Origin of the sequence: Gemmatimonas sp. UBA7669, assembly GCF_002483225.1 — a bacterium.
Taxonomy (GTDB): domain Bacteria; phylum Gemmatimonadota; class Gemmatimonadetes; order Gemmatimonadales; family Gemmatimonadaceae; genus Gemmatimonas.
Map to the genome: position 1 here is coordinate 1 of NZ_DLHL01000003.1, position 57,671 is coordinate 57,671.

General features: G+C 65.8%; 45 protein-coding genes (1 of these 45 running past the window's edge). 23 read left to right on the plus strand and 22 right to left on the minus strand.

From position 1 onward, the window contains the following. Nucleotides 1–127: 127 nt before the first annotated feature. The 7 genes from B2747_RS00760 to B2747_RS00790 all read right to left on the minus strand — a co-directional run bounded on the left by B2747_RS00760 (nucleotide 128) and on the right by B2747_RS00790 (nucleotide 12,804). Nucleotides 128–2,281 (minus strand): hypothetical protein, encoded by a 2,154-nt coding sequence (locus B2747_RS00760; protein WP_291155514.1) that lies wholly within the window; start codon nucleotides 2,279–2,281, stop codon nucleotides 128–130. 187 nt (nucleotides 2,282–2,468) lie between these two features. Beyond that, entirely contained in the window at nucleotides 2,469–4,448 is a 1,980-nt protein-coding gene (locus B2747_RS00765) for an ABC-F family ATP-binding cassette domain-containing protein (protein ID WP_291155517.1), read from the minus strand. 18 nt (nucleotides 4,449–4,466) lie between these two features. Further along, the gene (locus tag B2747_RS00770; protein ID WP_291155520.1) at nucleotides 4,467–5,558 is read right to left on the minus strand and encodes a 1-acyl-sn-glycerol-3-phosphate acyltransferase; all 1,092 of its coding nucleotides are present in this window, start codon (nucleotides 5,556–5,558) and stop codon (nucleotides 4,467–4,469) included. A 50-nt stretch (nucleotides 5,559–5,608) separates the two neighbouring features. Continuing rightward, the gene (locus B2747_RS00775; RefSeq protein WP_291155523.1) at nucleotides 5,609–7,264 is read right to left on the minus strand and encodes a sensor histidine kinase; all 1,656 of its coding nucleotides are present in this window, start codon (nucleotides 7,262–7,264) and stop codon (nucleotides 5,609–5,611) included. 2 nt (nucleotides 7,265–7,266) lie between these two features. Continuing rightward, nucleotides 7,267–8,598, minus strand: a complete 1,332-nt coding sequence (locus B2747_RS00780) for a sigma-54-dependent transcriptional regulator (protein ID WP_291155525.1) — start codon at nucleotides 8,596–8,598, stop codon at nucleotides 7,267–7,269. Between the two features lie 2,197 nt (nucleotides 8,599–10,795). Then, on the minus strand, nucleotides 10,796–11,776 hold the full coding sequence (locus B2747_RS00785) for an NAD(P)H-binding protein (RefSeq protein ID WP_291155528.1): 981 nt from the start codon (nucleotides 11,774–11,776) through the stop codon (nucleotides 10,796–10,798). Next, nucleotides 11,776–12,804, minus strand: coding sequence for an MBL fold metallo-hydrolase (locus B2747_RS00790; RefSeq protein ID WP_291155531.1), 1,029 nt, complete (start codon nucleotides 12,802–12,804; stop codon nucleotides 11,776–11,778). Before B2747_RS00790 ends, B2747_RS00785 begins: the two co-directional genes overlap by 1 nt. Before the next feature lie 141 nt (nucleotides 12,805–12,945). Between B2747_RS00790 and B2747_RS00795 the strand changes: the two genes are divergently transcribed. Beyond that, nucleotides 12,946–13,674 (plus strand): SGNH/GDSL hydrolase family protein, encoded by a 729-nt coding sequence (locus B2747_RS00795; protein WP_291155533.1) that lies wholly within the window; start codon nucleotides 12,946–12,948, stop codon nucleotides 13,672–13,674. A gap of 15 nt (nucleotides 13,675–13,689) precedes the next feature. On the opposite strand, the gene B2747_RS00800 is transcribed toward B2747_RS00795, so the two are convergent. Further along, nucleotides 13,690–15,132: a M28 family peptidase gene (locus tag B2747_RS00800; protein ID WP_291155536.1), complete on the minus strand. Its 1,443-nt coding sequence runs from the start codon at nucleotides 15,130–15,132 to the stop codon at nucleotides 13,690–13,692. A gap of 164 nt (nucleotides 15,133–15,296) precedes the next feature. Between B2747_RS00800 and B2747_RS00805 the strand changes: the two genes are divergently transcribed. From B2747_RS00805 to B2747_RS00820, 4 genes are read left to right on the plus strand one after another with little or no spacing between them, the layout of a single operon-like run. Further along, a complete protein-coding gene (locus B2747_RS00805; RefSeq protein ID WP_291155539.1) occupies nucleotides 15,297–15,854 on the plus strand; it encodes an RNA polymerase sigma factor in 558 nt (185 codons plus the stop codon). Beyond that, nucleotides 15,851–16,456: a hypothetical protein gene (locus B2747_RS00810; RefSeq protein ID WP_291155542.1), complete on the plus strand. Its 606-nt coding sequence runs from the start codon at nucleotides 15,851–15,853 to the stop codon at nucleotides 16,454–16,456. The genes B2747_RS00805 and B2747_RS00810 overlap by 4 nt, the downstream gene beginning before the upstream one ends. Nucleotides 16,457–16,510: 54 nt before the next feature. Further along, a complete protein-coding gene (locus B2747_RS00815) occupies nucleotides 16,511–18,718 on the plus strand; it encodes a DUF2723 domain-containing protein (RefSeq protein WP_291155545.1) in 2,208 nt (735 codons plus the stop codon). Nucleotides 18,719–18,726: 8 nt separating this feature from the next. After that, nucleotides 18,727–19,221: a DinB family protein gene (locus B2747_RS00820; protein ID WP_291155548.1), complete on the plus strand. Its 495-nt coding sequence runs from the start codon at nucleotides 18,727–18,729 to the stop codon at nucleotides 19,219–19,221. Between the two features lie 202 nt (nucleotides 19,222–19,423). On the opposite strand, the gene B2747_RS00825 is transcribed toward B2747_RS00820, so the two are convergent. The 3 genes from B2747_RS00825 to B2747_RS00835 all read right to left on the minus strand — a co-directional run bounded on the left by B2747_RS00825 (nucleotide 19,424) and on the right by B2747_RS00835 (nucleotide 21,606). Beyond that, nucleotides 19,424–20,260, minus strand: a complete 837-nt coding sequence (locus B2747_RS00825) for a 3-keto-disaccharide hydrolase (protein WP_291155551.1) — start codon at nucleotides 20,258–20,260, stop codon at nucleotides 19,424–19,426. Between the two features lie 55 nt (nucleotides 20,261–20,315). Then, the gene (locus B2747_RS00830) at nucleotides 20,316–21,179 is read right to left on the minus strand and encodes an aldo/keto reductase (protein WP_291155553.1); all 864 of its coding nucleotides are present in this window, start codon (nucleotides 21,177–21,179) and stop codon (nucleotides 20,316–20,318) included. Between the two features lie 61 nt (nucleotides 21,180–21,240). Further along, nucleotides 21,241–21,606 carry a DUF1905 domain-containing protein gene (locus tag B2747_RS00835; RefSeq protein ID WP_291155556.1) on the minus strand — a complete coding sequence of 122 codons (366 nt, stop codon included), beginning with the start codon at nucleotides 21,604–21,606 and terminating at the stop codon, nucleotides 21,241–21,243. Between the two features lie 100 nt (nucleotides 21,607–21,706). Here B2747_RS00835 and B2747_RS00840 point away from each other — a divergent pair, with 100 nt between their 5' ends. Further along, complete coding sequence (locus B2747_RS00840) at nucleotides 21,707–22,768, plus strand: YncE family protein (RefSeq protein WP_291155559.1); 1,062 nt, start codon at nucleotides 21,707–21,709, stop codon at nucleotides 22,766–22,768. Here B2747_RS00840 and B2747_RS00845 read toward each other — a convergent pair. Next, the gene (locus B2747_RS00845) at nucleotides 22,749–23,162 is read right to left on the minus strand and encodes an arsenate reductase family protein (protein WP_291155562.1); all 414 of its coding nucleotides are present in this window, start codon (nucleotides 23,160–23,162) and stop codon (nucleotides 22,749–22,751) included. The two genes, B2747_RS00840 and B2747_RS00845, sit on opposite strands and share 20 nt — an antisense overlap. 119 nt (nucleotides 23,163–23,281) lie before the next feature. Here B2747_RS00845 and B2747_RS00850 point away from each other — a divergent pair, with 119 nt between their 5' ends. Beyond that, the gene (locus B2747_RS00850; RefSeq protein WP_291155565.1) at nucleotides 23,282–24,007 is read left to right on the plus strand and encodes a hypothetical protein; all 726 of its coding nucleotides are present in this window, start codon (nucleotides 23,282–23,284) and stop codon (nucleotides 24,005–24,007) included. An 83-nt stretch (nucleotides 24,008–24,090) separates the two neighbouring features. Here the strand turns inward: B2747_RS00850 and B2747_RS00855 are convergent, their stop codons facing one another. Continuing rightward, nucleotides 24,091–25,350, minus strand: a complete 1,260-nt coding sequence (locus B2747_RS00855; RefSeq protein WP_291155568.1) for a dicarboxylate/amino acid:cation symporter — start codon at nucleotides 25,348–25,350, stop codon at nucleotides 24,091–24,093. Nucleotides 25,351–25,447: 97 nt separating this feature from the next. Between B2747_RS00855 and B2747_RS00860 the strand changes: the two genes are divergently transcribed. Genes B2747_RS00860 through B2747_RS00870 form a run of 3 tightly spaced genes read left to right on the plus strand, consistent with a single transcriptional unit; the run spans nucleotide 25,448 to nucleotide 27,475 of the window. Further along, on the plus strand, nucleotides 25,448–26,503 hold the full coding sequence (locus B2747_RS00860; protein ID WP_291155571.1) for a YheT family hydrolase: 1,056 nt from the start codon (nucleotides 25,448–25,450) through the stop codon (nucleotides 26,501–26,503). A gap of 40 nt (nucleotides 26,504–26,543) precedes the next feature. After that, nucleotides 26,544–27,107 carry a hypothetical protein gene (locus B2747_RS00865; RefSeq protein WP_291155574.1) on the plus strand — a complete coding sequence of 188 codons (564 nt, stop codon included), beginning with the start codon at nucleotides 26,544–26,546 and terminating at the stop codon, nucleotides 27,105–27,107. Beyond that, on the plus strand, nucleotides 27,107–27,475 hold the full coding sequence (locus B2747_RS00870) for a hypothetical protein (protein WP_291155576.1): 369 nt from the start codon (nucleotides 27,107–27,109) through the stop codon (nucleotides 27,473–27,475). The genes B2747_RS00865 and B2747_RS00870 overlap by 1 nt, the downstream gene beginning before the upstream one ends. Here B2747_RS00870 and B2747_RS00875 read toward each other — a convergent pair. Continuing rightward, nucleotides 27,400–27,681 (minus strand): hypothetical protein, encoded by a 282-nt coding sequence (locus tag B2747_RS00875; RefSeq protein WP_291155579.1) that lies wholly within the window; start codon nucleotides 27,679–27,681, stop codon nucleotides 27,400–27,402. The genes B2747_RS00870 and B2747_RS00875 overlap by 76 nt on opposite strands. A gap of 117 nt (nucleotides 27,682–27,798) precedes the next feature. Between B2747_RS00875 and mnmG the strand changes: the two genes are divergently transcribed. From mnmG to B2747_RS00920, 9 genes are all read left to right on the plus strand, one after another. Continuing rightward, a complete protein-coding gene (mnmG, locus tag B2747_RS00880) occupies nucleotides 27,799–29,751 on the plus strand; it encodes a tRNA uridine-5-carboxymethylaminomethyl(34) synthesis enzyme MnmG (protein WP_291155582.1) in 1,953 nt (650 codons plus the stop codon). Between the two features lie 308 nt (nucleotides 29,752–30,059). Further along, nucleotides 30,060–30,713 carry an SIMPL domain-containing protein gene (locus B2747_RS00885; protein WP_291155585.1) on the plus strand — a complete coding sequence of 218 codons (654 nt, stop codon included), beginning with the start codon at nucleotides 30,060–30,062 and terminating at the stop codon, nucleotides 30,711–30,713. 672 nt (nucleotides 30,714–31,385) lie between these two features. Then, complete coding sequence (locus tag B2747_RS00890; RefSeq protein WP_343125841.1) at nucleotides 31,386–32,267, plus strand: AAA family ATPase; 882 nt, start codon at nucleotides 31,386–31,388, stop codon at nucleotides 32,265–32,267. Beyond that, the gene (locus B2747_RS00895) at nucleotides 32,257–33,273 is read left to right on the plus strand and encodes a ParB/RepB/Spo0J family partition protein (protein ID WP_291155588.1); all 1,017 of its coding nucleotides are present in this window, start codon (nucleotides 32,257–32,259) and stop codon (nucleotides 33,271–33,273) included. The genes B2747_RS00890 and B2747_RS00895 overlap by 11 nt, the downstream gene beginning before the upstream one ends. 48 nt (nucleotides 33,274–33,321) lie before the next feature. Then, nucleotides 33,322–34,368 (plus strand): BMP family protein, encoded by a 1,047-nt coding sequence (locus B2747_RS00900; protein ID WP_291155591.1) that lies wholly within the window; start codon nucleotides 33,322–33,324, stop codon nucleotides 34,366–34,368. A 20-nt stretch (nucleotides 34,369–34,388) separates the two neighbouring features. Beyond that, the gene (locus tag B2747_RS00905) at nucleotides 34,389–35,174 is read left to right on the plus strand and encodes a Nif3-like dinuclear metal center hexameric protein (protein WP_291155594.1); all 786 of its coding nucleotides are present in this window, start codon (nucleotides 34,389–34,391) and stop codon (nucleotides 35,172–35,174) included. Next, a complete protein-coding gene (locus tag B2747_RS00910; RefSeq protein ID WP_291155597.1) occupies nucleotides 35,171–36,691 on the plus strand; it encodes an ABC transporter ATP-binding protein in 1,521 nt (506 codons plus the stop codon). The genes B2747_RS00905 and B2747_RS00910 overlap by 4 nt, the downstream gene beginning before the upstream one ends. Next, nucleotides 36,688–37,788 carry an ABC transporter permease gene (locus B2747_RS00915; RefSeq protein ID WP_291155600.1) on the plus strand — a complete coding sequence of 367 codons (1,101 nt, stop codon included), beginning with the start codon at nucleotides 36,688–36,690 and terminating at the stop codon, nucleotides 37,786–37,788. The genes B2747_RS00910 and B2747_RS00915 overlap by 4 nt, the downstream gene beginning before the upstream one ends. After that, entirely contained in the window at nucleotides 37,788–38,720 is a 933-nt protein-coding gene (locus tag B2747_RS00920) for an ABC transporter permease (protein ID WP_291155603.1), read from the plus strand. Before B2747_RS00915 ends, B2747_RS00920 begins: the two co-directional genes overlap by 1 nt. Nucleotides 38,721–38,813: 93 nt before the next feature. On the opposite strand, the gene B2747_RS00925 is transcribed toward B2747_RS00920, so the two are convergent. Beyond that, nucleotides 38,814–39,161 (minus strand): HPF/RaiA family ribosome-associated protein, encoded by a 348-nt coding sequence (locus tag B2747_RS00925; protein WP_291155606.1) that lies wholly within the window; start codon nucleotides 39,159–39,161, stop codon nucleotides 38,814–38,816. Nucleotides 39,162–39,432: 271 nt separating this feature from the next. Here B2747_RS00925 and B2747_RS00930 point away from each other — a divergent pair, with 271 nt between their 5' ends. Further along, nucleotides 39,433–40,623 (plus strand): dipeptidase, encoded by a 1,191-nt coding sequence (locus B2747_RS00930; protein WP_291155609.1) that lies wholly within the window; start codon nucleotides 39,433–39,435, stop codon nucleotides 40,621–40,623. A gap of 117 nt (nucleotides 40,624–40,740) precedes the next feature. Here B2747_RS00930 and B2747_RS00935 read toward each other — a convergent pair whose 3' ends face one another. The 5 genes from B2747_RS00935 to B2747_RS00955 form a co-directional block, all read right to left on the minus strand. Then, entirely contained in the window at nucleotides 40,741–43,437 is a 2,697-nt protein-coding gene (locus B2747_RS00935; RefSeq protein ID WP_291155612.1) for a glycoside hydrolase family 9 protein, read from the minus strand. 34 nt (nucleotides 43,438–43,471) lie between these two features. Beyond that, nucleotides 43,472–46,378 (minus strand): DEAD/DEAH box helicase, encoded by a 2,907-nt coding sequence (locus B2747_RS00940; protein ID WP_291155614.1) that lies wholly within the window; start codon nucleotides 46,376–46,378, stop codon nucleotides 43,472–43,474. Between the two features lie 63 nt (nucleotides 46,379–46,441). Continuing rightward, a complete protein-coding gene (locus tag B2747_RS00945; RefSeq protein WP_291155617.1) occupies nucleotides 46,442–48,778 on the minus strand; it encodes a Tex family protein in 2,337 nt (778 codons plus the stop codon). 91 nt (nucleotides 48,779–48,869) lie between these two features. Further along, the gene (locus tag B2747_RS00950; RefSeq protein WP_291155619.1) at nucleotides 48,870–49,478 is read right to left on the minus strand and encodes an NADPH-dependent F420 reductase; all 609 of its coding nucleotides are present in this window, start codon (nucleotides 49,476–49,478) and stop codon (nucleotides 48,870–48,872) included. Then, nucleotides 49,479–50,225 carry a type 1 glutamine amidotransferase domain-containing protein gene (locus B2747_RS00955; protein WP_291155622.1) on the minus strand — a complete coding sequence of 249 codons (747 nt, stop codon included), beginning with the start codon at nucleotides 50,223–50,225 and terminating at the stop codon, nucleotides 49,479–49,481. A gap of 103 nt (nucleotides 50,226–50,328) precedes the next feature. Here B2747_RS00955 and B2747_RS00960 point away from each other — a divergent pair, with 103 nt between their 5' ends. Continuing rightward, complete coding sequence (locus tag B2747_RS00960) at nucleotides 50,329–50,697, plus strand: winged helix-turn-helix transcriptional regulator (RefSeq protein WP_291155624.1); 369 nt, start codon at nucleotides 50,329–50,331, stop codon at nucleotides 50,695–50,697. Here B2747_RS00960 and B2747_RS00965 read toward each other — a convergent pair. Further along, on the minus strand, nucleotides 50,686–54,066 hold the full coding sequence (locus B2747_RS00965) for a S41 family peptidase (RefSeq protein WP_291155626.1): 3,381 nt from the start codon (nucleotides 54,064–54,066) through the stop codon (nucleotides 50,686–50,688). The genes B2747_RS00960 and B2747_RS00965 overlap by 12 nt on opposite strands. A 79-nt stretch (nucleotides 54,067–54,145) precedes the next feature. Beyond that, nucleotides 54,146–55,132: a hypothetical protein gene (locus tag B2747_RS00970; protein ID WP_291155629.1), complete on the minus strand. Its 987-nt coding sequence runs from the start codon at nucleotides 55,130–55,132 to the stop codon at nucleotides 54,146–54,148. 73 nt (nucleotides 55,133–55,205) lie between these two features. Here B2747_RS00970 and B2747_RS00975 point away from each other — a divergent pair, with 73 nt between their 5' ends. Further along, nucleotides 55,206–56,609, plus strand: a complete 1,404-nt coding sequence (locus B2747_RS00975) for an MFS transporter (RefSeq protein WP_291155631.1) — start codon at nucleotides 55,206–55,208, stop codon at nucleotides 56,607–56,609. A gap of 15 nt (nucleotides 56,610–56,624) precedes the next feature. After that, on the plus strand, nucleotides 56,625–57,671 hold the 5' portion of the coding sequence (locus tag B2747_RS00980; RefSeq protein ID WP_291155633.1) for a lysophospholipid acyltransferase family protein. Its footprint extends 348 nt past the window's final position; 1,047 of the gene's 1,395 nt are visible here — the first part of the coding sequence; it begins with the start codon at nucleotides 56,625–56,627; its stop codon lies beyond the right edge, outside the window.

The window sequence follows — 57,671 nt, forward strand, 5'->3', positions numbered from 1 at the left end:
GATACAAGGATTGGAGAGGCGGGCGTCGGGGGCTCAGCTTGAGGACGAGCCCCCGACGCCCGCCTCTCTGATCCCCAGATCCTCCCATCCTCACACCTTCTGTTGATCCAACCCCCAATCCTCTCGCCTACCAGACCTGCCCCACCCCCAACAAGAACTTCCACGGCGCCGCCTGATCCACCGGCCGCGTCCCACCCACAAACAGCGCGTTGCCGAAGAACCGCAGCCCCGCCGTCACACTGGCGCGCACGCCATCGGTGGGCCGCGAGACCGGCGCCCAGGACACCAGCGCATTCGGGTCCACCACGGCCAGGCGGTCGATCGACGATCGTGCCGCGGCCGTTGGCGCATCGGCCCAGCCACTCTGCACACCCACACTCAGGCCCGGTGCCACTGCCGGCAGCCAGAGATTGCGCCCCACACGAATGGGCTGACGCAGGAAGGGCGTGATGTACTGCACCGACGCACGCACAGCCGCCGCGCGAGAACCGGCAAACTCCTTGTCCTCGTACGCCGGGAGATTCTGATACTTGCCGAGCTCGAAGAGCTGCTGCGACGGAATGCGCGATCCCGTGACAATGCCCACATCGCCACGCGCCAGGAACACGAACGGTCCGGCAGTGCGGCGTCCCGTGAGACGCGCTTCCGCGCGCTGCCAGGCCAGGGTCCCGTCACCGCGTTCATACGACAGCCGACCACTCAGACCCGGCCGAATGAACTCGGCGCTATTGTCGGGTCGCCACTCCAGCAATGCCGCCGAACGCAGGTAGCCACCTTCGTCCACCCCGCGATTGGGGCGGAACGCTTCGCCACCAAAGGGGCTTCGTGTTTCGCGCGCGGCACTGTAGCGATCGTCACCGACGCCCACCTCTGTGCGAAGCAGGAAGCGGCGGTTGCCGATGCGTCGCACCGCCGCCACCGTGGCGCTGCTGCGCGATACGTAGTCGTAGGGGTCGAGTGACGCAAACAAGGCACCAATCGAGTTGCCGGAGTCGAGCGGCACACGAAAGTCGTTCGTGATGTCCAGACTGCGTCCACCGCGCAGCTCGAGTGTCCACGGTCCACGGGTGCGTTCCACACTCGCGCGGCCACGCACCGTCTGCTCCGACCACGCATATCCGGCGTTCGCACGCAGCACCACACCCGGCGCCGCATCACGCAATGCGACACGGCCGCCGAGACCGGTGTAGAAGCCCTCGACGCGATTGTAGTGAATCACGTCGGCCGGCCGCGTGGCCGCCATGTCGAAGCGTGGCGGACCGGTTGGACGCCAGCGATCCGGACCGATGTCATTGAAATCATCGGCATGCATGTCCTGCGTGATGGACCCGAGACCGAAGGTCCACTGCGAGAAACGCGAGAGCGAATCGGAGGGCGCGTAAACCAGACGACGACGCGCCACAGCGCGCAGCGAGTCGGCCTTGGCCAGCGTGACCGCGTCCAGCACCGTGTCATTCACCTGCATGTCGTAGAATCGCGAGGCAATGCGAACGACGGCCTTGCCATCGCCGAGCACGGGGAGCATGGCCTGCAGTTCGATGCGCTGTCGGGCAGGCAGCCAGTAGGCGCCCTGCCGCTCGCCGTTCTCGTACTCCACGAACGCGATGGCATCGGCCAGGTTGCGCGACAGCAGTCCGCGCCGCGCGCCCGCCTGCACGAAGTGCCCGCGCAGTCGCACCAGTGTGCCACGCGTCGCATCCAGATCCATCTCACCGTCAAACAGCACGACCTTGTTGGGCACGTCAGGCCGCGGCTGCACGCGCACATGCACAATGGGAATGCTGCGGTCGCCGGCGCGCATGGTCACAATGGTGTCGCCACCAGTGTACGTGTAGTAGCGCTCGCGGTCCGTGGCCAACGGATGCACGGCCGGCAGCGTGTCGGCCGCGTTGTTGCGCCGAGGGTTGCCCGCCTCGGCGCTGCCGACGGTTGAGGGCCCGCGACCATTCCGTCCACCGGTATTGCTGCGAATGCGCAGCCGATTGCCGTAGAGCACCGGGTTCAGCCACCCCGTCTGAAACAGGGTCAGCATGGACACGTTGGCGCCAACCTGCTGAGCCCGGTACCCGCCGACACGCTGCTCGTAGTGGCCGGCGCGATTCCAGGACAGGTCACTGGCCACCTGCTCGATGGCGGCCACCACCTCCGTACCCTCTTCGCGCTTGAGCAGGATGGCGATTTCCGTCTCCACCTTGCTGCGGTAGGAAATCAGCGAGTCCGGCAAACGGTTGCGCTCACTGGCCTCGGCCAGGAACCGCAGCAACGGGGTACGCGTGGGCACGGTATCCGCGCCTTGTGCAACCACACGACTGGAGCTGATGCACAGCGCCGCGACCATCAGCGCCGCGGCAGACACTCGGGGGGCAAGAGCGATCGGCATATGCGGGCTAGTACGCTGGAGGCCGGACAGAAGTTGCATACGGTCCCTGTTACAAACCGCCAACGGCCACGCGTGCGTGGGGAGGCGGTCAGGCCTTCTTGAGCAGGGCCACGTACTCCTCCGCCGCTGTCCAGTCATGCATGGCCTGCTCCAGTTCATCGCGCGCACTGTCGAGCTGCTTCCCGAGGGCCGTGGCCTTCTGCACACCGGCGGGAGTGTCGTACAGCGACGGGTCGTCGAGCTGGCCTTCCAACTCGGTCACCCGCTGCTCGAGTGTGGTGACACGCAGCTCCGCATCGGCCAAGGTCTTCTCGGCGGCCCGCAGCAACTTTCTGGTATCGCCTGAGGTGGCCGCCTTGTGCGACTGTCGCTCACGTTCCTTCTCGCGTTCGCGCTGACGCGCGGCCAGCTCGGCGTCCTTCTGGGCCTCCGCGCGCGCCTGCTGTTCCTCGCGCTTCGCGCGCTCGGCACGCATCTCTTCCCACTCCACGAACGAGCCGTTGAACACCTGCAACTGCTGATCGCGCAGTTCCCACACCTGCGTCGCCAATCCGCGCAGCACGGCGCGGTCGTGACTCACGATCAGCACACTGCCGTCGAACTCGCTGACGGCGTCTTCGAGCACCTCAATGCTCTCGACATCGAGATGATTGGTGGGCTCGTCGAGAATGAGCAGATTGTTGGTGCTGAGTGTCAGCAGCGCCATGGCCACGCGCGCGCGTTCACCACCCGAGAGCGTGCCCACGGTGCGTTGCACCTCGTCGCCGCTGAAACCGAAGCGGCCCAGATGCCCCTGCACGAGACGACGTTCCCAGAGCGGACGCTGCGTGGCGATGGCCTCGTAGATGGTGCTGTCCAGCGGCAGATGCGCCAAGTCCTGACGGTAGTACGCCACCGAGGTGCTGGGGCCGATTTTCACGTCGCCCGAAAGCGGCGCGTGTTCACCCAGCAGCGTTTTGATCAGCGTACTCTTGCCTGCACCATTGGGACCCACCAGCGCAATCATCTCGCCGCGCTCAAGCACCACATTCACGTCGCGCACCAGGGTGCGCGGTCCTTCGGGTGTGGGCACGCCCACCGTCACGTGCCGTGCTTCCACCACGCGGTCGCCGCTGCGAGTGCCGGCGTTGAGACGCAGCGCCATCACGCCTTCCTCGCCAATGGGCGCTGAGAGGCGCGGCATGCGCTCGAGTCGCTTGCGCCGCCCCTTGGCCTGCGCCGTATTCTGGCCCGCAATGTTGCGCGCGATGTAGTCCGACTCGGCCGCGATGACCTTCTGCTGCTTCTCGAACTGGCGCTGCTGCGTCAGACGGCGCTCCTCGCGCTGCTGCACGAACGACGCATAGCCGCCCGTGTACGCAAAGGCCGTCCCGCCCTCGAAGTGCAGCACGTGATTGGCCATGGCGTTCAGAAACGCACGATCGTGACTGATGCACAGCACCGTGCGATCGGTGGTGGCGAGATACTGCTCCAGCCAGGCCGTCGTTTCGAGATCGAGATGGTTGGTGGGTTCGTCGAGGACCAGCAGCTCGGCCGGTGTGGCCAACTGACGCGCCAGCGCCACGCGTCCGCGCTCTCCACCGCTCAGCGTACCGATGCGCGTGACCTTGGCCATGGCCGGATCGAACCCCACCCCCATGAGCACACTGTCCACGCGTGACGCCATTTCGTAGCCACCGTCGCGTTCGAAGCGCTCGAGATCGCGGCCGTACTTCTCCATGGCCGCTTCGCTGTGATCGTGCTCGAGGCTCGCCGCCTGCTGCGCCAGTGACTGCTCGAGCTTGCGCAGCTCACCGAAGGCATCGGCCACGATGTCCCAGAGCGACTGATCGTCCGGGAAGCGGCGGTGCTGATCCATGAGCGCCACGCGCAGGCCGGGCATGCGCGCGACGGACCCCTTGGTGGGCTGCAGCTCGCCCGTGAGCAGACGCATGAGTGTGGTCTTGCCCGTGCCATTGCGCCCTACGATGGCCCAGCGATCGCCGGGGGCCACCGTGAAGGAGATGTCGCGGAAAATTTCCGTGGCGCCAAACTCCACGCCCACGTTGCCCATCGAAATCAGCGTCATGCGTACGTCATGCCTGCGTCACGAGTCTGCCGGAGGTGAACCCGGTAGTGTACTCGGCTCGGCCTCGCGGCGCAGGTCACGCGACGCGCGCAGGTCACGGTCCCCGCGTTCGTGACCCCAGCCGCGCAGCGCGCGCCACCAGGCGAGTGCTACGTCGCCCGTGCGCAAACCCCAGGTCAGCAACAGCGCCGCCGTGACGGCGCCGTGTGGCCAGGGCAGCGTGAACAACAGTGCGATGGTCAGCGCCGCGTACCATGCCGCCACCACAAAGAGCCCCGGCACCATGGCCCGGGCCGCACGCTCCGCCTGGTCGCGGCTGATGCGCCGGGCGAGCCCCAGCACCATGGCCCACACGGGCCCGTTGATGACCCAACCGACGACGGCGAACGGGGTTTGCAGCACCAGGCTCACCAGCGCGGGCCGAGGCCGGGGAAACTCGGCACTGCCCGCGCTGTCGGGCGCTACGGACAGCAGGGCCTCCCGCAGCCGGTCGGTGAGCCGACCCGGGCTGATCTCATCCGCGTGCTGTGCATCGAGCCACCTGCGCAGGGAGAATGGCGCCCCAATGCGCACCAGCAGGTCACTGCCCGGTGTGGCCGGGTCGCTGTAGTGCAGACCAAACGGCACAACACTCACGTCTCGTGTTGCGCCACCATCAGCATAGTCCAGCAGCATTTTTGCAACACCTGTACGCAAACGACCCAGCGCAGGGCCAGTGTGCACGCCGCCCTCGGGAAACGCCCCCACCACCTGCCCGGCGTCGAAGGCCCTGGCCACAGCCTGGGCAGCCGCCGCGTTGATCTGGGCCAGGTCCAGCCCCGAGTCCCGAAGCCGCCGCGCGTCCCGCACGCGCACCACGGGAATCACGTCCAGCGCCTCGTAGGTTTTGCGGGCCGTCCAGTCGCTCCACACCGACACCGTGGCCAGGTAGCGCACCGGTCGCGGCGTGGTGAAGTACCCCGCCAGCACGTCGGGCAGGTCGTTCGGGTGATTCCCGATCAGCAGCACCGGCCCGGTGGCCGGGATGCGCTCACGTCCTTCCCAGCGCACCTCCCGGTAGTACCAGCGCAGCGCGCGCCTGGCGACCCACAGCATGAACGGGCGGAACATCCCGTGAGCTTAGCCCAGGGGACGGGCTCCTGCCACGCACCACTCTGTAATCAGCGATTCAAAGGTAATCCCAGTCGAACGACGGTTCCGCCAGAAGCGCGAGGGTGGAGACTCAGCGTACCTCCGTGTGCTTCTGCAATACGGCGCGCGATGGAAAGCCCCAAGCCAGTTCCTCCGGATTTCGTGCTGACGCCCAGGCGAAACATCTGCGATGGATCAGGGATGCCTGCCCCGTGATCCGAGATTGATATGGAAAGGATGTTTTCCTTTGTCTCGGCATCCATGAGCACGGTGCCACCCGCCATTGAGGCTTCAGCCGCGTTGCGAAGCAGATTCACCAATAATTGCACGAGAGCGGCTCTATCCCCACGCAGGAGCACGTTAGTGGGGAACGGACGGACAATCAGGTGCATACCGAGCGTCTCAACGTACGGAACGATCGTGCTGTTGACGTCCTCCAGGACTTGCGCCAGCGAGAATTCCGCCTCTTCCGTCTTGCTTCCTCTGGCAAGTCGAAGCGCCGATGACACGGCCTCATCCAAGCGCCGGATGGAATCAGCGAGTCGCCCAACTGGCTGTCGTGCGCCGTGATCCTCGGGGAGCAAACGCGTCGCATGCTGGGCGTCGATCTTCAACGCAGTGAGATTGTTCCGTACCTCATGCGAGAGCGAAGCGGCGAATTCTCCAACAGCGGCAAGCGAGCGCTGGCGTGACAGCTCATCCAACGTCTGCCGGAGGCTGGAGGTCATGGTATTGAACGCTTTCGCCAAATCGCCAACTTCGTCGTTGGTGGACACATGCACTTCCCGATCCAGTTCACCACCGGCAACGGCGGCAGCAGCCTCAGCAAGACTTTCCAATGAAGAGGTGATTCTGCGCGCGGCAACCATCAGCACCCAGATGGTAACACCAGAAACGACGACCAGCAGCAGTATCCCAGTGGAAGCGGACCGCGCGAATGGTCTCGTGAAGGGGTCGATCGGCGCCCGCACTTCCAGGCGCAGCGGGAATCCCGGGATTTGGTGACGAATCACTTCAAGGCTCGCTGAAGCCGGCCAAGTGAATTCCGGATCGGCAACGGATCCCTCACGATCGCCGGGCATGGCACCCAAGTGTTGCTGCCATATTGAGGAGCCGCTTGAATCCTCCAGCGAAAGTGACGCGCCCGGAGGAAATGGCTTCGCCGCATCTATCGGAATGAGGCCGTGGAGCCTGACGCAAGCCTCCAACCATCCAATGCTCTCCCTCCGACTTGTGACATCAAATGCAGCGCACCAGCGCGGGATGCTCTCGGTGCTGCCTTGCGTGGTAGCGCTGCTCGGCCTGCGTGCAAGCTTTACGTCGCCACTTGCCGATCGAAGCACAACGGAGTCAATGGTGCCACTGAGCCGATCCAAGAGGTCTGACAGGTACCGTCGATCTTCTGCCTGGTCGTCCTCTGCCAGTATGCGCACTATCGCGTCGTTTGTGAGCAGCCAACCAAGCTCACCCTGCCTGTCATAGGCGAGCTGATCAACAAGTCGAGTCAGGTTGAGCGAACTCTCGACCAACTGGGTGCGAAGCAGTTCACGGCCCGCACGATGCGTGCTCCGCGTGAGCCACAGGCCAACCAAGACCAGCGGGAGCATGCTTCCGAAAACACCGGCCAGCACAAAGCGCGAGGCAAGCGGTCGACGGGCACCAACCGTTCCATTGGCTTTTGCCATGACTAGGTGTCCAGTCGAAACTTCTCGATGAGACGCGCAAGACGGGGTCTCGATACTCCGAGCATCGCGGCAGCGCGACCCTTGTGGCCGTCCACTATCTCCAGAACGCGTGTGACATGTTGGCGCTCCAGCTCCTCCAACGTCGGAATCCGAGCCGGGGTGGAAGAGGTACGAGTGCGAAGATCCAAGTGCGGCGCCCGAATGACGCCTCCTTGAGCGACCAGCAATGCACGCAACAGACAATGCTCGAGCTCACGCACATTTCCGGGCCAGGAATGTGTCTTCAGCATCCGCTCCGCGTCGGAAGACAGCTTGGCAACGGCAGTCCCGTTGGCGCTGGCAAAACGCTGCAGAATATGGGTTGCGAGCACCAGGATATCGCCTTGCCGTTCACGAAGTGGCGGCAGCAGTATTTCGACAACGCGCAGTCGGTAGTAGAGGTCCTCACGGAAAGTCCGATCGACGATCATTTCCTCGAGCGGCCGATGGGTAGCGGCGACCACGCGCGCATTGGTCCGCTCGGTGATATCCGAGCCAACTGCCTGAAATTCACGATCCTGAAGGACACGCAGCAGTTTGCTCTGGAAATCGACGTTTGTGTCCCCGATTTCGTCGAGGAAGATTGTGCCACCCTGAGCTTGTGCGAAGCGGCCTCGCCGATCTCGAACAGCGCCGGTGAATGCTCCACGAACATGGCCGAAGAGCTCTGATTCGAGCAGATTGGCAGGGAGGGCGGCACAGTTGACCGGAACGAAGGGCCCACCGGAGACGTGGGAATGCCCATGAATCGCCCGCGCGACAAGTTCTTTACCCGTCCCACTCTCACCACGGATCAGCACGGTGTCCTTGGAGCGCGCGGCTTGTCCAACCAGTTTGAAGATCGCAATCATTGATGGCGTCTTGCCGACAAGCTCACCCTCGGAAGCCAGTTTCGCTCCATACGATTCCGCGGTCTGCGCGTCGAGATCGGCGCACACTCTGTCGACAGTATCCTGAAGCTCGTCGAGATCCAGCGGTTTTACCAGAAACTCGGCAGCACCCAGTTTCATGGCTTCGACGACCGTTGGCATGTCATCGAATGCCGTCATCAGAATGACAGGAGTATGAGGAACTCGTTCGTTGAGCGCAGTCAGCAGCTCAAGACCGGAGATCTCTCCCATGCGAATGTCGCTCAACACAACTGAAGGCGCGAAGCGTGCCATCGCCCCCAGCGCTTCGGCGCCGGAGGCGACAGCCAGGACATCGTACGCCATGCCGCGAAGTGCCTCGCCGAGCGAGGCACGGATCGCTGCATCATCATCCACAAGCAGTATGCGGCGAACAGTATGGCTCATCGACGTGCTGGACTCGAGCGATCCATTCCTGACTGTGGGAGAGGTACCACGATGAACTTGCCGGATCGACCAATCGCCGTCGAGTACACGAGTTGACGGTCATCAGGGGAAAGAGAGAATGACCCCGAAGAACCGCCCAATGATGCCAACCTCCGTGAAGCGGACCCATCGAGAGGAACCTGATATAGATGGGCGCCGAGCGGATCCGCAAACTTCCGCCCTATTGTGTACACGTTCCGGCCGTCCTTCGAAAACGCCGGCAGGTTGGAGCCAAGGAGCCAGAATGGCAGCGAGATTTCTCTGGTGCTGCCACCAGTGCCGGAGGACACGTACAGTTTGCCATTCTGCGACTCGCCTCGCGCGGCCGTTGCCACCCGACTGCCATCGTGTGTCGTGGCCCACCCCCATACGGAGAAGGCAGAGTCGACCACATGCAAAACCTTTTGCGAGCCGCTGGCAGTGTTGAGGAGCGAGACCCGACCTTGTCCGTCGAGGAGAATTGATGTGTCTGATGCCCACTTCATCAGCTGAATTCCCTTGCCAGAGAACGAGGGAACAATCCCAGAAGCGTGACTCGCTCCGTTGAGCATGACTTTCCGAATACTACCAGGTTGATCCGGAGCTGCGCGCTCGACGAGAAGGATGGATTGTCCGTCGCTGGCCCACCTCCACATGCCAAAAGGACGTTCATGTCGAAAGACCTCGCGAGCGGTGCCGCTGGACACATCGACAAGGAAGAGAGAGCGACGATCCGCACTTCGTGCGACCAGCTGCTTTCCATTGGGGGACCACGCAATCGCGAGTAGGCTACCTTCGGCATCTACTTGCGTATACAGTCTGTACTGTGTGCCGTCGGTGCGTACGGTTCCCACCCGGATACTCGATCCATCGCGGGTCAGAAACGCAATGTGTCTTCCATCGGGAGACCACTGGGGCGCGAACACGTTGTCTCCCACTTCTCCGAGAGTGCGCGAAGAACCGTCAGCGAGAGTCAGCAGCCGCAACGCCGAGCGTTCGCTCCTGTCATACCAGACGATAGCTGAGTCGCCTAGGACGCCCTCATAGCGCATAGGCGAGCCCACCGGCAGGGGAAACGTGCCGATCTCGCGGCCAAGTGTGTCACACACAACACCAACGTCTCCCTCTCGCACGACACCACGCCGCGGAACCAGCAAGAGTCGCGTTCGGTCGGACGTCATGTTGGCAAATGAGAGTTCGGGTCGAATCCGAATGGTGCGCTGTTGTTTGCTGTCGATCCGTATCTGCTGGACAGTTCCAATTCCGTTCTGCACGTACAGGCTACCATCATCACGCCCCCATTCCATTGCCTCGAGCGATTGGAACCGGGCAAGAACCCTCTCAGGTCCGCCCCGCGCGGGCATCACCACCAACTCGGACGTGTCTCCAGTGATGTTGCGGCGGCTGCGCAAGTACGCCAGCCACGCACCTGTTCGGGACACCGCCGGTGCTCCGATAGCTGGCTCAAGCGAGACCCGCTGTGGAGCGGATTGGAGCGCACCGCTGTGCGGATCAACGGGGGCGGTCCAAACGTGGAGCTGATTGCTGGACCAGCCGTGGGTCCAAACAACGCGATTGCTGAGTGACGACCACGTGAAGTAGTCGCTGGTTGCTGGGGCAAGCGAGACTCTGCGGCCGCTGCCTGCGTGTACGATCTGTACACCGTCTCGAGTTCGCGCGAGGTAGAGGCGTGCGTTCGGAGCGACCGCGAACCCATCCAGCGAGTCGGTGTTCCCAAAGGTCGCGAGAACGTGCGGTACTGATGGCCTATGTCCCGGTGCACCCGTCTGTGCGGGAGCCACTGCCATCGGAACTAGGATTGAGGATGACCCAAGGGTCAGAGCGAGGATCTGCTGCCTGCTCCTGCATCCACCACGAGAAGACATCGGTTGCTCCTGGAAAGAAAGGGTCCGGACCGGCTAAGGGTCGTGCGGTCCCTCCATCTGCAGACAGCTTGCCAATCGTCCAATTTCGGACAAACCATTGCCTTGAAAGAGTTTGGAGTTTCGGCAGTGCGTCGAAACACGGAGATGATTGAACGATTTGGCCGCAGAGTGTTCACGAATCGTTCAATTCCCTCGGTCGTTCAATATTGCATGCGATCAGTAACCAACGCGCGCCTGGCGACCCACAGCATGAACGGGCGAAACATCCCGTCAGCTTAGCCCACGGATCGGCCTTACAACACCGCGTGGGCGCCGCGTTCGTCGCCCACCTCTCCACGCAGCATGCGCTGGTAGTGGGCCTCCAGCGTGTCCTTGCCGTACTGCGGCGTGGCCTCGGCGTCGTAGCGCCCCGTCTTCGCATCCCACACCAGCATGGACTCGGTGGCGTAGTAGCGGCCAATGCGCGCGAACTCCGCCGTATCACGAAGTGGCGGCAGCACCCGCGCCAGCGCCCCCAGTACGCCCACGATCACATCGAATACGCGCGGCGACACGCGCCGAAAGCGCGGCGGCTGACCAAGCAACCGAAACAGCATCTCACCCTGCGCGCGTGGCGTGAGCGCGGGACCCGGTCCACCCACCGGCAGCACCTGATTGGCGCGCGACGGATTGTCGAGACACTCCACCAGAAACGCCGCCACATCGTCATCACTGATGGGCGTGCAGGCCGTGAGCGTGCCATCGCCCACCAGCAGAAACGGCTTGCCCTGCTGCACCCGCGCCACCTGTCCCGACAGACTCTTGAAGTAGGCCGTGGGACGCACGATGGACCAGGTCAGGCCCGAACGCATGAGTGCCTGTTCGAACGCCAACTTGGCGTGCTGAAACGCCAGTCGCGGCTTTTGCACACAGATGGCCGAGAGCAGCACGAACATGGATACACCCGCCGCCTCCGCCGCGCGCAGCACATGCAGATTGGCGTCGTGCTCCACCGCCCACGCGTCGGCCGGTCCGCCGCGGCGTGACGCGAGGCAGCTGATCACCGCATCAAAGCGCTCACCACGAAACCCGTCCCGCGCCACACTCTGTGCGTCAGTGACCTGACCAAATCGCAACTCGGCTTGCGCACGAAGCACATCGCGCGAGGTACCCGGACGCACGAAGCACACGACCTCGTGCCCCGCGCGCAGCGCCTCTTGCGCGACGGCGCGGCCAATGCTGCCCGTGGCGCCCACCACCAATACGCGACGCGACGGCGGCATCGGGAATGACATTACGGCGTGCCCAGCACGCGGTACCAGGCCTGCATGGCGCGCTCCACACTCACGCGGCTGGCCATCCACTCACCCAGCGCCGGCGGCACGGCAAACGACGCCGCCGCAGCCTGCGCCGGTGTACCCGCCGCATGCCCAGCACGCGCCACCGCTTCGACATGATCGAGCAGCGCACGGTACTCCGTCATGGCTGATGCGCGCACCAGTCCACCGTGACCCGGCACCAGCACGGCGCGCGCATGGCTCAGGCGCGTGGCGAGCTGCTGCACACTGGCGGCAAGCGCACGCGGATCCGCGTCCACGTAGTTGGGGAACATGCGATACCACACGAGGTCACCCGACCAGACGAGTCCCGCGTCCTCGTCGTGCAGCGTGAGATCGCTGGCCGTGTGTCCCGCAAACGGCATGAGTTGCAGCACACGATTGCCAAGGTCGATGGTGCTGACCTCGCGGCTGCTTGTCACCACGACATCGGCAAACGCGCGCTCGAGCGCCGCACTGCGCGCCGGCGCCACGGGCGTTCCGCCAAGAGCCAGACGGCGAGTGATGTCTGTGCAGTGCACACGCGGCAGCCCGGCATCCTGTGCGTACCCCGGCAAACCCGACGCGTGGTCCACGTGATAGTGTGACAGCACCACATGCGTGGGCCAGCGGCCGGTGAGTCGCCGCGCTTCCTCTGCCAGCCAGCGCGCACCGGCGTCGCGATAGAAGCCCTCGAAGACCACCACGCCGGAGCGCCCCGCCACGATGCCGCCGTTGGCAAAGGTGGTGCGATCACCACCGGTGGGTGTCGAGATCACCGCCCAGGCATCGGGTCCCACGGCTTCCAGTCTGGCGAACGGCGTCGTGCTCACCACCGGATTGACCGGTGCCGTCCAGGCCTGACGCTGACGCCGCGGTGCACAGGCCGCATTCAGCCAGACATGCGCGACGCAGCCCGTGCCGGCCAAGGCGGCCTGTCGCAGGAACGTACGACGGTTTGTTGCGCTGGCGGGAATGGCCCCGTTGTGTGGCAGTGGTCCGGACATGAGACGCGAATCTAGCGAGCAGAGGGCCCGCACGCCGCGCGAATGTCGGGCCATCGCGGTACATTCGAAACGGGCCGACGTGACATGAACCACGTTGGCACAGACCATTGTGGTCCGTGCTTCTTCTCGACCGCCCTGACGATGGCATGCCGTGTTCCACGCGCCGCGATGATGCTGGCGCTCTTTCTGTTGACCAGCATGTCGCCGGTTATGCACACCGAACTGCGGGCGCAGAGTGCCCGCCGCCTGGATTCCGTCAACCGCATGCGCTACGCCGAGGCCAATGCCCGTCTGGGTGCACCCAAAGCTGGTGAACAGCGCGTGGTGTTCATGGGCAACTCCATCACCGAGGCCTGGGCCCAGCACTTTGCCGCGCTGTTTCCCGACAAGCCCTACGTGGGCCGCGGCATCAGTGGCGAGACCACGCGGCAGATGCGTGCACGCTTTGCCGACGACGTGATTGCGCTGGCGCCGCGCGTTGTGGTGATTCTCGCCGGCACCAATGACATTGCCGGCAACGAAGGGCCGGTCGGCAACGACGTCATTCAGCAGAACATTGCCGCCATGGCCGACTCGGCGCGCGCACATGGTATTCGGGTGGTGCTCTGCGCCGTGCTGCCGGTGTACGACTACCCCTGGCATCCCGGTCTCGAGCCCGCGCCGCGCATTGTGGCGCTCAATCGCTGGCTGGCCGAGTACGCCGCGCAGCACAACGAGGTGTTCGTCGACCTGCATACGCCGCTCGCCGACGAGCGACAGGGCTTGCCCCGGCAGTACGCCGAGGATGGCGTACATCCCAACCTGGCCGGCTATCGTGTCATGAGCCCGCTGGTGGAAGCGGGGATTCAGCGGGCCTTGGGCGCGCGCTGAATCCCCGAGTCCGCATTACCGCGGAAACGCCACCAGACTTTCCTGCCCGTTGCGGCCCACGGCCGCCACACCGAAGAAATAGTTGTCGATAATCACGTTCTCGAGCGTGAACTGATTCACGTTGCCCACGAAGCGTGAGCGGGTCCAGTTCACATCGCTGTGCTTGCGCCAGTACACGCGATACCCGATCACATCGGGGCTCGGCGAGGCCTTCCAGCGCAGCGTGGCCGACGGACGCACGGCACCAGTGATGGTGGCCGAGTCGGGCGCGGCCGGCGCCCAGGCCAGCGACTGCAGCACCGCCGCATCCAGCGCCGTCATCTTGGCCGCGTAGTCGAAGTCCACACCCTCGAGCACGTCGCCGTACTTGATGCCGTTCTGTGTGCGCAGGTCCTGGTGCTGCTTGTTGTAGTCCTCGTGCGCTTCCATGAGGCGCACCGCCGCCGCGCCTTGATTGAAGAACGGCGTGTGATGCCCGCCGCGACCATAGCGGTCGAGACGGTAGATGATGTCCACGTCGAGATTCGGGAAGTAGCGGTCGGCCACCAGATCGATGTAGCGCGCGAGCTGACGCGACGGTGTATCCAGCTCACCGCCGTTGGTGAGAATGCGCCGCAGCTCCGCCGCCGGCGTGTTGGCCGGCAGACCCGGCGCAAACACGCGCGCCTTGGTGTTCTCGTGCACACCGTCAATGCCGCGCGAGTTGCCCACCATGTCGTTGTTGATCACCGCGTCGATGCGCCAGCCTTCTTCCTTGGCCACCCGCGCCACGATGTCGCCACCAAACAGGCCCTGCTCCTCGGCCGACAGCGCCACGAAGGCCACCGAGGCATTGGGCGGATACTTGCTCATCACGCGCGCCGCCTCGAGAATGGCCGCAATGCCGCTGGCATTGTCGTTGGCGCCCGGCGAGTCGTCCTTGGCGTTCATCACATCGGTCACGCGCGAATCGATGTCGCCCGTGTGCACGATGTAGCGATTGGGCTCCGTCTTGCCGCGCAGAATCGCCACCACGTTCACCACGTTCACGTCTTCCTTGATGCGACCGGTGGGCGTGCCCTTCCAGATGTCGCTGATGTAGCGCACCTCGATGCAGCCCCCGCATTCCTTGGAGATCTTCTGGAACTCGGCGAAGATCCACCGCCGCGCAGCACCGATGCCGCGCGTGTTCGACAGCGTGTCCGACAGCGTGTGCCGCGTGCCGAAGTTCACCAGCGTGGTGATGTCGGCCTTGATGCGATCGGCCGACACCGCCGCCACGAGATCGTGAATGCGCGGGTCTTCGTTGGAGGGAATGGGCGTGGCTATGTGCGGGCGCGGTGCGGCCGGACGGGCCGCGGCACCCCGCGTGGGCTGGGCCTCCAGGGCCACGGGCGAAATGAGGGCCGGGGCGGCCAGGGTGGCGCCAGCCACGGCGAGCAGGGCGCGGCGGCCCAGGCGGGACAGATCGGACGTCATGCAGAAACCTCGGGAGGGATGAGCCCGGCCCCTCGGACCGGGAGACCTTGAGCATACGACCATCCGCCCCCGTCTGCTGGCCTCTGGGAACCGGAGCGCCCGTTCGAAGTACCTTGTGACGATCCCGCCACAGCCCGAGTTAGCTGGATGTGCCCCCTCTGGACGTGACCCCCACTGACGCCGCACTCGTTCGCCAGGTCTTGGCCGGACACACCGAGGCATTCGCTGCCCTGGTGGACCGGTACCATGCGGCCTGCCTGCGTGTGGCCACCAACCTGCTGGGCAACCCGGACGACGCCGAGGACGTGGTGCAGGACAGCTTCGTCCGCGCCTATCGCCATCTGGGCAGCTACCAGGAACGGGACAAGTTTGGCGCCTGGCTCACGCGCATTGTGGTCAACCAGTGCCGCACCCGGGCCAGCCGCGAAGCGCGCTACGTACCGTTCGACCACGAACGACCCGCAGCGGACGCCGGAGTCTTGGCAGATCGGCTGAGCGCGCCGCCCGATGTGGAGCAGCGCGAGCGGGCAGCCGAGCTGCGTCATGCGCTGGCCCAGCTGGGGCCGGAGCAGCGCGAGGCCGTGGTGCTGCGCTTCGGCGAAGAGATGAGCTACGAGGAGATGGCCGCCCTCACCGGTGTGGGGGTGTCGGCCCTCAAGATGCGCGTGCAGCGGGCCTGTGCCCGGCTGCGAACCCTGCTGTCGGAGCAGCTGTTCTCATGAAGCCGTCCATGTCGTCCTTCGATGCCGACCGCGAGCCGCTGCCGGGCTGGATGATCGAGGCCCTGCGCGCGCCGGCCACGTCCCGCGCCGATTCCCGCGCGCGCATCATGCAGCAGGTGGGTGCCCTGCCCGTTCCGCGTCGGGTGGCACTGCCGCTCAGTGCGGCGGGCCGGAGTCGCTGGCGCCGGCGCGGCGCGCTTTCGGGCATTGGCAGTGTGCTGCTCACAGCCATGCTCACGCTCATGGTAAGCGTGCGTTCGGGCAACGAGGCCGCGCTCGCGGCGCGGGTGCAGCCCTCGGCCATCGTGCTGGGTGACAGCACCGTGCCCGTGCGTGGACCCGACTCCCTCGCGCTGGTGCTGCGCGGCAAGTTCCTCGACACGCTCTATGTGGTGGAGTACGTGGTGCACGGCCGCGGCGTGCAGAGTGTGTCCGTGCGTCGTGAAGCGGCGCGTCCGCGCGACCTGGCCGCGCCAGCTCGTCTGGCGCGCGTGTCGGCCACCGAATGGCGCACACGGGCACTCGTGCCGCGCGAAGCGCGAGAGGTGGCCTTTGTGGTCAACGACATCGAGCTCGCGCCCGTGCCCTTGCGGGCATTGTAAGCTCCCGCGTTGTGGCCGGCGCAGTCGCGCCGCGCCCCCCGTCTTTCCCCACACATGATCACTCAACCTCGCGTCGCTGGCCTCAGGGCCGCGATGACCGTGTCGGCTACCTCGGCACTGTGCCTGCTGCTCGGCTACTCCCTCCTCTGGCATGGCGGCACCTCGCTGGCCGCAGCGCTCATCACGCTGGGCTACGTCGTGGGCATACCGCTGGCCCTGATCCTGCTGGCCCGCGACGGCACGCCAGCACATCCCGATGGCGAAGCGCCGCCCTGGCGCGTGGCGGGCGGAGTGTGGCTGGCGGTGCTGGCGCTCTATGTGGCGACACTCGCGCCCACCACCGCCATGTGGGATGCCAGTGAATACATCGCCGCCGCCAAGGTGCTGGGCATTCCGCATCCGCCAGGCAATCCGCTGTTCGTGCTGCTGGCGCACACCTTTGCGCTGCTGCCGGTGCCGCTCTCGTTTGCCGGCCGCGTGAACCTGCTCGCGGCCACCACCAGTGCGCTCAGTGCGGCACTCTGGTTTCTGGTGGCCTTTCGCGCGCTGCGTGGATGGCACCTGCCGCGCATGCCACGTCTCGTCATCAGCGTGGCCTGCGCCTGGATTGGTGCCACCTGCTTCACGGTGTGGAACCAGAGTGTCGTGAACGAAAAGGTGTACACCGTGGCCATGCTGGGTCTCGCCGCATCAGCGTGGGCCGCCATGCAGTGGCTTGACGCCCAACCCGGTTCACGTCGCGCCGCCAGTCTGCTGGTGCTCATCGTGTATCTCTGCGGACTGGGCTATGCCAATCACCCCGCGGGTTTTCTGCCGCTTCCGGCATTGGGTGTGCTCGTGCTCTGGCAGCGTCCACGCACGTTGCTGGCCTGGCGCACACTTGCTGCGTCAGGGCTCATGCTGGCGGTGGGACTCACCCCCTTCCTGTATCAGCCCATTCGCGCCGCCTATCGTCCGGCCATCAACGTGGGCGCGCCCACGGCCTGCGACGGACCACCGCAACTCGCCTGCACCTTCAGTCGGGACACGTTCGACAAGGTGCGCGCCAATGTCTCGCGTGAGCAGTATGGCGGTCATCGCGTGGCCGATCGCCAGGCGCCACTCAGCGCGCAGTTCGGCATGTGGTGGCAGTACTTCGAGTGGCAGACCATGCGCGACGCGGCCGGCCGGCTGCCACAGCTGCAGCAGGCGCTGGCCATTGTCCTGTTGCTGCTCGGCCTCGGCGGCGGCTTCATGCACTGGCAACGCGACCGCAGCTCGTTTGCATTCTTTGGTCCGCTGGTCTTCACACTCACACCAGCGCTCATTGTGTACCTCAACTTCAGGTACGGCGCCACGCAGGCGCCCGAGTTGGGCAACAGCGTGCCACGTGAAGTGCGCGACCGCGACTACTTCTACCTCTGGAGCTTCGCCACCTGGGGCGTGTGGGTGGGCATGGGGTTGGGTGCGCTCTGGCAGCGCGTGGCACGCCACATCACCTGGCCACGCAGCGCCTTTGTCATGAGTGTGGCACTGCTGCCCGTGCTGCTCAATGCCAACGCCGCGCCGCGCCGTGGTCAGGAGTTCACCGCGCGCTGGGGCCGCGACCTGCTCGAGTCGGTCCAACCCAACGGCCTGCTCATCACCAGCGGGGACAACGATTCCTTCCCCGTCTGGTATGCACAGTTGGTGGAGGGTGTGCGGCCCGACGTGACCATTGTCATCACGCCCTATCTCAACATGGACTGGTTCGCGGCGCCCCTGGTTCCAAACGCCGCCGGCATTCCGCCCTACCTCGAACTGCCGCAGCCCGTGCGTTTCCAGCATGCCGGACTCACGGCGGACATTCCCGCCGGTGTGCTCACACGCGATCAGCTCATGGTGCTGCAACTCATCAAGGACCGCTTCCCGCGTCAGCCCATTCACTTCTCGGTCGGTGGCTACGCGGAGTCGCTTGGATTGGGGCCGTATGTCGTCACGCACGGACTCACACAGCGACTGGTGAATGCGCCGGCGTCGGGCGATGCGCGCTTCCTGCCCTTCGAAGGCGGACACATTGATCTCGCCGTGAGCGACTCGCTCTGGCAGCGCTACGAAGCGCCCTCGGCGCTCCTGCGCCAGTCCCAGTGGGTGGACACGCCCTCGGTATCCATTCCCGCAGCCTACGTCTTCACGGGCCAGCTCGTGGGCTTCGGACGCCTCGTGCGTGGTGACACGGTGGGCGGTGACCGCATCCTGCAGCGCACGGATTCGCTGGCCAGGGTGGTGGGGCTTACGCGATAGTATTCTGCATGACCTTCGACCCCATGCGATTCCTGCGCGGCGAGCTGCGTCGCTCGCTGCACGGGCCGGCCTGGCACGGACCGGCCCTCTGTGAAGCACTCGCCGATGTGACGGTGTCGGAAGCCTTCGCGCGGCCCGCGTCGGGGGCACACTCCATTGCACAACTGGCCCTGCACGCGGTGGCATGGATGGAGGAAGTCCATCGCCGACTCGGCGGCGCCGAACCCGACGAGCCGGCGCGTGGTGATTGGCCCGCGGTCGGTCCGCGCTCTCGCGCGCAATGGGACTCGCTCAGAGCGCTCGTCACATCGACGGGCGACGCGCTCGAGCAGGCGCTCACCACGTTTCCTGCCGAGCAACTGACCGAGCGCGTCGGCAGCGGCTCACACAATGCGCCGCTCGGTAGCGGCGTACCGTACGCCGTCATGCTCTCCGGCGTCGTCCAGCACAACGTGTATCATGCGGGGCAAATCGTACTGCTCAAGAAGTCACTGCGAGCCTGACCTCGACCTCGACCAGAACCCGAGGCGCCATCCACAGCCATGAGCCGAGCGTGATGGGTTCTGGGTGAGAGTGGTTCGGGGGCGAGATCTCGTGATCCATCACTTTCGGATGGCGTGATGCAGCCGCTGCACCACTCACACTCACAGCCCACGTCCCACGGCCCACGGCAGTGGATGGCGAACCCCGACCCCGACCGCAGTCCTACAACGCCCGCACCCAAATATTCCTGAACCGCACCGGATGCGAATGATCCTGCAGCTGAATTGGCAGCCGCATCTCATGCACCGAATACGGCACACGCGCCCGATTGGCCGTGGGCCCCACCAGCGCCTGGTTGTCGTGCACCAGCACACCGTTGTGCTTCACCGTGAATTTGGCCGGTGACACCAGCTTCCCATCGGCAAAACGCGGCGCCGTGTAGACAATGTCGTAGGTCTGCCACTCGCCCGGCTTGCGGCTCACGTTCACACGCGGCGGATACTGCCCGTACAGCGCGGCCGCCTGCCCATCCGGGTACGTGGGGTTGTCAAACGAATCGAGGATCTGCACCTCGTAGCGTCCGCCACCAAAAAACACGCCGCTGTTGCCGCGGTCCTGATCGCTGCCCACCGGCGGGTTGGGCGACATCCACTCGATGTGCAGCTCCACGTCGCCGTACGACGCGCGCGTGCGCATCGTGCCCGTGCCCGGCACCACCTCAAACGCATCGCCCACAATCTTCCAAGCGGCCGCGCTGCTGTCCGCCATCTCCCACGCGTCCAGCGACGTGCCGTCAAACAGCACGACCGCGTCGGCGGGGCGCGCCACGACCACATACGGACCGGCGTCCTCTACCGGTGGCGCAGGACGCTCGCGTGAATGCTGCGGCCAGCCATCGATGATGGAGTCGGGCACCGCCGACGCGATCACCTCGGCAGTCGATGGCGTATCGCTTGATGCCGAGTCATCCGATGCCGAACGACCAGCACCACAGGCAGAGGACAACACCACGGCGCAGCCCACGAAGAAGGTGGCAAACGAGCGCGAGAGAGTGTGCACGAGGCAGCGAGTAGAGGGCGAGGCAGAATCAGTGAACAGCGCAACGACCTGCAAACTACAGCACGTTCACGCCCGTGGCGGCCACGAGAATCTCCGTCCAGTCCTGCGCATCCAGACGCGTGCGGGTGGCAGCCACCGCCTCCTCCAGCACCGACAGACGACGCGAGCCGGTGATGGGGTGCGGGTGACAGGGCAGCCGCAGCAGCCAGGCAAAGGCAATGGTCGTACTCGTGACCTCGTGGCGCGCGGCCAACGTGGCCACCGCCTGCTGCACACGCTGCACATCGCTCCCTTCACTGGTGAACAGCGCGCCGCCACCCAGCGGCGACCAGATCATGGGCCGCGCGCGCAGACGCTGCGCCTGATCGAACGTGCCATCGGTAATGGGCGCCCGATGCAGCGGATGGCACTCCACCTGATTGGTGACCAGCGGATAGCGCGCGTGCAGCAACTCGAATTGCGCCGGTGTGAAGTTGGACGCGCCAAACGCCAGCACCTTGCCGTCATCCGCCAGCTTCTCGAATGCCCCCGCCACTTCGTCCGCATCCATGAGCGGATCGGGACGATGCAACAGCAGCAGGTCGAGACGATCGGTGCGCAGCGCGCGCAGTGACTGCTCCACGCTGCGCACGATGTGCCGCGCCGAGCTGTCGTAGTGCTTGATGCGCGTGCCCGGATGCTGCGGCGACACCAGCTGAATGCCGCACTTGCTCACCAGCTGCATCTGCTGACGGCGTTCGGGCGCTAGCGCCAGTGCCTCGCCGAAGAGCGTCTCCACGGTATAGCTGCCGTAGATGTCCGCATGATCGAAGCTCGTGATGCCCAGCTCAAGACACTGCTCGATCCAGCGCAGACGCTCCTGTGGCGTCCACTGCCACGCCGCCATGCGCCACACACCGGCAACGATCGGAGAGAGCACGGGTCCACCTCCTCAGGTCATGAGCGGATGAGCCGCGCCTCGGCGCGACAGCCCGCCCGGTTCAGAGCGTGCGAAACTGCAGCGTTACCTGCACCACGTCACCGTGGCCCGCCCCCTGACGCACCGCCTTGGGCAGCGCGAGCAGCGTGCGTCCGTCCTTGCCACGCCACACGCTGGTCTCCCAGGTGCTCCCCAGCGCGGTGGCCGTCACCGGTGTACGGCCCCAGCCATGGGTGACGGGCGGCGCCAGACCCGACGGCACCTCCACGAACGTCCATCCCCCCTTGCCGGGGTAGGTGAACAGGGTGCCGGAAAACGTCCCGCCAAAAGCCAATGGACTGGCGGACGATCCATCCCCGCGTCGCGCCGCTGATCGCGACCGTGACTCACTTCGGGATGATTGGCGCGACGGGCGTGGGGAAGCCATCGTACGAGTGTGTGGCGTGGGCCGCCGTCCGGCTAGGGGACCGCCCTGACCATTGCGACCGTTTGGCATCGCCCCGCCATACCTCACCCGGGAGTCCCGCATGTCACATCTGGCCCACACGCATTCCGCCGTCATCCGGCTCCGTCAGCTGGCCCGTACCGCCGTGCCGGCCATGCTGCCCGCCATGCTGATATCCCTGTTGCCTGCCTCCTCTGCCAGGGCGCAGGCGGGACTTACGGGCACGCTCATCATCACCAACAAGCAGCCGTCCACCGCCACCCTCGTGGACGTGGCCTCCGGCCGCACACTTGCCACCCTGCCCACCGGACACGGCCCGCACGAAATCGTGATCACCCGGGACGGCCGCACCGCGGTGGTGACCGACTACGGCACCGGTTCGCAGCCCGGCAGCACACTCACCGTCATCGACATCGCCAATCGCCGCGTGGCTCGCACCATCAGCCTCGGCGACAATCGGCGGCCGCACGGCATTGTGCTGCTGCCCGGTGATTCCATCGCCGCCGTCACCGTCGAGGCCAATCGGGCCGTGCTGCTCGTACGCCTCGCCACCGGCGAGATCGCCAGGACCGTGCTCACCAATCAGGCCGGGTCGCACATGGTGGGTGTCACAGCCGACGGCACACGCGGCTGGACGGGCGACATCGGCAGCAACACCGTGTCCGAACTCGACCTCGTGCGCGGGGTCGCACTGCGCACCGTGAGCGTGCCTGCGCAGCCCGAGGCCATCAACGTCACGCCCGATGGCAAGGAGGTCTGGGTGGGCAGCAATGCCACCGGAAAGGTGAGTGTGGTGGACGCGGGCACCGGACAGGTCAGCACGGCCGCCGAGGGCTTCGGCTGGCCCTATCGTGTGCTGTTTTCGCCCGACAACCGCACCGTGCTGCTGCCCGATCTGCGTGGCGAGTCGCTGCGCTTCGTCGACCGCGCCACCCGCAAGGAACTGGGCCGCCTCGATCTGCCCGGCAAGGCACCGCAGGGCATTTTCTTCGAGCCCGCAGGGCGCTACGCCTTTCTCTCGTTCAGCAGCGCGGGCGTGGTCGCCGTGGTGGACGTGAACGCGCGCCGCGTTGTGCGCGAAATCCCGGCCGGCGACACGCCCGACGGTGTGGTGTTCACGAGCTTCAGGCCAGCCACTCCTTGAACAGTTTTTCGTCGACACCAACACACAGCTTCTGCTGACAGCGCACCAGCGGTTGCTTGAGCAGAAGCGGCTCATCCGCGAGGATGCTCAGCCACCGCTCCTCGCCGTAGAGCGCCGTGCGCAAGCCGAGGTCGGCAAAACGCTTGCTGTCGCGGTCGAGAATGCCCTCAATGCCGAACTTCAGCACGAAACGCTTGAGCTCGCCGATGGCGGCGGCGCGCTCCGCCAAATCCACGAAGTGTGTCTTCACTCGGCGCTCCGCAAAAAAGCGGAGCGCCTTGCGCGTTTCGGCGTTCTTCTTGGTGCCAAAGATCTGTACTTGCAGGTCGGAAGCGGCCATGGGCAGAAAGACTACTCGCGTGTGCGCCGTGCTGGCACTGGGTGGGCCGGTCATCAGCCGGTGAAACTGCCCCTCAGACGAGGGCGTAAACCAAGGCAGCGGACCGGCGTGCCGCGTCCCTTGCCACCACCCCGCCTTCCCATCCGTCGCGCCCCCAAGTGGAGACTGCATCCATGTACCAGGAGACCAGCGGCGCGGCCGCGACCCCCAGCGTCAGCAACGTCATCTCCATGGTGCAGCTGCAGAACCTGCAGCAACGTCGCGAGATCATCGCTGAGCAGTACCAGAACACCATCGCCGAGCGGGGGCGAATTGGGCAGGAGCGACTGAACGCGCAGGCCCGCGGCGACATGGACATGGTCAAGGAGTACGACGCGACCATCGCCCGAATCGGCACCCGACTGCAGACGCTCGAACGGAGACTCGCCGACGCGGACCGGCAAATCGACGAGGCCATGCAGACACCCATCGCGATCGAGGGAGAGCCTGCAAGCACGACCGACCCGGTGGTCGCGAGCAATCCGGGCACTGCCATCGCAGTCATTCCGCCCACCGGCTCTCAGGTGGACGGCATGCTGCGCGCACAGGCCAATGAGTATCAGCGCGCCATGGCCATCGAGGCGGTCGGCCTGCTGCTGCTTGGGGCCGTGCTCTGGCGCTTCGGCGTGGCGCGTGGTCGTCGCAAGGCGCGTGAAGAGGCGCTGGCTCTGCCCCAGGCGGCGCGCAATGACGACCGCCTGCAGCAGGCCGTGGACGCCATTGCCATCGAGGTGGAACGCCTGTCCGAAGGCCAGCGCTTCATCAACAACCTCATGGCCACGCGTCGCCCGGAGCGCGAAGCGCTGCCCTCACTTCCCGGCACGACGCCCAACGACGGCACCCGCATCACACCGCATTGACCCCGAACGTACCGGGATGATGGTGGACAGGCAGACCGGGATGATGGTGGACAGCGGGCCCGGGTTTCGGGCCCGTTCCCGCGCTACGCGCTTATCCCCGCCTCCGCCTCGGCGATCGCCCGCTTCTCGTCATCAAACGCGTTTTCGCTGCGCGACACGACCAGCGTGGCGACGCCGTTGCCGATGAGATTGGTGATGGCCCGCGCCTCGCTCATGAAGCGGTCCACGCCCAGCAGCAGCGCCACTCCCTCAACCGGCACCGTGCGCGTGGCGGCCAGAGTGGACGCCAGCACAATGAAGCCGGAACCCGTCACGCCCGCGGCGCCCTTGCTGGTCAGCATGAGAATGCCCAACAGCGTGAGCTGCTCACCCCATGACAGATCAATGCCATACACCTGCGCAATGAAGATCGTGGCCATGCTCAGGTAGATGCTCGTGCCGTCGAGATTGAACGAGTAGCCCGTGGGAATGACCAGCCCCACCACCGGCTTCGCGCAACCATAGCGCTCGAGCTTCTCCAGCATGCGCGGCAGCGCGGCCTCACTGCTGGACGTACCCAACACCAACAGAATCTCCTCGCGGATGTAACGCAGGAATCGCCACAGCCGAAAACCGTAGGCGCGGCAAATCAGGGCCAGCACCACAAAGATGAACACGGCCATGGTGAGATACACGTCGAGCATCAGACGCCCGAGTGGCAGCAACGTCTTGAGACCAAACGCGCCCACCGTGTAGGCCATCGCGCCAAACGCACCAATGGGCGCCACCTTCATCACAATGGCGACAATGCGAAAGAACACCGCCTGCAGTCGCACCAGCAGGTCCATGAGGTCACGGCCCGCGTCGCCGACTGCGGTGAGCGCCACACCAAACAAGATGGAGAAGAACACCACCGGCAGCAGTTCACCACCGGCAAACGCCGCCACGATGTTGCTTGGCACGATGTGCAACAGAAACTCGAGCGTACTCTGCTGCGCACCGGCACTGGTGTACTTGCTCACATCGCCGGTGGCCATCGCGGAAATGTCGAGGCCCGCCCCAGGCTTGGTCACATTCACCACGACCAGACCAATCGCCAACGCGAAGGTGGACACGACTTCGAAGTAGAGCACGGCTTTGCCGCCCACCCGCCCCAGCTTGCGCAGATCGGCCATGCTGCCGATGCCATGCACAATGGTGAGGAAGATGATGGGCGTGATGACCATCTTCACCAGGTTGATGAAGGTGTCGCCGAGCGGCTTGAGGGCTTTGGCTGTATCGGGCGCCGCCACACCAAGGGCCACGCCAAGCGAGACGGCCACCAGCACCTGAAACGTGAGATTGCGAACGAGGCGGGAAAGCACGCGGCCGGAAACGGACAGAGGGAAGCGCAACCTGCGGAGTTGACCGCGCAACCTCGCGCCCGGCGACGCGATGCGCGAGGGGCACTAGAATTCCCGCATGACGCGCGAGTATGACCCGGCCTGGTGGCTGCCCGACCCTCATTCGGCCACGCTCTGGGGGCGACTGGGCCGGCGGGAACCGCAACTGGGCAGCCGTGCCCTGCCAATCACACGCGAGCACTGGGACACCCCCGACGGGGACTTCATTGAGCTGGTGCGCTTGGCGCCAGAAGCACAGGCCACCGGCCGGCCCCATTCATCCGCTCAGGAGCAGCCTCGGCTCCTCGTTCTGCATGGCCTCGAAGGCGGCACCCACTCGCACTACGTTCGTGCTCTGTTCCGTGAGGCCCAATCGCGTGGCTGGGCCGCCGACCTGCTGCTGTTCCGCAGCTGTGGTTCGGCCCCCAACCGCCTACCGCGCTCCTACCACTCCGGCGATACCGGCGACGCCCGCTTTGTCCTCGAACGGCTTCGCCATGCCTTCCCCAACGTCCCTCTGGGCGTGGTCGGCGTCTCGCTGGGTGGCAACGTGCTCTGCAAGTTGCTTGGCGAGCTCGGGCCGGCGGCGAATGGGCTCATAAGCGGAGCCGTCGCCATGTCTGTGCCCTTCGATCTGGCCCGCGCGTCGAGACAGATTGGGCGCGGTTTCGGCGCAGTATACGAACAGTTCTTCCTCAAGTCGCTCATTCCCAAGGCGCAGCACAAGCTCGCCCGTCACGCCGAGCTGCGGGACCGTGTTACACTGCCCCGCATCCGCACCCTTTGGGAGTTTGACGACGCCTTCACCGCACCCGTCCACGGCTTTGCCAGCGCCGCCGACTACTACGAGCGCTCCAGTTCACTGCCGTACCTTGGCGGCATCCGGGTGCCCACGCTGCTCCTGAACGCCGCGGACGACCCGTTCCTGCCGCCCCAGGTGCTCGGCGAGGTCCGGGAACAGCTGCAGGGGTCGGCGGCGTCCGACTGGGTAACACCCGAGTTCCCGTCTCGCGGCGGCCACGTGGGCTTTACCGCCGGCGGCTGGCCCTGGGCGGCCTGGTATTACGGGGAGTGGCGGGCGGCCGAGTTCCTGGCCCAGGCCTTTGCCGATGCGAAGCGCTACCGGGTCGTCTAGACTTCCTCTTGTTGCTGCGTTTTCCTGAACGGTACATGACGTGACCGCTGTAACTCTCGCTTTCCTGCTGACAGGGCTCGTCCTCGGCGTGGTGGCCATGCTGCATGGCACCGAGCGCCGCGCGCTGCCGCATGGCGCGCCCCACGAACGCCGCACTGAGCACAACCCGGCCTCTGAGCCCTCGGCGCTGTTCAACCTGTCCAGCGTCGCCGCCTTTGCCTTTGCTTTTGGGCTGACCGGTTATCTGCTCACGCGCTACGTCGAGTGGCCGTGGTATGCCCAGTTGCTCGTCGCCCTTGGTGCAGGGGCCGCCGCCTATGCTTTGCAGGCGTTGCTCATTGCGCGTTGGGCCATTCCCAGCGCCCGCGCCGATCAGGTGGACACACGCTTTCTGCTGCAGGGCACCCTGGCACGAGTAGTGGACGCCGCGCCGGCTGGCGGCGTGGGGCGCTTGCTCTACACGCTCGACGGCGCCGAGTATCAGTTGCCGGTGCGCGCCATGGATGGCGAAGCGCTGGCGGTGGGCACCGAGGTCGTCATCGACCACCTGGATGAGGGCGTGGCCGTCTGCGAGCCCTGGGCCAGTGTGGAGCAGCGGCTCTGATGCCGGGCCGCTGGAGCTGGACGGACGCGGCCATCTTCATCGCGGTCATCAGCGCGCTGCAGCTGGCCATGTTTGTGCTGCTCACCAAGGTGTTCTGCGGCATGTTCCCCGAAGGCGAGCAGTGCCCGGTCTGCGACGAGCACACGTCGGCGGTGGAGCGCAGCGGCTGGTGGAAGCTTTTTGCCCGCCGCTTCCGGCGCAGCTGGTGCCTGGCCTGTGGCTGGGAAGGCGTGCTGCGCCGCAGTGATGCGTGGATGCGTGAATCGCGCCATGCCCTCTGGCGCGCACGGTTTCAGCGCGTCTGGTCCATCGCAAACAGACGCAGCCACTCCGGCCAGTTGCCACTCAGCTCGAAGAAGTCGTCGTAGTACACGAGCCCTGCGTCCTCGAGCTGGGCGATGAGATCCGATGCCGAGTCCTCGCCGACCAGCGGACCAATGACGATGAGTCCGCCCTCGACCCGGAACTCTTCGGGCGTGAGGTTGAAGGCCTCGTCGATCTGGGCGCGGGTGAGCTGGACCCGTTCAAAGGCCTCGCGGCGGATGAGCACGCAGGGCGCGGTGTGCGATAACATGAGGGGCATACGTCTCCAATCTGCGGGCAGACCGCGCACGCCGGTACTCCCGCCGCAGGTTTGCTGGCGTCCGGTGCGTCGTTTGTCCGTTTCCCCGTCACTTTTCTCGCTGCACTGATGTCCTTCGCCGATGCCATGATTTCGCCGGATAGCGCGGCGCTCGAGGCCCACTTTGATGTCATCGTGGTGGGCGGTGGCCATGCCGGCACGGAGGCCGCCGTCGCCGCGGCGCGCACAGGAGCGCAGGTGGCGCTCATTACCGGCGCGCTCGAACAGATCGGACAGTTGTCGTGCAATCCCGCCATCGGCGGCATTGCCAAGGGCACGGTGGTGCGTGAAGTGGATGCACTGGGTGGCATCATGGCGCGCGCTACCGACATGGCGACGCTGCAGTTCCGCATGCTCAACCGCGGCAAGGGTCCGGCCGTGTGGGCACCACGCGCGCAATGCGATCGCGGACTGTATCGTCGCGCCGCGCGGCAGTTGCTCGAGGCGCACCCCAATCTGATGACCATCCAGGGCATGGTCGCCCGATTGCTGTTCGACGCCGGCGCCACGGGTACGCCGCGCGTGGCCGGGGTGGAGACGCGCGAAGGCCGCCGCTTCGGCGCGCGCGCCGTGGTGCTGACCACCGGCACCTTCGGGCGCGGCACCATGCACATCGGCACCGACACCCGCATCAGTGGTGGACGTGCGGGCGAGGCCGCGTCGCTGTGGCTTGGCGAGCAATTGGATGCGTTGGGTTTGACCACGCTGCGCTTCAAGACCGGCACGCCCCCTCGCATCGACGGGCGTTCCGTGCAGATCGACGTGCTCGAGCAGCAGGACAGCGAGATCGACGCGTTCGACTATTCATGGTCGCACTTCTGGACCACGCCGCGCCGTGGACGACATCCCGCGCAACTGCCGTGCTGGATTACCTGGCTGGAAGCTGAAGGCACACACTACATCGCCGAGCATATCGGGCAGTCAGCCATGTATGGCGGCGCCATTGCCTCGCGTGGACCGCGCTACTGTCCGAGTGTCGAAGACAAGGTGGTGAAGTTTCCCGACAAGTCACGACATCAACTGTTTCTCGAGCCCGAGGGGCACGACACGCAGGAGATGTATGTGAACGGGCTCTCCACGTCGCTGCCGGCCCCGGTGCAGCTCGCCGTGATGCGCACCGTGCGCGGCCTTGAGCACGTACGCATGACCCGCGCCGGTTACGCCATCGAGTACGACTACTATCCGCCCACACAACTCGAGGCCTCGCTGCAGTCGCGCGCCATTGCGGGACTGTTTTTCGCGGGCCAGGTGAATGGCACGACCGGCTACGAAGAGGCCGCTGGACAGGGCGTCGTGGCGGGCATCAATGCGGCGCATCACGTGCTGGAGCGCGATCCGCTCATCCTCGGCCGCGAAACGAGCTATATCGGCGTGCTCATCGACGACCTCGTCACGCGTGGTGTGGACGAGCCCTATCGGCTGTTCACGTCGCGCAGCGAATTCCGGCTCACGGTGCGGCAGGACAACGCACTCGCGCGACTTGGTCCCAGGGCGGCGGAACTGGGTTTGTTGTCCGGCGCTGAGGAGGCGCATATGACGCGGCGACTGGATGCGGTGCGCGAGGCGCTGCGTCTGGCGGAGGCCACCAGCATGGCGCCGGCTGTTGCAGATCCGGTGCTGCAATCGGTGGGCTCACGGCCGCTGCAGCATGCGGTGCGCGCGGCGGAGCTGGCCAAGCGGCAGGACGTATCGCTGGCCGCGCTGTTCTCCGTGGCTGGCGTGGGAAGCGACCTGCCCGGCGACGCGGTGGTCGGTGCCGAACTGGAGATCAAATACGCCGGGTATTTCGAGAAGGAGCGGGCGCGGGCGGCGCGGCTGGCGGCGCAGGGTACGCTGCGGCTTCCTGCGTGGTTGGTATACGAGGAGCTGACCACCCTGTCTGTCGAGGCGAGGCAAAAGCTCGCGGCGGTTCGCCCCAGCACGATGGCCCAGGCAGGCAGCATCCCGGGCATCAGCCCCGCGGATCTCCAGAACCTGCTCTTCGAGCTACATCGTACTCGACCGGCGTCCAGTTCTGCGTGAAGCTGAAGTTGTTGGTTTAGCTGGTCAGTTTTGTTTTAACTGGCCTTATTGTGATCGTATAGTGTGCTGATAATGTCTTTGTGTAATGGTGTCTCGCCCAAGCCGGAACTTTGGAACCATCGAACCTTGGTGACAGTCCGGGGTCCGTTCAGGTAGCAGGAGCAGTGGTCCCGAGTTCTTCAACTTTCATCCCCGTCGCGGGAGCAGGCATGCCACGAGCAATCAAGCGGTCGTTTACGTCCCGAACTATATGGTATGGCGCCGGACTGGTGGCGGCCGGATTTGCACGGCCCGTAGCGGCCCAGACCGTGGCCCCCGAGCCCCCGCCGGCGATCATGGTGTCGGCGCGCGGCGAGGTGCAGGTGGCACCTGACCGGGCCCGGGTGCAGGTCGGCGTGGAAACGCAGGCCAAGACCTCCGCGGCGGCGGCGGCCGAGAACAACCAGAAGCAGGCTGCTGTGCTGAAGGCCATTCGCGCTCTTGGAATACCGCAGGCGCAGATCCGTACGCTCAACTACAGTGTGATGCCGATCCAGCGCTACGATGACAAGCTCAAGCGGGTGGTGATCGACGGCTACCAGGTGAGCAACATCGTCAGCGTGGAGACGGAAAAGCTGGACCTGGCGGGCCAGATCATCGATGCCGGGTTGAACAACGGCGCCAACCGGGTGGCCGGCCTCGACTTCTTTGTGAAGGACCGCGCGAAGGCGCAGGAAGAGGCGCTGGCTCAGGCGGTGGCGACGGCGCGCCGTCAGGCCGAAGTCGCAGCCCGTGCAGCGGGTGGTCAGCTTGGTGGGCTGCTCGAGATCATGATCAACGACTTCGAGCGACCGGATCCTCGCCCGATGATGGCCATGGCCAAGATGGAGATGGACGCCGCCGGCGCCCCGACGGAGGTCAGTGCCGGGACGAGCACTGTCAGTGTGCAGGTCACGACCCGCTGGCGCTTTCAGAACCGCTGACGCCGTCCGATCGCAGACATGCCACAACAACGCCCCGGAGCCCGCTGCTCCGGGGCGTTGTTGTTTGACTGATCACCACGGATTGCACGGCCAACAGGGAAGCCACAGGACAGGTCAGCCTGAAACGAGAAGGCTGACGATCAGGCGGAGCCGATCCGGCTGTTTCCGCGCGTTTCCGTGTCATCCGCGACAAGGCAGTTCAGCACCGCCTGCCGTGGCGCCATGGTCCGTGTGGGAAGCCGTTTCACGTGAAACACCGTGATCTGTGCGAATGCGAATGCCGTTGAACTGCCTTGTCGCGGATCACGCGGAAACGCACGGAAACTGCCGGATTGACTCCGTGCCGAGACATGCGACGGTCCAAATGAGCCAAGATCCATACCCAATGGCTGCCAAGACTCAGGAATCACCTGGGCTCGCCCTCTGCACCAGTCCCCATCCTGTGGTTTCCCCACTTGTCCGCGGAATCCGTGGTAATCAGTCAGGTCGAGAGGACGCGTGGAAAGGCGTTTCACGTGAAACGTCGTGATCTCCTCCTCGAAATGTCCGGCCCAAACCGCCACGCGGGCACACCAACGCAGCAATTGGCCCGGGAATGACCGCGTTACCATGGTCCCCGCGCGTCCGGCGCCCTATACTTCGCCTCCCCAGAGAACCCCAATCGAAGAGCCCGTGGGACGCATCCTCGCCATAGCTAATCAGAAGGGCGGTGTCGGTAAGACCACCACCGCTGTGAACCTCGCGGCCTCGCTGGCCGTCGCTGAGCAACGCACCCTGCTCATCGACGCCGACCCCCAGGGCAACGCGACCTCGGGCTGTGGCATTTCCCGCGATGACTTCTCCGCGCACACCTACGACGTCCTCCTCGGCGAAGCCACCATCGATCAGGCCCTCGTACGCGGCGTGCAGTTCCGCCACCTCGACGTCCTGCCCACCACACCCGATCTCGCGGCCGTGGAAGTCGAGCTGGTGGATGTCGAGGACCGCGTGACGCGCATGCGCGACGCCCTCGCGCCCATCCGCGATCGCTACGACGTCATCCTCATCGACTGCCCGCCCTCACTGGGGCTGATCACGCTCAACATGCTCGTGGCCGCGGATGCCCTGCTCATTCCGCTGCAGTGCGAGTACTACGCGCTCGAGGGGCTGTCCCAGCTCCTCAGCACCGTGCAGCGCGTGCAGGACTCGGTGAACCCAGCGCTCGACGTGGACGCCGTGCTGCTCACCATGTACGACGCCCGTCTCAACCTCTCGCGCCAGGTGGCGGCCGATGCCCGCGCCCACTTCGGCGACCGCGTCTTCCAGACCGTCATCCCGCGCAATATCCGTCTCGCTGAGGCCCCAAGCTTCGGCAAGCCGATTGTGGTGTACGACGTGGCTTCCGTTGGCGCGCAGGCGTACATGGCCGTCGCGCACGAGCTCATCGCCCGAATGAACTCGGCCGCCCCGGATGCCTCCGCCGCGAACCCGTCGAGCCAGGCCGCACCCGACGCCCCGGCCGCCACATCGTCGGCCTCCGACCCTGCCTCACCCGCCTCCTCGCATGACGCCTGAACCGCCGCGCCGCCTCGGACGTGGGCTCGACGCCCTCCTCGCTCGACGAGATCCCAAGCCCGCCGAGAGCCGGACCGCGCCCACCGAGCAAGCGCCCGCGCAAGCCGGCGCGGAGAACGCGCAGGCCCCCGCCGCGGCCAGCGGAAGCGCCGCCGCCCCGGCGAGCACCGAGCCCGCCAACGCCGCCGGCAACCTGCGCACGCTGCAGATTTCCCAGATTCGGGCAAATCCGTATCAGCCCCGCAAAGAATTCCGCATTGAGGAATTGGCGGACCTCGAAGCCAGCCTGCGTACCAATGGCCTGCTCCAGCCCATCACCGTGCGTCCGGCCCCGGGTGGCCACGGCTACGAGCTGATCGCGGGCGAGCGCCGCTACCGTGCCGCAACCCGTCTGGGCTGGACCGACATCCCGGCCCTCGTGCGCGAGGTCGACGACCGTCAGTTGGCCACGCTGGCCATGATCGAGAACCTCCAGCGTGCCGACCTCGATCCCATTGAAGAAGCCGAAGGCTACCAACGTCTCATCGACGACTTCGGCCTCTCCAACCAGGAAGTGGCGGACGTGGTCGGCAAGGACCGCTCGACCGTGGCCAACGCCCTCCGGCTCCGGCAACTGCCGGCCAGCGTGCGCCGCATGCTCCAGGAGAAGCAGCTCTCGGCCGGCCACGCGCGCGCCCTGCTGGCGCTGGGAACCGAGCGGGCCATCGTGGACTTGGCCCGGGAGACCGTGGCGCAGCAGTGGTCGGTGCGTGAAGTCGAGCGGCGGGTGCAGGCGGAACGCCCCAAAGCCCCAGCAGCCAAGAAGGCCGACAATTCAGCGACGGCCACGCCCCCTGGCGCCTCCGGGGCGGTGGTCCGTCAGCTTGAGGAGAAGTTGCGCCGCCGTCTGCAGACCACGGTGTCCATCAATTTGTCGGCCAAGGACAAGGGCGAGGTGCGCATCCAGTTCTTCTCGAACGACGACCTGGAGCGCCTGCTCGAGCTGCTCGGTATTTCGCTCGACTGAACTGACGCCACTAGCGCGTCACATCAGCAACACATTCAGGACAACACCATGATCAAGTCGGCTATCTCCCGTTTCACGCTTGGCGTGCTGGCAGCGGGCACCCTCGCCGCCTGCGGCGGGAAGCAGGCGGACGGCACCGCAGACTCTGCGGCGGCCGGCGCCAGCTTCAAGGTGGCGCTGCTGACGCCGGGCCCCATTTCCGACCGTTCGTGGAACGGCATTGCCTACGAAGGTCTGGTTGGCCTGCGTGATTCACTGGGCGCGCAAATCAGCCACATCCAAACCCGCACGCCTGCCGAGTTCGAGGAGAACTTCCGGCAGTATGGGGCCCAGGGGTACGCCATGGTCATCGGCAACGGCTTCGAGTACCAGGAGCCGGCAGCACGCGTGGCTGGCTCATATCCACGCACCAACTACGTCATCACCTCAGGGCGAGCCACCGCCGCCAACCTCGCCGGAATTGCCTTCGCGTTCGAAGAGGCGTCGTATCAGGCGGGCATCATCGCGGCGAGTGTGTCGCGCAGCAACAAGCTGGGCCTCATTGCCGGTCAGGAGTTTCCGCCGGTGCGCGCCAGCTTCGAGGCCTTCACGCGTGGCGCACGGTCGGTCAGGCCGGACATCGAAGTCATCACGTCCTACATCGGCAACTGGGAAGACGTGAGTGCGGCGCGCGAACAGGCGCTCGCACAGATCGGTCGCGGTGTGGACGTAATCTTTCAGAATGCGGACGCCGCCGGTCTGGGCATCTTTCAGGCGGCGCGAGAGAAGAAAATCCTCGCCTTCGGCACCAACGCCAACCAGAACGACGTCGCACCCGACGTCATTCTCGGCAGCGTCGTCATCGATCTGCCCAAGGCCTTCCTGCGCATCGCGCGGGAGATTCAGGCGGGCACGTTCACCGGTCGCGTCATCAATCTGGGTGTGAAGGACGATATCGTGCGTCTCGAGCTCAACGCGCAGCTCAAGGATCGCATTCCCGCCGCCGCCCTCGCCGCCAGCGACTCGGTTGGTGTCCTGCTGCGAAACGGCAGTTTCACCGCCCTGCAGGATCTGCAGTCCTGGACCACTCCGCCGGCGGCGTCCGGCGGCAAGTGAGCCATGGCGGTGAACAGTTGATGTCTGCTTCTGGTATTGCGCTGCATGACGTGGTGGCGGCGCTCGACACGGAACTGCGCACCGCGGACATCCCCGACTATCCGCCGGCCATGAACGGCCTGCAGGTGGCCAATCGTGGGATGGTGCACAAGGTGGCCGTGGCGGTGGACGCCTCACACGCCGCCGTGACGGCGGCCGCGCGCGAAGGCGCCGACCTGCTCGTGGTGCACCACGGGCTCTTCTGGGGCGGCGCGCAGCCGCTTACGGGGGTGCCCTACGCCAAGTTCAGCACCCTCTTTGGCGCCGACCTCGCCGTCTACAGCACGCATCTGCCACTCGACGCACACCCCACGCTGGGCAACAACGTGCAGCTGGCGGCCGCGCTGGGGCTCAACCCGACGGCCGGCTTCGCGCGCTTCAAGACCATCGAGATTGGTGTGTCCGGTGAGTGCGATGAGCCGACCGCGGACCTCATGACCCGCGTGCGGACCTTTGCTGCCGCCTACGGCAGTAGCGCGCGCAGCTCGGTCCCCGTCGAAGGACGGCGCACCAGACGTTGGGCCATTTGCACGGGCGGTGGCGCCAACAGCGACACGCTGCGCGAGGCGCGCGAGCGTGGCATCGACACCGTCATTGTGGGTGAGGGGCCGCACCACACCACGGTGGACGCGATTGAACACGACCTCTGCGTGATCTATGCCGGCCACTACGCCACCGAGACACTCGGCGTGCAGGCCGTCGGCGCCTGGCTGACGCAGCGCTTCGGCCTCCCGTCAACGTTCCTGCACCTGCCCACCGGATCGTGAGCACCAAGGCTGCGGGAGCGATGCTGCTCTCGCTGGAAGGCATCACGCATTCCTTCGGCAGCGTGCGCGCACTCGACGGCGCCTCGCTGCACCTGAAGCCGGGCACCGTGCACGCCCTGCTCGGTGAAAACGGGGCCGGCAAATCCACGCTCATGCGCGTGGCCTTCGGCATGCTCGCTCCCGATGAGGGCGTGTTGCGTTGGCAGGGCCAGAGCCTCACACTGCGATCACCGGCCGACGCACTCGCGCGTGGCATCGGCATGGTGCATCAGCACTTTTCGCTGGTGCCGGCCATGACCGTAGCGGAGAATGTGGCACTCGGTGGACACGGGCGCTTCCATCCGCGTGACGCGGCCGCACGAGTGCGCGCGCTGACCGAACGCACGGGACTCGCGCTCGACCCCGACGCGCGCGTGAGCACACTGCCGGTGGGCGCGCAGCAACGCTGCGAAATCGTCAAAGCCCTCGCGCGTGATGCGCGCCTGCTCATTCTCGACGAACCCACCGCCGTGCTCGCGCCCGCCGAAGCACGCGAGCTGCTGACCTGGGTGCGGCGCTTTGCCGATAACGGGCACGCCGTGGTGCTCATTACGCACAAGTTGCAGGACGCACTCAGTACGGCCGACGACATTACGGTGCTGCGCCGAGGACGCACGGTGTACACGGCTGCGTCGTCGGCCAGCACGACGGCCCAACTCACCGACGCCATGCTCGGCGATCATGCGGCCGCGGTCCATCGGGCGGGCGACAGCACATCGCCGACCGCATCGCCCACCGCATCGCCCACCGCATCGCACGCACCGTCGACCGCCGCCTCGCGCGCACGCGTCGTCCTGCGACTCGAGCACGCGAGCTGGCGCGACGAGCGTGGTGTGGAGCAACTGCGCCGCGCCTCACTGGTGGTGCACGCCGGCGAGATCGTCGGAGTAGCCGCCGTGGAAGGATCCGGTCAGCACGCACTGCTGCGTCTCCTGGCCGGGCGGCATGCGGCGCAGAGCGGAGTGGTGGAGCGTCCGACACGCGTGGGCTTCGTGCCCGAGGATCGTCATCGTGACGCCCTGCTGCTCGACGCGCCACTGTTCGAAAACCTCGCGCTGCGTGGGGCCGGTACGCGGACCGGGCGCATGCGCTGGGCCATCTGGCGTGCGCGCACCGCGGAACGCATGAACGCCTTTGATGTGCGCGCGGCGGCAAGCGATGTGATCGCACGCACGCTCTCGGGTGGCAACCAGCAGAAGTTTGTGCTTGGCCGGGAACTGGATGAGCAGCCTGAGGCGCTGATCGTCGAGAACCCGTCGCGTGGACTCGACATTCGCGCCACCGCCGCCGTGCAGGACGCCCTGCGCGCGGCGCGTGACGATGGCGCGGCGGTGCTGGTGTACAGCGGGGATCTCGATGAGGTGCTGGCGCTGGCTGATCGCGTGTATGTCATGCATGCCGGGCAGGTCGTGCCCGTGTCCCATGATCGCGACGCGGTGGGGCGGGCCATGCTTGGTGTCACGGAGGCCCTCACATGATGTCGCGGCGCGCCGCCCAATGGCCCAGGCAGATCCGCGAGCCACTGCGCCAGGCCGGCATACTCCTTGGTGTGGCCGCCATCGCGCTGCTGATGCTGGTGGGCCTGCTGCTGCTCACCGGTCACGCGGTGGGGCCGGCCCTGTCAGCGCTGGTGCGCGGCGCCGTGGGCAGCAGTTACGCGTTCACGTCGGCCACGCTGGTGCGCATGGTGCCGCTTGGCTTTGCGGGGCTGGCCGTATCGCTGGCCTTTCGCGCGGGACTCCTCAACGTGGGCGCCGAAGGGCAGTTGCTCATGGGTGCGGCGGCAGCCACGGCGCTGTCACTGCCTCTGGCACATGTCAGTCCCTGGCTGGCCATTCCGCTCCTGCTCCTGTGCGGTGGTGTGGCCGGTGCAGGCTGGGCCGGTGTGGCCGCGGTGTTGCGCGCGCGCTTTGGTGTGCTGGAAGTCATCAGCACCATCATGCTCAACTTTCTCGCGCTCTATGTAACGGGCTATCTCGTGCGTGGCCCGCTGCAGGAACCCACGCGCATCAATCCGCAGTCGGACACGCTACCCTCGGCGCTGCAACTGCCGGTGTTGCTGGACGGCACACGGCTGCACGCCGGCGTCCCGCTACTCGTGCTCGCTGCCGTGCTCATGTGGTGGTGGCTCAGCCACACCGCCAGCGGATTCCGCGTGCGTGCCGTTGGGGCGTCGCCCAGCGCGGCGCAGTCTGCCGGCGGCATCAACGTGTCGCGCACGGTCCTGCTGGCTTTCCTTGGCAGTGGACTGCTGGCAGGACTTGGTGGGGCGGTGGAGTACCTCGGCATCACCTTCGCGCTCTACGAAAACTTCTCGCCCGGCTATGGCTACACCGCCATTGCCGTGGCGCTGCTGGCGCGCTTGCACCCGCTCGGTGTGCTGGTGTCGGCGCTCGTGTTCGGCGCACTCGATGCCGGCGCCAACGCCATGCAGCGTGACGCCGGCGTACCCAATGTGGTGGTGTCGGTGGTTGTGGCGATGCTCATCCTGCTCATCGTCGCCGCCGATCGTTTTGTGGGGCAGTCCACCATCGCGCGCGGTACGTCGGGCCGCCCTGCCGAGTCGGGGACCTGATGATCGCACTGGCCCTTGATGTCGCGCCCGATGCCGGCGGCGCGTTTCTCGAAGCCACCGTGCGTACGGCCACGCCACTCGCGCTGGCGGCGCTTGGCGAGTGTGTGAGCGAAAAGGCCGGCGTCATCAACATCGGACTCGAAGGGTCCATCATTGCGGGGGCGCTGGGTGCCACGGTCGCCGCGGGATTGGTTGGCGTGGGTGGAGGCTTTGCGGCCGGCGCGCTCTGTGGTCTGCTGGTGGCAGCGCTTTTTGCCCTGTTCACCGTGGGGCTGCGCGCCGACCAGATCATCACCGGAACGGCCATTACGCTGTTTGCCCTTGGACTCACCGGCACGCTGTATCGCTCACTCTTTGGTGTGAGTGGTGTGGCACTGGCCACGCCCACCGCCGGCGTGGTGGCGCTGCCCGGCGTGTCGGCGCTTCCGCTCGTGGGCCGCGCGCTGTTTGCGCAGCCGCTCATTACCTATTTCACGTGGGGGATGGCGCCGCTGCTCGCATGGTGGATGGCGCGCACACATGCCGGGCTTGCTTTGCGCGCCATTGGCGAGGCGCCTGATGCCGCAATCACCGCTGGCATTCGCCCGCGGCGCTGGCAGGCGGCGGCGGTGCTCTTTGCCGGCGCCATGGCCGGACTGGCCGGCAGCACGCTCGTGCTGGCGCAGGCTGGCACCTTCGTGGAGAACATGTCCGCGGGTCGCGGTTTCATTGCCATCGCCATTGTGGTGCTGGGTCGCTGGCGACCCATTCCCGTGCTGGGGGCGGCCCTGCTCTTCGGCGCGGCCAACAGCCTGCAGACGCTGTTTCAATCCATGGGTTGGACGGGCGTGCCGTATCAGCTGTTCCTTGCGCTTCCCTATCTGCTCACCCTGGCCGTACTGGCCGGCGCCAGTGGACGGGCCGCGTCACCGGCGGCGCTGGGCAAACGCTAGTCGCCGCGCGTCACCGAAGCCTTGCCACAAAACACAATGGCCGGACACGTCATCTGACGTATCCGGCCCTTTCGTTTGGTGACGCGCGGCGGATCAGGCCGGCAGCGCGTCGAAGGGATCGTGTCCCTTGGGATGACGGTGCTTGTCGACCACACGGGTCAGCAAGCGCACCAGCTTGTCCCGAGCGCCCACCCAGGCCGTCTCGAGACGATCTGCCGCATGCGTCACAGCCACGGGATCACGGCCGCTGAGGCGGGCCTCCAGGACGCACTGCTTGTCGGCGGCGCCGGACTTGTCGGCGTTGACGTCATGCAAGTGCACCTCCACGCGCGTCACATAGGTACCGAATCGCGCGAGAGCCTCACGCAGGTCGTCTTCGACCTTGGTGAGAAAGTTGGGCGTCGTCTCGAGATTCTTGACCGTGTTCACCTGGATCAGCATGCCATGTCCTCCGGGTGGTGTCACGCCGCACCAATTGCCCGCACGACAGCGGGTCGTGTCAGCGCCGCGTAGTTTGAATGCACCGGGCGGGTCGGACTCGGCCCGCCGGTCAGACGTACTGCACTCTCGTCTTCCCTCCCCTACCCCCATGTGTGCACTTCAGGTCCGCCGGGCCCTTACCCGGCCGCTGGGCGCGCTACTGGCGTCCGCCTTCCCTATTCTTACTCTCGACGCCCAGTCCGGTAAGCCCGTCACCGATGAAGCGGCAGTCATGGCCACCGCCCGTGCGCTGCAGGCCAAGGTGCTGTCCATCGACACGCATGTGGACATTTCGCCCGCCAATTTCACCGAAACGGGCCCGAACTACACCAGCAAACTCCCACGCACCCAGGTCGACCTGGTGAAGATGGAGGAGGGGGGCCTGGCCGGGGCGTTTCTCATCGTGTACGTGGGGCAGACGGCCAATCTCAACGCCGACGGCTACGCACGCGCACATCAACAGGCCATCGAGAAATTCGAGGCCATTCACCGCCTCACCGAAAAGCTGGCACCACAGCGCGCGGAAATTGCCTACACGGCCGCCGACGCGCGGCGCATCCACAAGGCCGGCAAGCGTGTGATCTTCATCGGTGTCGAGAACGGATTTCCGATTGGCAGCGACATCACCAACGTGAAGAAGTTCCACGATCTCGGTGGCCGCTACATGTCACTCGCCCACAACGGCCACTCGCAGCTCTCCGACAGCAACACCGGGGAACGCGATGGCGTGTGGCTGCACAACGGACTCTCGCCGCTTGGCCGTCAGGTCATCGCCGAGATGAACCGCCTGGGCATGATGATCGACGTCTCGCATCCGTCGAAGGCGAGCATGCTGCAGACGGTGGCGCTGAGCAAGGCACCCATCATTGCCTCGCACTCGGGTGCACGCGCGCTCTGCGGGCACAGCCGCAACATGGACGACGAGCAGCTCGACGCGCTCAAGAAGAACGGCGGCGTTATTCAACTCGTGGCGTTCAACAGCTACACCAAGTGCAACGCCCGTCGTGACGCCGAACGTGAGGCGGCCATTGCGGAGCTGCGCAAACAGTACGGCATCACCGCCACTTCACGTGTCGAGGTGCAGCGCGCGATTGAAGCCCTGCCCAACGACCGACGCAATGCGTTCCTGGCCGCGCAGGAAGACATCACGGCCCGTCGCTATCCCAGTGATCCGCCAGCCACGGTGAAGGACTTCGTGGATCACATCGATTACGTGGTGAAGCGCATTGGTATCGACCACGTCGGCATCAGCAGTGACTTCGACGGCGGCGGTGGCGTGGAGGGCTGGCGCAGTGCGAGCGAGACGGTGAATGTGACCGCCGAGCTCGTGCGCCGCGGCTACACGGAAGCCGAGATCGCCAAGATCTGGGGTGGCAATCTCCTGCGGGTCATGGAGCAGGTGGAGAAGGTCGCGGGGAAGTAAACCACCACCAAACTCGGAACCCGGAACATGAACCCAGAACCCGAAACTGATCAGTTTGGGGTTTTGAGTTCAGGTTCCGGGTCATGTGTTCGATTTGACTGAATGTCCCGATGGTTCCTACGGCCGGTATCGATCGGCCATCTGGCCAGTCGCCTCGTCGCGCACCACCGCCACCCACGGCGCGCGCGCGTCACGCCGCCGCGCCGTCCAGGTCAGCACGACTGGCTCATCGTTGCGCAGCGTGACCGTCTGCGTGGCCGGACCGCGCAAGGTGAGATTGTCGGCCTGCAATGTGACCTGACGGCTGCGTTGCGCGGCAGCGCCCGGTTCGGCGCGCAGCGTGAGCCGCAACGTGATCAGGCCGTTCGCTGATGTCGTATCAGTCAGGGTGAAGTGCTCGCTTGGCTGGACCCCGCTCATGAGGTCTTCCATGAGCCACAGCCAGCGATTGTTGGAGTGCACCCACACTTCCTTGTAGACGTACATGTTCTGCGACGGCCAGTACGGCAGATCGCTCGTGCCGCGGCTCTGCATGCCCACTGGCAACGTACCCACCATGTCGCCCGAACTCACGCTGTACTGCTGCGCCCAGTCGTAGCCTTCGCCATACAGCGTGCTCTGCGAGAACGGATTGCGGCCCACCACCCACTCCGCCTGCCGCGTGGCCAATTCAAAGCCTGCCCGATCGCCGCGCACACGCGACGCCGCCGACAGCGCCTTGGCCTGTGAGAGCAACACGCCGTAGTTGCCGCGTCGCTGGAACCACACGGGGAAGGTGCGCAAATACCAACCCTCTCCCATGGCCGTGCCGGCGCGCACCTGTTCGGCGTACTCGCTCTGCTTCTCCATATAGCGGCCGCCGGAGTCGGGCACCTGCACGCTGTCCACCACGCGATACACGTACGCCGGCAACACTTCGTACGGTGCCGTGTTCTGCGCGCTGCGCTTCTGGTACTCGGCATAGCGCACAATGGTGGCATACCAGTTCATCCACTCGCCGTGCTGCGGCAGCAGCGCCACCAGTTGCCCCAGCGCCACGATGGGCGCCTGATCGGCGGCGCGATGGAACTGATGAAAGATCGTGTCGCGATCGGGACCGGTGTAGAAAAAGCCCGACAGCGGCAACGTCGTGCCCACACGCGTGACCTGCTGCGACGCGGTTACCACCCGTGCCAATTCCACCGCCTTGTCGCGATAGCGCGCCTCGTTGGTGGCGCGCCAGAGCTCCAGCGACGCGGTGATGCCAATGGCCGCCAGCTCCATGCGCGACGCCGCAAAGGCCGGTGTGTGCCAGGTGCTCGGCCCCTCGATGCCCACGATGGCGTGATTCCAGTCGTCACGCGCAATGCGCAGCGCTTCTGCGGCACGCGCCGGGTCACGGCCGCGGAGCACACGCGAGGCGATGGCACCCGCTGCTGCCGCGATGTAGTTGGCATTGGGATTGTTCTTGGCTTCCACCAGCCGGTCGTCGGCATCGCCGGCGATGTTGTTGCTCCAGAAGTTGTGCGGTCCGAAGCCCACGCGATATCCACCGTCGAAGCGCACACGCAACACCCAATCGAGGCCCCAGGTAGCTTCCTCGATGAGGCGCTCCACCAGGGCCTCACTGCCACCCTGCGCGGCGAGTCGCTCGGCCAGCGCAAACATGGCGTAAGCCCCCTCGCCGGTGTTGATGACCCCCTGCGACAGATCGCCCGCATCGTGCCAACCGCCACTCATGGTGAGGCGCTGCGTACCAAGCGTGGCAAACCAGTCGAGATGATCGATGCCATGCACACCCGGTACGTCGAAGCCACAGCGATTGCCGTAGTAGAAGTTGAGCGACTTCCACACCGACGGATGCCATACTGTGTCATGAATGGCAAAGGGTCGTGTGAGCCCCTGACTCGTGCGCAGCACATAACGACCCGGCTCGCGCAGTTCACTGAAGTCGAGTTGTTGAAATGTGCCGGTGGGTGTGCGCAGCGTACGCACCGGCTTGCGCAGCACACTCTCGCCAAACGCATTGTCGCCCACGCGCACCACGTCGAAGGTGGAATCGCGGAGCGCCGAGGCCAGAGCCGACTTGTTGGACCGGGGCGCATAGCCGCTGTGGCTGAAGGCCAGCTTGCCCGCGCCGATTTCCCAGCCCGTATGCACATCGGGGTCCACGCGCTGCAGCTCAATGGCGCCGATCTCGAAGGCCACGCGGTCATCGGGTGCCGCCAGCATCTTGTTGACGAAGTAACCGATCTCGAGCCGCGTGACCTTGTCCCGCGCCAGTGGATCGATCTCCCACATCACCGCCTGCCAGCCCGGTTTGGCCAGCGAAATCACGTGGGTGCCTTCGCGGTTGTAGCGATCGGGCACCTTGATGGCACCGTCGTTGTGCATGACGAGCTGCAGCGGCAACACCGGCATGCCGGTGAAGTCGGGCCGCAGCCAGATCACGAGACGGTTGTAGGCCGTCCAGTCTTCATTGGCCACGGCGCGGCGCAGATTCACCGCCGGCAAGCGTGGGCGCTCGGGCAGGTTGGGTGCGCGGTTGAGGCGCATGTCCACACGCAGCGCACGCATGTCGCCCAGCACCGGTGCCGGCAGCACCGTCAGCGTGCCGGCACCCGAGAGTGTCCAGGTGCCGGGTCGTGTGTGGTCGTCCAGCACGCGTCGTGCGAGGACGGGCTTGGCCAGCCAGCCGTGTTCGGCCGACTGCGTGAAATCGATGGGCAGCAGGGCGCGGCGCGGCGCCTGCGACTGGGCCCAGAGCTCAGGCGCGCAGAACGCGATGGCTGAGCCCAGCAACACCAGCTTGGAACGCACAGGGGGGAGTGACATCCCCTATGCTAGCCAACGGTCACACGGCCCGCGACTAACCCAGCAGCAACTCCAGCTCCGCCTTGCCGATGCCGCCCAGTCCCCCGCGATCCTCACTGAGAATGGCGTCGGCCAACGCCCGCTTGCTGGCCTGCAGCTCGAGAATCTTGGATTCGATGGTGTCACGCGCCACGACGCGCGTGGCCAGCACATGCCGGGTCTGACCGATGCGATGCGCACGGTCGATGGCCTGGGCCTCCACCGCCGGATTCCACCACGGGTCGAGCAGATACACGTACTCGGCGGCCGTGAGGTTGAGGCCGTGTCCACCGGCCTTGAGACTGATGAGAAACAGCGGGGGCCCGTCGGAAGACTGAAAGCGTTCCACGCGCGCCTGCCGGTCGCGCGTACGGCCGTCGAGGTACTCGTACGCGATGCCCAATGCATCAAGGCGCTGACGCAGCAGCGCCAGGAAGCTCGTGAACTGCGAAAACACGAGCGCCTTGTGTCCCTCAGCCGCGATTTCCTGCAACGCCGGAATGAGCGCATCGAGCTTGGCGGAGGGCAGCGACGCCCGCCGCGTATCCACCATGGACGGATGACAGGCCGCCTGTCTGAGGCGCAGCAACGCCTCGAGAATATGCATGCGCGACTTGGCCAGACCCGCCTTCTCCACCTGTTCGAAGACACTTTGCACGTAGCCGCGCCGCAGCTCCTCGTAGAACGCGCGCTGCTCCGGCTCGAGCTCCACCTCGAGTGTCTGCTCGGTACGCGCGGGCAGCTCGGTGGCCACCTGTCCCTTGGTACGCCGCAGAATCACGGGCCGCAGCGCACGCGACAGCACATCGTTGGGGGACTGCCCCGGCAGAGGCGGCAGCGCCGTCGTTTCCACCCCCAGCAGACGCGCCGCAGCAGAGAAGCGCGTGGACGCGCCCAGCATGCCAGGGTTCAGGAACTCGAAGAGACTCCAGAGCTCCTCGATGCGATTTTCGATGGGTGTACCCGTGAGCGCGAGCCGATGATCGGCCTGCAGCAAACGCGCCGCCTTGGCGGTGGCGGTTCCCGAATTCTTGATGGCCTGCGCCTCATCGAGCACGACATAGTCGAAGCGTCGCGAGCCCAGGCGTTCGATGTCGCGCCGCAGTGTGCCGTAGGTGGTCACCACCACGTCGGCCCGCAGATCGTCGAGCGCATCGACGGCCCGTTCACCATGACTCAGGTCCACCACCTGCAACGCCGGGGTGAAGCGCGCGGCTTCCTGCACCCAGTTGAATACCAGCGAGCGCGGCACCACGAGCAGCGACATGCCCTTGCCTTCCACGCGACGCGCTTCGAGCATGGCGAGCACCTGCACCGTCTTGCCCAGGCCCATGTCGTCGGCCAGACAACCGCCCAGACCGAAGCGACGCAGGAACTCGAACCACGCGAGGCCGTCGCGCTGATAGCCGCGCAGCTCGCCCACAAAACCCTCGGGCACGGGCACGCTGCCTATCCGACGGAACTCCCGCAGTTGCTCGCGCGCGGCGAGAAGCTGCGCGTCGACGTCCACGTCGGGCAATTCATCCAGCAGCACGTCGAGCAATGCCAACTGCGACGGACGAAAACGCAGCGTGGTGCCACGACGTTCACCGATGGCCAGCAGGGCACGCAATTCGGCGAGTTGCTCGTCGGGCAGGAAGCCTACCGATCCATCGGGCAGCGTGATCTGCTCCTGGCCCTGATCCACGGCGGCCAGCACCTGCGTGAGCGGAACTTCCTGCTCCCCGTAGCGCACGGCACCCGTGAGATCGAACCAATCGATGCCCGACGACACGTGCACCTCGAGCTTGCCGGGCGCAACGAACACCGCGCCCTCAGTCTCCACATGCCACCCTTCGCGCACCAGCGTGGCAATGAGACGCGGCAGCGCATGCGCCTGTACCACCAGTCCCATGCGATTGTCGGCGAAGCTGTACATCTCCTGTGCACCCAGCGCCCGCAACCGGGTCATGGCATTGCGCTCGGCCGCCGTGCGACGACGGTACAGCGTGCGCGTGTTGCGATCGAAGGCCGTCGGTGCCGACGACTGCACATCCACGAGCGTGGTGCCGTAGCGGAAGTGCAGCGTGAGCCAGGACTGTGTGCGCTTGCCCAGGTCCGGCCCGCTGCTGATGGTCAGATGCGGCTGCGGCGCGGCGTCGGCTTCCGATTGCAGTTCGCCCGGCGGCAGCGAAAGACGCGGCGCCTGACGCAGCGCATGATACGCCGCGAGAAACGACGACGGATCGTCACCCAGCTCAAACTCACTCGCCTTCCACAGGCGTTGCACCAGCGGCCAGATCTGCTGCGCATCAAAACGCGCCAGCGTATCACCCAACACAATGAGGCCGTGTTCGGTGATCCAATCCGTGTCGGCCAGCGGACGCGAGCTGCCATCACGCTGCACGTCGCCCACCAGCACGTAGCGCTCCGGACTCGGTCGTTCGATACGCAGCGTTACGGTCCACGGTGCACCGTCATCCCAGCGCAACACACGCCGATCGAGCGAACGCCGATTGCTGCGCAACATGGCCCGACCCGTGTCACACATGCTGCGCAGTGTGGTCCCGTAGGCACGCGGACGCAGCAGAAATCCACCCGGCGGCATGCCGGTCACGCCCGTGGCCTCACTGCTGCCCAGCAGCATTTCCGCGATCTGTCGATCGATGGGGTCGTAGGCATTGACCCACGCGTCAGCCGAGAACGCAAAGGGCTTGGGCTCATCCCAGCTGCCATCACGGTCGCGACGCTGCGTGGCAATCTCCACACGCACACCGGGCTCGGCTTGCGGCTCCGTCAGGTGCAGCTGATAGATCAGCCGACGGTCGGCAGGCAGCGAGGGCGCCCGCGTAGGCGGACGCAGCTCGCTGCTGCCGGACTGCTGCTGGCGCGCCTGGGTTTCCTGGAGCGCCTGCAGCCATTCCCGATCCGGCGCATCACTCATGCCGAGACCGACCACGTGGGGACGTTCATGCACATCCCTGCAATGTAGCGGATTTTCTGCGCGTTACTTGAAGCGGATGCCGTTCGGGGCAATGGCACCCTTCGTCGGAACAAAAGGCTTGGGTGCCGGCTTCGCCGGTCCGCGGGCAGGACCACGGTTGGCGTTGGTAACGTCACGCCGGGTCCCCTCTTCCCCGCTGGCCGACTGGGCGCGTCCCGTGCCGTTGCCACCGTCGCTGCGCATGCTGAGGGCGATGCGGTTACGAGGCAGATCGACGCTCTGCACGGTGACCTTGACCTTCTGCCCCACTTTCACGGCGTCGTTCGGGTCCTTCACGTAGCGATCGGCCAACTGACTGACATGTACCAGTCCGTCCTGGTGCACGCCGATGTCCACAAAGGCGCCGAAGGCCACGATGTTGGTGACGACGCCCTCGAGCACCATGCCGGGCAAGAGATCACTGGGCTTCTGAATGTCGTCGCGGAATGCGGGCGGTTCGAACGCGGCACGTGGGTCACGGCCCGGCTTCTTGAGTTCGGCCGCGATGTCCTGCAGCGTGGGCATGCCCACGTCGCCGCTGACGTAGCGCCGCAGGTCGATGCGATCCACCAGTGTGTCGTTACCCACGAGCTCACCCACCTGCACCCCGAGATCGGCTGCCATGCGCTCCACCAGCGCATAACGTTCCGGGTGCACGGCACTGGCATCGAGGGGGTGCGCACCGCCGCGCACACGAAGGAAGCCCGCCGCCTGCTCGAAGGCTTTGGCGCCCAAACGCGGCACCTCGGTGAGCTCCTTGCGCGACTTGAAGCCGCCGCGCGTGTCGCGCAGCGTCACGATGGCCTGTGCGAGACTCGGACCAATGCCAGCCACGTAGCCCAGCAGTGCGGCCGAGGCCGTGTTGACCTCCACGCCCACACGGTTCACGGCGCTTTCGACCGTGTCATCAAGGCGTTGCTTGAGCCGGGTCTGATTGACGTCATGCTGATACTGCCCCACACCGATGCTCTTGGGATCGATCTTCACGAGCTCGGCCAGCGGGTCCTGCAGGCGCCGGGCAATGCTCACCGCCCCACGCAGCGACACGTCGAGCTCAGGAAACTCCTGACGCGCCAAATCGCTGGCGCTGTACACCGACGCACCGGCTTCATTCACCACCACGACCTGCGGACGTGGCGCGTCGAGTTCGCGCAGCGCCGCCTTGGTGAGCGTCTCCGTCTCACGGCTGGCCGTGCCGTTGCCGATGGCAATGAGTTCGGGGGTGAAACGCTGCACCATGGCGCGCACGGCGCCGGCAAAGCGGTCTTCCTGATGCAGATACAGCGTGTCGGTGTGCACCAGCGCGCCGGTAGCGCTCACCACCGCCACCTTGACGCCGGTTCGGAAGCCCGGGTCCAAACCTATCACCCGCTTTTCGCCGGCCGGTGACGCGAGCAACAATTGCTCGAGGTTCCGACCGAAGATGGTGATGGCTTCGTCGTCGGCGCGTGTCTTGAGCTCCACGCGCAGTTCCACCTCGATGGCCGGCGCCAAGAGACGCTTGTACGTGTCGGTGCACACCAGTGTGAGCTGCTGCACCGCCTTGCGACGACCGATGACCTCCTGCTGCAGGCGCGTGGTGATGTCTTCAACCGGCGCCTCAATGCGCCACAGCAGTTCACCTTCGGTTTCGCCGCGACGAATGGCCAGCATGCGATGACTGGGAATGGTGCCCAGCGACTCCGAAAACTCGAAGTAGTCCTTGAACTTCGACTCGTCACTCTTCTTCTCGGCAATCACGCTGCTCTTGACCACGCCCTTGGCGCGCGTGACCTCACGCACCCAGCCGCGCACGACGGCGTCTTCGGCAATCTGCTCCGACAGGATGTCGCGGGCGCCCTGCAGCGCCGCCTCGGCGGTGGGCACTTCACTCGGCTTGCCGTCCACTTCGGGCAAAACAAACTCGGACGCCTTCGCAAGCGCGGCGGCATCGTCGAGTGATCCTTCCCACAGTACGTCGGCCAGGGGACCAAGTCCGCGCTCGCGCGCGATCATGGCACGCGTCCGCCGCTTGGGCTTGAAGGGCAGGTACAGGTCTTCAAGTGCCTGCTTGGTGTCAGCGGCCAGAATGGATGCCTTGAGTGCATCGTCGAGCTTGCCCTGCTCGTCGATACTCTTGAGGATCGCGGCGCGGCGGTCCTCCATCTCCGTCAGATACTCGGCGCGCTCACGCACATCGCGGAGCTGCACTTCGTCGAGGCCGCCCGTCATTTCCTTGCGGTAGCGGGCAATGAAGGGAAGCGTGGCGCCCTCGGCAAAGAGCGCGAGGGTGCGCTGAACCTGCTGCGGGTTCAGGGAGAGTTCCGTCGCCACGCGCGCGATGATGGCGGGGGCGAGGGTTTCAACGGTGGGTGCGGTCATGGCGCGGAGTCTATGCGGCCCGTGCGCCGTTGTGGAGGTCTTGCCTTTTGGCCGAGTACACCTCGGCCAAATCAGCGAAGTGCGACCTGTGTCACGCGCGCCGGAGTATGCCCCAGGAGAACTCGCGGCCCAGGTTGGCCGAGGCCGTGATCCACACGAGTGCGGCCGGCTCGATGAATCGTGCGCGCGTCAACGGACCAAGCCGCACCGGCTCGAAGCCGATGTCTGTCGCGATGCGCGATACGACATCGCACGCGGCGACATCATCACCGCACAACCACAGCACCGAACGCGCGTCGCCGAAACGCGGATTGGCCATGACTTCCATGCCGATGCTGTTGAACGCCTTCACGACCTGCGCACCGGGCGCCCAGCGTGCCACTTGCTCCGCGCCGGAGTCGGTGGTGCCGTGCGTCAGCACCATGCCGGGACCAATGGGGTTGGTGGCGTCAATCAGCACCTTGCCCGCAAGGTCGCCTGCAGCGACCAGCGTGGCCTCCGCGCCAGCCCACGCGCTGGTGAGCACCAGCACCTCACTGCGTGATGCGGCATCGGCCAACGTGAGCACGGGACCCGGAGTATCGGCGTGTTTCGGGTCTTCGGGTGCGCGCACACCGTAGACCACGTCATGTCCGGCGTCGGCAAAACGACGACCAAGTGTCGTGCCGACACGTCCGGCACCGAGAATGGCAATGCGCATCTATCGCCCCAGGGTTTCGATGACGAGCCGCGCCGCCGCGGCCCCGGAAAACTGCTGCTGACCAGTGATCAGGCGGCCGTCGCGCACCGCAAACGAACGAAAGCGCTGATCCACCACAAAGTTCGTGCCTTCGATGTTTCGCGCTTCCGACTCAATCCAGAAGGGCTGGATACGCATGCCCACGAATGCGTCCGCATAGGATTCCTCACTGTCGGCAAAGCCGGTCCACGTCTTGCCGTGCACCAGCAGCTCGCCGCTGGACAGCCGTGTCTCGAGCAGCAGGCAGGTGGCATGACATACCAGCGCCGTCACCTTTCCGGCCTCGTAAAAGCGCGCCACCAGTGACTGCATGCCGGCATGACCGCGGAAGGTGATCATGGGCGACTGCCCGCCGACCACAAACAGTGCGTCGTACGCACCGACGTCCACATCGGCGATGGACGGCGTGCTGGCCAGCAGCGCGGCGTGGGTGGGCGACTTCTTGAAGCCGAGAGACAGAATGTCCTGCGCTGAGTAGCCGCTGGCGTCCTCCGGATCGGAGTAGGCGTCGGCCTGCAGAGCACCACCGCCCGGGCTCCGAATGTCCACCTGGTACCCCGCTTCGGTGAACTCCCAGTAGGGATGCGTCAGCTCGGCCCACCAGAAGCCCACCGGCCACTGGGTAACGGGAGAAACCGCGGCGTTGGCCGCCACGATCAGAATGCGCTTGGGTTGCGCGGGGTTGGTGATGTTCGCATTGGCACTCACGAAACCGCTCCTGTTGAAAGTGACGGGAGCACGGTACGATTGCACAAACACCAGCGACAGTATGCACCTTTTGGGGTGATACTTACCATTCGGAGAGTGGACCATGCCCGAATTTCACTTCGAGGGCCACACCTTTCAGAGCCCGGTTGAACTGGCCCTGCATGCCATCGGTGGCAAGTGGAAGATGCCCATTCTCTGGCGTCTCAATCAGCGCGATTGGCGCTACAACGAACTGCACCGCGATCTCAAGCGCGTCTCACACAAGATGCTCACCCAGCAGTTGCGTGAACTCGAGGACGCCGGCCTGCTGACACGCACGGTGCACCCCGTGGTGCCACCGCACGTGGACTACGCCATCACCGACCTCGGCCGCACGGCGCTGCCTGCCATTGAAACCCTGCGCAGTTGGGGCGCGAGCTACCGGGCCGCCCGTGAGGCGGCCCGGCAACCAGACCCCGTGTCAGCGCGCTGACGGCGACGTGCCTGACGGCGACACGCCGGACGGCGCGTCACTCGAGATCTGCCCCGGCAACGCCTTGAGCGCCTTGATGGCCTCCTGAATGGCGGTCTGCAGCTCGCGGTCCACGCCCTTCACTTCATCGTTGGGTGAGTTCTTGACCCACACGTCGGGCGGCACACCGAGGTTTTCGAGATTGACGCCATAGTTGTTGGGCTTGGTGGGATCATACGTCACCACCAGTGAACCCGGTGTGCGAATCGTGCCACCGTTGATAAGCGTGTACGAGCCGGTGGCAATCACGGCCGCAGCCGTCGGGTTGCCGACGATCGTGCCGAGCCCGAGCTGTCGGAACGCCATCGGCGTGACTTCGCTATCCGAGCCCGAACGCGCGTTGATCATCATGACCTTCGGGCCCGCGATGGCCTGACGCGGACGACGGCCCCAGGTGCGTGAGCCATTGCGGTTGTTCCAGAACTGATAGGGCTTGCGCTCGAGAATGTCGATCAGCTCCTGATCGATATTGCCGCCACCGTTGTAGCGGATATCGACGATGATGCCCTTCTTGTTGCTGTACTGATCGATCTCGTTGCGGAAGCGCGCCAGCGACGGCTGGTTCATGGAACGGATATGCACGTAGGCAATGTCGCCGTTGGTTTCCTTCTCCACCTGCGCGCGATTGTTGGCCACCCACTCCTCGTACTTGATGTCCGTGAGCGAGGTAACGCTGGCAATGCGCACGGTGCGCGCGCCCTCACCGCTCGCGCTGCGCGCCAGACGCACGGGGATGTACTCGTTCATCGCCGTGGCCATGAGTTGCTCGTAGTTCTCACCCGACTTGAGCTCCGTGCCGTTCACGGCCAACACGTACTCGCCCCTGGTGATGCCCAGCCACTCCTTGTCGGCGGGACCGTTCTTGTAGATATGCCCCACGCGATAGCGACCGCTGGCATCGGGCTCGAGCTCAAACCCCAGATGACGCGTGGTGTACACCGACGGCATGCGCCGCGATGGCGGACCATTCACACCGGTATGCGACGCGTTCAGCTCACCGATCATCTCGTTGGCCAGATCGTACACGTCCTCATTGGTGCCCACGTGCGCCAGCAGCGGCTTGTAGCGCGCCTTGATGGCGTTCCAGTCGCGGCCGTGCATCTTCTCGTCGTAGAAGCGGTACTTCATCACTCGCCACGACTCCTCGAACAGCTGCTCGCGCTCGGCGCGCTCATCGACGCGCACCGGGAAGCTGAAGTTCACCGGCTCCGCGCGCTGCGGTGTCGCCAGCACCAGCCGGCTGATCTCGAACCCACTGCCACCGTCCGCATCATCCCCACCACGTGCGGGACGACGGAAGAACACCGCGCGCCGGTCATGCGTGGGTGTGAGCTGCGGATACACCCCACCCGCAATACGGCGGCGGTTCTGTCCGTCGACGCCAATGGCGAACAGCCCCACGTTCGGACTCTCCGCGTCCACGGCGGCGTTCTGTCCGCCGCCACCGAAGCCGCCGCCACCGCCGGCCGTGAAGTACACCGTGCGTCCGTCGCGCGACAGGAAAAATGCACCAACCGCCACCGAGCCGCGCGTGAGTTGCGTGGCACGGTCGGCAATGCCCTCGGCATCGATCGTTACCGTAAACGGCGCAGCCGCACCCGCATTGGTCGAGTCACCGCGCTCGCGCGCGGCAGGAGCGCCACCGCTGGTACCGTTTCCACCCGCCCCGCTACCGGCCGAGCGCCGCTGCCGCTCGCGCACCAGGGGGTCGTTGGGGTCTTCGGTGAGACGCGCCAGCGGCACCACGAACAACTGCGACACCCCATTGTCTCGCGTCGACGTGAACACCACGTGCTTGCCATCCGGCGTGAGCACACCGTTGGTGTCGTTGAAGGGATTGCGCGTGACGTTCACCTCGCGGCGATTGCGCACGTCGAACACGAACACGTCGGCGTTCTGGTCGTCGTCACGTTTGGTGTAGGTGAGCCAGTTGCCGTCGGCACTGTACTGCCCGATGGTGAACCCGCCCGCCTGATTGAACGCCAGTTCACGCGGCGCACCACCTGCCACGTCCACTTCCCACAGACGATTTGCACCCGTGTACGCCAGCTTGCGCGACGACGGCGCCCAGGTGAGATCGCCCTTGATCGACTCCTGTGTGGTGAGCTTGCGGCGCTGTGCGCTGGCCAGGTCGTACACCCACACCTCCTCCTCGCCCGACTCGTCGCTCACGTACGCCATGCTGCGGCCATCAGGCGACCAGCTCTGATAGCGCTCACGCCACGGTGACGATGTGACCGCCGTGCGCTCGCCCACCCCGGCCTCGCTGGGCACGATCACGATCTCGCCGTGAAAATCCACCGCCACCTGATTGCCATCGGGTGACGGAGCGAAACCATCCGCGCGGTTGCTGGTGGTGAGCAGCGAGATGGCGTTCTCCTTCGGATCGGCGGCGAGACGCAACGCGAGTTTGCGCGGCGTGCCCCCTGGCACATCGAGTGTCCAGAGTTCGAAGTCGTTCTCGTAGATGATGCGTTTGCCGTCCGGCGAGATGGCGGGGAACTGCACGCCATCCTCCTTGTGCCGCGTGACCTGCTGCGGCGCGCCACCGCTGGGCGCGATGCGCCAGAGGTTGAAGATGCCGTCACGCTCCGACGCGAAGTAGATCTGGCCATCGGCGCCCCACATGGGGTGCACATCATGCGTGAACGACTGGAACTGCTTGAGTTCCGTATCGGTCAGCTCGGTGATCTGGCCCGTGCGCAGGTCCTGCACCGCAATGTCGGCGTTACTGTTGCCGCGATATCCCTTGCGCCAGTAGCTCGGCAGCGAGCGGTTGAACGCCACCAGCGTAGCGTCCTGTTTGATCATGCCACTGCGTCCAATGTCCATGGCCATTGGACGCGGCTGGGTGCCGTCGAGTGGCAAACGATAGAGCGGCGAGCCCCAGGCCGCGACGCCGCGATTGCTGCTCATCACGATCTCGCGCCCGTCCGGCGTCCAGTAGAGCGCCTGATCGTCGCCACTGTACCAGGTCAGTTGCCGCGGCTCACCCCCACCCACCGGCACGACATACACGTCGTTGTTGCCCATGCGATTGCTGGTGAACGCAATCCAGCGACCGTCGGGCGAGAACCGTGGCATGAAGTCACGGGCCACATGCGCCGTCAGGCGACGCGGGTTGCTGCCATCGGCATTGGCCACCCAGATGTCGTCGTGCCAGGTGAAGGCAATGGTGCCGTCGTTGGCCACGTGCGCGTAGCGCGCAAAGCGAACCGGGGTGTCGGCACTGTTGCGTGAAGATTGCGCGTCGAGTGCGCCAGGGGCTGGGAGAACGGCCAGCGCGGCCAACGCGAGTGACAGTGCGCGGGTCGAACAGGGGAAACGCATGATGGCTCCGCGGTGAGGGAATTCGCACCGCTATTGTGCGCTCCATGGCGCACGGAGGCCAGTGTGCGGATTCCGGATGCTACTCGCAGCCCGCGACCGCACTCTCCCAGAGCACCCGCCACCGTCCATCCGATCGCGCGAGGACGGCCGCGCCCAGCGCCACCCCGTCATCGCGTCCGAACAGCACACGCAGTTGGTCAGACGCGGCATTGCGGAATGCCAGCAGCGGTTCGGCCACCACCAGCTCATCCTCGGCACCCGCCGCGCGTTCGTGCCATCCCACCGTCCATTGCCGCGCATCGCGGGTGGGCATGTCCACAATCATCACCAGACGTTCTTCCTGCGGATTGTCTTCCTGATTGATGCGCCGCACCAGCGTCGCGACCGCCAGACTGCTGTCACTGCCCGAGGACCGCCACGCGCGCAGCACCACAAAGGGACGACCGCGGAACGTGGCATTGGTATCGTCCGGCAGGCCGGAGGCCAGGCGGGCCAGCGCCGCCGCGAAGACGGCCGAGTCGCGACTTGCCAGCCCTTCAATGGAATCGAGGGGAATGGGCCGCACCTGACCACGCCGAAAGGCCGCTGTCCAAGGCAGAATGGCGCCGGTATCGATACGCACACGAGCCACCGGCCACGCAGTGCAGCCCTCCGGCTGCACTGACGGCGGCTCCACCACCACATGTCCGGCAAACACCTGCCCGGAGCGCGTGAACAAGTCCAAGGCCCCGTCAGCCACCATGGCGGTCACACCCGTCGTGTCACTTACCGTCAGCTCGGTGGCCTCCGGAAGCAGAAACGACCCGGTGGCAAAGCCGCCGTCGACCGTGGGCAAAACCAGATAGGGCCCCGCCCCCGCGTCCCAGCCACTCGACGTCGGCCGTGCCTCACCCGAACCGGTGTCTCCGCCTGGCGGCACGGAGACCAGGGAGTCGGTGCGCGACACCGGCGGTGTGTCCGTGCACGCCGTGATGGCGACGGCAAGCCACAGTCCGCAGCACAGGGTCAGCGCGCCGCGGCGGTGTACGAGGCGCTGTACCAGGCGGCGGTGGACACGGGAGGTCATGCGGACGGTCATCGCAGAAGTATGTCATGCAACGTACTGGACAGCGACTCTGCCACTCCTGACAATTCCCGCCATGGCTGACGCTCCCCACCCCGCTTCGCGCGCGCCCAAGCCCGCTGCGCCCCTGCCCTGGACCCGGCGAGTCGCACTGGCGCTGGGGCTGCATCGTCCCGAATTGCGCGCCTGGTCCATGTATGACTGGGCTGTATCCGCCATGCAGACGGTCATCATGACGGCGGTCTTCCCCATCTACTTCATCTCGGTGGCCGGCGCCGATCGCCCGCCCGAGCAGGCCACCCAGGCGCTGGCCAACGCCAACACGCTCGCCGCGGTGGTGATTGCGGTGCTGAGCCCCATTCTGGGGGCCATGGCCGACTTCCGCGCGGCCAAGAAGCGCTTTCTCGCGGTCTTCATGCTCATCGGCGTGTTCAGCACGGCGGGCATGTACTTCATTCAGCATGGCGACCTGCTGCTGGCCGCCACTCTCTTTGTGCTCGCCCTCGCGGGCGCGACGGGCAGCATGACGTTCTACGAGTCGCTGCTGCCGCACATTGCCGACGAACACGAAATCGATCGGGTCTCCACCGCAGCCTACGCCATGGGCTACATCGGCGGCGGCGTGCTGCTCGCGCTCAATCTGGCCTGGATCAGCAACCCGGGTCTCATCGGCTTGCCCTCGGGCGACGATCTGCCGCGTGCACAGGCGACACTACCGGCGCGTCTCGCCTTCGTCTCGGTGGGCGTGTGGTGGCTGCTCTTCAGCATCCCCATGTTCCGTGGCGTGCCCGAGCCCGCGCGAACGCTGGAGTCGGATGAACAGGCCGGTGAAAGCGCGCTGCGCGTGGCCTTCGCACGACTTGGCGAAACGCTGCGCGAGATGCGGCACTACAAGCAGGCCTTTCTCGCCATGCTGGCCTTCACCATCTACAACGATGGCATTCAGACCATCATCAAGATGGCCACGGCCTTCGGCACGGAAATCGGCATTGCGCGCAGTGATCTGATCACGGCCATTCTCATCGTGCAGTTCGTGGGCATTCCCTGCGCGTTCCTCTTCGGCAGTCTGGCCGGTCGCCTCGGGACCAAGCGCTCCATTCTGCTGGGCCTCGCCGTCTACACCGGCATCTGCATCTTCGCCTACGGCATCAACTCGGCGCGGGAGTTCTACATCCTCGCCATTCTCGTGGGCACCGTGCAGGGCGGCACGCAGGCACTCAGCCGCTCGCTTTTTGCCAGCATGGTCCCCAAGCACAAGAGCGGCGAGTTCTTCGGCTTCTACAGCGTCTTCGAAAAGTTCGGGGGCATTCTGGGCCCGCTGGTCTTCAGCATCGCCATTGGTCAGACGGGGAGCAGCCGCGGCGCCATTCTCTGGGTCATCGCCTTCTTCGTGGTAGGCGGCGCGCTGCTGACGCGGGTGAATATCCCGGAAGGCGAACGCATGGCCCGCGAAGCCGACGCGCGCACGCGCCGCGCCTGAGACAGCGGCGCGCCCATGCTGTATGCGCTATTCAAACCCGTGGTGGGCGTGGCGCTGCGCTGGTACTATCGCAGCATCACCATCACGGGGCTCGAACGCATTCCGCCATCGGGGCCGGTGTTTCTCGCGGTCAATCACCCCAATGCGCTCGTGGACGCACTCGTGGTGGGGCATGTCGTGCCACGCCGCGTGCGCTTCACGGCCAAGGCCACGATCTTTGCCAATCCCCTGGCCGCCTGGCTGCTGACACGCGTGGGGGTCGTGCCGCTGCGCCGCAGCCACGACGAATCCGCCGCTGGCAGCGCCCCCGATCCGACGCGCAACGCGGCGGCCTTCGACGCCGTGGCCGATGCGCTGAGCGCGCAGGCAGCCATCGTGATCTTTCCCGAAGGCAAGAGTCACGACGACCCGCATCTGGCCCCGCTGCGCACGGGTCTGGCCCGCATGGTGTGGCACGCCGCCGACACACGCGATGTGCACAACATCCGCATCGTGCCCATGGGCCTGCTGTTCGAAGAAAAGGAGCGTCCGCGCTCGCGCATCCTCGTGCGCGTGGGCGAGCCCATGGCCATCGACGCGGTGCGGCAGCAAGGCGCCACCGTATCGTCGCTCACCCAACGGGTCAGCGACGCGCTCGCGGCCGTCACACTCAACTTCGACACCGCCGAGGACGCCGAACGGCTGCAGACCGTGGGGCGCACGCTGGCAGCCTTGCTCGAACCCCTGCGTGCTGTGGGCGACGACACCACGCCACTGGCCGACGTGCTGCGTGTGGTGCAGCGGCTCGATCGCGCACAGCAGGCCCTACGTGAGCGGCGCGATCCGGTCCTCGACGCGCGCGCTCGGCAATTCGAACAGCAGGTGCGCGCCTTCCGCACCACGCTCGACACTCATCAGCTCGATGCGCACGACGTGGCCATTGATCTTGGCGCCACTCCGGGTGCGCGCTTTGCGCTGCGTGAGGCCCTGCTGGCCGCGCTGCTGGCGCCCATCGGACTCTGGGGACGCATCACGCACGCCGTGCCCATTCAGATTGCGCGCGCGATGGCCCTGCGCAACGTG

Coding starts and splice junctions, on each gene's coding strand:
- B2747_RS00810 (WP_291155542.1), top strand. CDS start 15,851: ATGAAGCCGTCCATGTCGTCCTTCGATGCCGACCGCGAGCCGCTGCCG.
- B2747_RS00765 (WP_291155517.1), bottom strand. CDS start 4,448: ATGACGCTGATTTCGATGGGCAACGTGGGCGTGGAGTTTGGCGCCACG.
- B2747_RS00900 (WP_291155591.1), top strand. CDS start 33,322: ATGATCAAGTCGGCTATCTCCCGTTTCACGCTTGGCGTGCTGGCAGCG.
- B2747_RS00785 (WP_291155528.1), bottom strand. CDS start 11,776: ATGTCATTCCCGATGCCGCCGTCGCGTCGCGTATTGGTGGTGGGCGCC.
- B2747_RS00965 (WP_291155626.1), bottom strand. CDS start 54,066: ATGCGTTTCCCCTGTTCGACCCGCGCACTGTCACTCGCGTTGGCCGCG.
- B2747_RS00945 (WP_291155617.1), bottom strand. CDS start 48,778: ATGACCGCACCCACCGTTGAAACCCTCGCCCCCGCCATCATCGCGCGC.
- B2747_RS00875 (WP_291155579.1), bottom strand. CDS start 27,681: ATGTTATCGCACACCGCGCCCTGCGTGCTCATCCGCCGCGAGGCCTTT.
- B2747_RS00935 (WP_291155612.1), bottom strand. CDS start 43,437: ATGTCACTCCCCCCTGTGCGTTCCAAGCTGGTGTTGCTGGGCTCAGCC.
- B2747_RS00840 (WP_291155559.1), top strand. CDS start 21,707: ATGTCACATCTGGCCCACACGCATTCCGCCGTCATCCGGCTCCGTCAG.
- B2747_RS00845 (WP_291155562.1), bottom strand. CDS start 23,162: ATGACCGGCCCACCCAGTGCCAGCACGGCGCACACGCGAGTAGTCTTT.
- B2747_RS00960 (WP_291155624.1), top strand. CDS start 50,329: ATGCCCGAATTTCACTTCGAGGGCCACACCTTTCAGAGCCCGGTTGAA.
- B2747_RS00780 (WP_291155525.1), bottom strand. CDS start 8,598: ATGAGCCATACTGTTCGCCGCATACTGCTTGTGGATGATGATGCAGCG.
- B2747_RS00905 (WP_291155594.1), top strand. CDS start 34,389: ATGTCTGCTTCTGGTATTGCGCTGCATGACGTGGTGGCGGCGCTCGAC.
- B2747_RS00795 (WP_291155533.1), top strand. CDS start 12,946: ATGGCATGCCGTGTTCCACGCGCCGCGATGATGCTGGCGCTCTTTCTG.
- B2747_RS00835 (WP_291155556.1), bottom strand. CDS start 21,606: ATGGCTTCCCCACGCCCGTCGCGCCAATCATCCCGAAGTGAGTCACGG.
- B2747_RS00920 (WP_291155603.1), top strand. CDS start 37,788: ATGATCGCACTGGCCCTTGATGTCGCGCCCGATGCCGGCGGCGCGTTT.
- B2747_RS00770 (WP_291155520.1), bottom strand. CDS start 5,558: ATGTTCCGCCCGTTCATGCTGTGGGTCGCCAGGCGCGCGCTGCGCTGG.
- mnmG (WP_291155582.1), top strand. CDS start 27,799: ATGTCCTTCGCCGATGCCATGATTTCGCCGGATAGCGCGGCGCTCGAG.
- B2747_RS00950 (WP_291155619.1), bottom strand. CDS start 49,478: ATGCGCATTGCCATTCTCGGTGCCGGACGTGTCGGCACGACACTTGGT.
- B2747_RS00800 (WP_291155536.1), bottom strand. CDS start 15,132: ATGACGTCCGATCTGTCCCGCCTGGGCCGCCGCGCCCTGCTCGCCGTG.
- B2747_RS00790 (WP_291155531.1), bottom strand. CDS start 12,804: ATGTCCGGACCACTGCCACACAACGGGGCCATTCCCGCCAGCGCAACA.
- B2747_RS00870 (WP_291155576.1), top strand. CDS start 27,107: ATGCCGGGCCGCTGGAGCTGGACGGACGCGGCCATCTTCATCGCGGTC.
- B2747_RS00940 (WP_291155614.1), bottom strand. CDS start 46,378: ATGAGTGATGCGCCGGATCGGGAATGGCTGCAGGCGCTCCAGGAAACC.
- B2747_RS00915 (WP_291155600.1), top strand. CDS start 36,688: ATGATGTCGCGGCGCGCCGCCCAATGGCCCAGGCAGATCCGCGAGCCA.
- B2747_RS00925 (WP_291155606.1), bottom strand. CDS start 39,161: ATGCTGATCCAGGTGAACACGGTCAAGAATCTCGAGACGACGCCCAAC.
- B2747_RS00850 (WP_291155565.1), top strand. CDS start 23,282: ATGTACCAGGAGACCAGCGGCGCGGCCGCGACCCCCAGCGTCAGCAAC.
- B2747_RS00930 (WP_291155609.1), top strand. CDS start 39,433: ATGGCCACCGCCCGTGCGCTGCAGGCCAAGGTGCTGTCCATCGACACG.
- B2747_RS00820 (WP_291155548.1), top strand. CDS start 18,727: ATGACCTTCGACCCCATGCGATTCCTGCGCGGCGAGCTGCGTCGCTCG.
- B2747_RS00970 (WP_291155629.1), bottom strand. CDS start 55,132: ATGACCTCCCGTGTCCACCGCCGCCTGGTACAGCGCCTCGTACACCGC.
- B2747_RS00895 (WP_291155588.1), top strand. CDS start 32,257: ATGACGCCTGAACCGCCGCGCCGCCTCGGACGTGGGCTCGACGCCCTC.
- B2747_RS00975 (WP_291155631.1), top strand. CDS start 55,206: ATGGCTGACGCTCCCCACCCCGCTTCGCGCGCGCCCAAGCCCGCTGCG.
- B2747_RS00775 (WP_291155523.1), bottom strand. CDS start 7,264: ATGGCAAAAGCCAATGGAACGGTTGGTGCCCGTCGACCGCTTGCCTCG.
- B2747_RS00860 (WP_291155571.1), top strand. CDS start 25,448: ATGACGCGCGAGTATGACCCGGCCTGGTGGCTGCCCGACCCTCATTCG.
- B2747_RS00815 (WP_291155545.1), top strand. CDS start 16,511: ATGATCACTCAACCTCGCGTCGCTGGCCTCAGGGCCGCGATGACCGTG.